Raw genomic sequence first — 57671 nt, 5'->3', positions numbered from 1 at the left:
GCGACATGGGCATGCGTAAAAAAATTCGCTTCCCAGAATCATCAGCTATCGGCATCAAACCAGTATCCATCGATGGCAGCCAACGCTTGGTTCGCAAGGCGATTCAGTACGCAATTGATAACAACCGTAAATCAGTGACCATTGCCCACAAAGGCAACATCATGAAGTTTACAGAAGGTGGCTTCAGGGACTGGGGCTATGAAGTGGCAAAACAAGAATTTGGTGCGGTTGAGATTGACGGCGGACCATGGTGCAAACTACCAAATGGCATCATTATTAAAGACTGTATTGCCGATGCTTTCTTGCAAGAAATCTTGCTGCACCCACAAGATTACGATGTGGTTGCTACATTAAACTTAAATGGCGACTACGTAAGCGATGCTTTAGCAGCGCAAGTGGGAGGCATTGGCATTGCGCCAGGCGCCAACTTAAGCGACACAGTAGCCATGTTTGAAGCAACTCATGGCACTGCTCCAAAAATTGCTGGCAAGAACATCGCCAACCCAAGCTCACTGATCCTTTCTGCTGAAATGATGCTACGTCATTTAGGATGGACAGAAGCTGCTGATTTGGTACTGAAAGGCGTTGCCAATGCAATTATCAGCAAACGTGTGACCAGCGACTTCTCTACACAAATGGAAGGTGCAACACAGGTAGGCACGGCAGAATTTGGCGATGAAATTATTGCGAATATGTAGTAAACGCTAGCGCCACATATAAAAAAGGCTTTTTATGCGCAATGCATAAAAAGCCTTTTGAGTATTGGGGACCAGATGTAGGCTAACCCAAATGCAGCTTTAGATAAAACTTAAGCTTTCTGAATATTTGAAGCTTGTTTACCTTTTGGGCCTTCAGTTAAATCAAAACTAACACGTTGACCTTCTTTTAGGCTTTTGTAACCTGATTCTACAATCGCTGAGAAGTGTGCGAATAAATCATCACCACCATCATCAGGCGTAATAAAACCAAAACCTTTAGAATCATTAAACCATTTTACGGTACCTGTTGCCATTTCATACATCCTTACATAATACAAAGGGGGGCGCCCCAGAAAGTTTGCCTCAAGAACATAAAGTCGCAGTAACTAAATTAAAAGCTGACTGCAAAAAACTCGAATTCAAACACCTATGCATATTTATAAGTTGCTTTTTCCAGCATGTCAAGTAGTTTTTACCGCCTAACAAACACTAGAATTGAACCACCCTGTACATATCCAGTAAATTTAGCCAGCTTTAGTTCAACCAATGGCAAAAATGCTGAATTTGCACGATAAAAGGCGTAAAGTCTTTACAAAAAAAAACGTAAAGTGCATTATTGGCCTGAGTTAATTAACTGTAATTGCTTATAAGCTTATTCAACCACGACAATTAATATGGCAACTGCAACTTCACAAACCAAACTAAGTGGTCTAGCTAGAACATTAATTCAAGAAAAGCTGCTTTCCGAAGATGAAGCGAGGGCGGTGGAAGCTCAAGCTAATTCTGCAAATGCCTCATTTATTTCACAGCTGATACAAAGCAAAAAACTCAGCGCATTAAGTATTGCGGAGGCCTCCGCCAAAGCCTTTGGTTTCCCATATTTTAATCTAGACGCTTTCAATCCAGACTATCTCCCAGCCAAACAAATTGACAGCAAACTAGTTATTAGCAATCGTGTCATCGGTCTGCAAGCGCGCAACAACGTGCTCTATGTCGCCATCTCCGATCCCACTAACATACTAGCGCTAGATAGCGTGCAATTCCAAATGGGGATGAACATTTCACCTATTGTGGTGGAAGATGACAAACTTGGCCGCTGGATAGAAAAGGTGGTGCAAGCTAAAGATACCAGCCTTAAATCATTGGCTGTAGGCAATGATGACGATTTTGGCTTTAGTGATGACAACTCACAAGCAGCAGAAGAGGAACAAGTCGAAACCGAAGTTGACGACGCTCCTGTGGTACGCTTTCTTAACAAGATGCTACTAGATGCTATCAACATGGGGGCATCTGATTTACATTTTGAGCCTTATGAGAAGTTTTACCGTGTACGCTACCGTATTGATGGCGCATTGCGAGAGATTAACCAACCCCCTCTCGCTATTAAAGAAAAACTCGCATCACGCATTAAAGTAATCTCAAGTATGGACATTTCGGAAAAACGTATTCCGCAAGATGGCCGTATGAAGTTAGTCTTATCCAAGACACGCACCATTGACTTCCGTGTCAGCACACTGCCACTCATTCATGGCGAAAAAATCGTAATGCGTATTCTCGACCCTGCCAGTGCCACACTTGGAATTGAGGCGCTGGGTTATGAACCTATACAAAAAGAGCGCCTACTAAATGCAGTGAGCCGCCCCTACGGCTTAGTACTAGTAACCGGCCCAACAGGTTCTGGTAAGACCGTATCCCTATATACATGCCTCAATATTCTCAACAGCCCAGATGTAAACATATCTACAGCTGAAGACCCATGCGAGATTCCGCTGGCAGGGATTAATCAGGTTAACGTGAATGACAAACAAGGCCTGACATTTGCCGCTGCGCTCAAGTCATTCTTACGACAAGATCCTGATGTCATTATGATTGGTGAGATTCGCGATTTAGAAACTGCAGACATGGCGATCAAGGCAGCATCCACCGGCCATATGGTATTGTCCACACTACATACTAATGATGCTCCATCCACGTTAACGCGCTTGCTCAATATGGGTGTGGCACCATTCAACATTGCGTCAGCTGTCTCATTGATTACAGCACAGCGCTTGGCGCGACGTTTGTGCAAACACTGTAAACTCCCGATCAACGTGCCTAAAGAGGCGCTCTTGAATGTGGGCTTTATTGAAGAAGACTTCAATGAGAGCTGGCAACTTTATGGTCACAACCCAGAAGGTTGCGAACTATGCAACGGCGGCTATAAAGGCCGTGTGGGCATTTACCAAGTGATGCCGATTACTGATGCCATTAGCCGCATTATCATGAAAAACGGCACTGCACATGATATTGCAGACCAAGCCAAAATCGAAGGCGTAAATGATTTACGTCGCTCTGGTGTGCTGAAAGTGATGCAAGGGTTAACCTCTATAGAAGAAGTAGAAGCTTGTACCAATGAGTAGCTTTTTTAAATACACTACCTTGAAAGTATGCATAGCTCAAAGTATGCTAAATAAATACAATCATAAAATAAATCACTCAGGGAATGATTATGGCAGCCAATCCTAAGGCATCAAAAGAAGTTATTTATACCTGGGTAGGTAAAGATAAAAAAGGCAAAATTGTTAAGGGGGAAATGAAAGCATCTGGCGAATCATTTGTCAGTGCCACCTTACGCCGCCAAGGAGTTACTGTCACCAAAGTAAAAAAACAAAGTGGTTTTGCAAATACAGGTAAAGTCACGGATAAAGATATTACTTTATTTACACGTCAGCTTGCCACCATGATGAAATCTGGCGTTCCCTTGTTGCAATCTTTTGATATTGTGGGCAAAGGTCATAGCAATCCCGCTGTCGCCAAGCTGCTTGGGGACATCAAGTCTGATGTGGAAACAGGTAGCAGTCTAAGTGCAGCCTTCCGCAAATACCCTTTATACTTTGACGCATTATTCTGCAACTTGATTAGCGCGGGCGAGCAAGCAGGTATTCTGGATACATTACTGGATAGACTCGCCACTTATAAAGAAAAAATTCAAGCCATTAAGTCAAAAATAAAATCCGCATTGTTTTACCCAGTTTCTATTATTGTGGTTGCATTTATTATCACAGCAGTGATTATGATTTTCGTGGTACCCGCATTTAAAGAGTTATTTTCTAGCTTTGGCGCAGATCTTCCCGGGCCAACCTTAGTCGTAATGGCAATCTCTGAGTTTTTTGTAAATTGGTGGTGGGCAATATTTGGCTCTATTGGGTTCGGGCTATGGTTCTTTTTCTACACATGGAAACGGTCACTCTCTATGCAAGCTACGATGGATAGACTAATGTTAAAAGTACCTGTATTTGGAGATTTAGTCCGCAAGGCGACCATTGCAAGATTTGCACGAACCATGGCGACCATGTTCTCGGCAGGCGTACCCTTGGTTGAAGCCTTGGACTCGGTCGCTGGTGCGTCTGGGAATCGTGTGTATTACGATGCAACAAAAAGAATCCAGAGCGAGATTAGTACAGGTACCAGCTTAACTGTTGCCATGCAGAATGCGGAGGTTTTCCCAAACATGGTGTTGCAAATGACGGCGATTGGTGAAGAGTCCGGGGCATTAGACTCTATGCTAGGCAAAGTGGCTGATTTCTATGAGGGTGAGGTGGATGATGCCGTAGAAGCACTCTCCAGCCTGATGGAACCTATCATTATGGTCGTGCTTGGCGTGCTAATTGGCGGCTTAGTCGTCGCGTTATATCTGCCTATTTTCAAACTTGGCCAGGTTGTAAGTGGCTAATATCACGGAAAAATAGGGTGATTTACACCACCCTATTTACTTGCATACTCTTTATCTGCTTTTCACTTATTTTTTACTTGCCGATAGCATGCGCTCAATCTCTTTGTAAGGCTGTGCACCTAACATACGCTTGCCGTCTGCGAAAATTAAGGTAGGGGTACTAGTCACACCAACTTTTCTTGCTAGCTCTCCCACTTTGTCTAAAGGTACCTCACAACTGCCAGCAGCACTAGGCAGTTGATCTCTTAAAATCCAATCTTCCCACGCTTTTACGCGATCTTTCGCGCACCAGATCAGCTTTGATTTACTCGCTGCATCTGGGTGCAACTGCTCAATCGGGAATAAGAAAGTATAAACCGTGACGTCTGTAACATTAGCTAACTCATTACGCTCCAACCGTTTGCAGAAAGGGCAATCCACATCGGAAAACACAACCAACTTACGGCTGCCATTTCCTTTCACTACTTTAATCGCCTGATTTAATGGTAGGGAGGAGAAGTCAACCCTGGTCAGCTCCTCCAAGCGCTCACTAGTAAGATCTTTTTTGGTTTTTGGATCAACCAAATGACCTTCTGCGATTAAAAATGACATTTTTTCATCGGTATAAATAATCTGCCCACCCATGAACACTTCATACAGCCCGGTATAGGGTGTTTTTGTGACTTTCTCTACCTTGAACTTAGGGTAAGCAGCTTCAACGGCTTTTTTAACACTGGCTTCATCTGCCACAGCAGCTGTTGCAAACGCGCTGAGCAAAGCAATACTAGCGAACTTCTTTAACATCTAATTTCCTTTGAATAATGATGGATAACGCTTTACATAGAACATTTGCGAACAACTGCAATTCCAGTGCCATTTAATCGCTTAATTAAAACATACACTTCAAAACAAACACTTCTTAATACATCTTCTAACACCTCTAAAGTGAGATGGCATTGGCAACTAGCAGCTTCCTAAGCGTTTGCTGGTTAGCCGCAGCCAAACCCCAGTTACGTGCACTCTTCACAACGGTATAAGAACTTTCAAACAAATGATATAAACCATTGGTAAGCGTAACCATATTCAGCAAATCTGCTTTTCTCACCCTAGCGTATTGCTTCAGCAATGCTGCATCGTTAATTGCTTGATAGACATGCTTGCTGCTCAATAAGTTTAGCAAATCAATCACATCTCTAAAACCCAGATTAACTCCTTGCCCAGCCATAGGATGAACACGATGTGCAGCATCACCTACTAAAACCACCGACGACTTGACGCTATCGCTCACATGTTTCAATGCTAACGGGAAACCTGTTGGCTGCCCCATGAGGCTCATCGTGCCTAAGGCACCACCTCCCGCCTGCATAACCTCATGCGTGAATGCGTCTGCTGATAGCTGCAATAAGGATTTCGCATACTCAGTAGGTGCAGACCAAACAATTGAAATTTTATTGTCCGGCAATGGCAGCCACGCCAATACCGCGCTCCTACCTGCGGCATCGTGAGTAAACCATTGCCTTGCGATGTTTGCATGCGACTGCTCTGTGACAAAGTTAGCAACGATTGCTGTTTGCTCATAATCCTTATGTTGCACCCCAACCACTAACTGCTGCCTGACCCAAGAGTTAGCTCCATCCGCAGCTAATAACAACGTGCTGTCTATTACCTGCTGATTAGCTAACTTCAATTGCGTAAGCTGAGGCGATGATTGAACCGACAAACAACGATGTCTCTCAATCACGCGTATATTACTCGCCTGTATACTCTTTAAAAGTGCGTCTTTTAGCAAACGCTCTTCTACAATAAAACCTAAGCAATTAGCACTCACATCTTCCGCATGCAGTTGCAGCGGCTGTGCGCCGGTATCGCCCCATATTTCCATAGATTGCATTTCGGCAATGCGCTTTGTATCTAATAAAGGCCAAACACCTAACTGGCTCAGCCACTGCATATTATTGGGGCTGATTGCATAAATACGCTGATCCCAATCCTCATCAGAATAACTAGGCACGGGCTGAGTTTGGCTATCCACCAAGGCCACCTGGTAACCGGCTTGATCAAAGGCAACGGCAGCAGCCATGCCCACCAACCCAGCACCAACAATAGTTACATCTGTTTTTAAGTGAGGTTCCATCATTTACCAAAGCTCATTTTACGTACCAAATGACGTTTCACTGGCGCTACCAAATCAAATACACCCAAGCCCACACTTCTTAACTTGGCAAAGCCCAAAATATCATTTGAAAAAATATTCACTAAGAAATCGGTAAATAGCAGTCCATTTTTGGTATCCGTTTTGCGGCTGGCACGGTATGCAGCCAACATCTCCACACTACCTAACGTAGCATTAGCGTGCACAATATGCTGCGCCAACACTTCCGCATCGCGCAAGCCTACGTTAAACCCCTGCCCAGCCACTGGGTGCATGGTTTGTGCCGCATTGCCGATGACGACCAGATGCGGGGTCGCGGCTTCTTGCAGCTGTGATAACCGCAAAGGGAATGTCATGCGTTTGCCTACAGTTAAGAATCGCCCAACGCGATCACCAAATTGCGCATGAAATTGCGCCAAGAACTCGGCATCACTTAACGCCAGCAATGGTTCAATTAACTCTTTTTTACCGGTCCACACCAAAGAAAAGTCGCGCTCACCATTCGGCAGTAGCGCCATTGGGCCTTCTGCCGTAAACCGTTCGTAGGCGACATTATCATGCGCCAACTCCGCGCTCACTTTGGTAATTAACGCATCGTGTCCGTACTCTTTGGTTTCACGCTGCAAGCCTGCGGCAGCTTCCAAACTGCGCCCACCATCAGCTAACACCGCCAATGCACTGCTTAACTGAGCCTGCTCACCCAAACGCGTGTAGCGAATCACCGCCTGTTGATCATCGTAACTAATCGCATCGGCCTGCGCCTCGTCTATCAAGGAGACTATAGTTAAGCGCTGCAACTCTGCATTCAACACCGTACACAAAGCTCCGTAGGACAGCACATAACCCAGCGCCTCTTGCTGGTAATCCTGCGCCCGCAAAATGCTACGCCCTAAGCTGCCCTTTTGCGATACGTGAATGGTATTGATCGCCGTTGCATGCGCTGACAAATGCTGCCAAACGCCCAGTTTTTCAAGGATGCGCCGCGTGCCGTATGACAAAGCAAGCGCGCGCGTATCTTGATTAGCAGCACCCAGCTTACGTGCTTCAAGCAGCGTACTGGCAACGCCTTGCTTAGCCAATAAAAGCGCCAGCACCATGCCTACCGGGCCACCGCCCACAATCACAATATTATCTTTATTTGCCATCACAAATTAACCGCGCATGATTGCTTCAATGTCGGCAATGGTCTTAGGTGCGTTGATAGTCAGAATATCGCAGCTGCTATCGGTCACCACCACATCATCCTCGATACGAATCCCGATATTCCAAAAATGCTCGGGGACGTTCTCCGCCGGACGAATATAGCAGCCTGGCTCTACCGTCAGCACCATGCCAGTCTCCAGCTTACGCCAAGCACCTGCTTTATCTTTATACTCGCCCGCATCATGCACATCCAGCCCTAGCCAATGGCCAGTACGGTGCATATAAAACTGACGATACGCACCACTTTCCAGAACAGCGTCTTTACTGCCGTGGCATAACTTCAAATCAATCATACCCTGCACCAATACATCCAACGCTGCCTCATGTGGTGAGTTCCAATGGCTTTCTGGTTTAACCTGAGCAATCGCCGCAGCCTGTGCAGCCAGCACCAATGCATAGACATCACGCTGTGCCGCGCTAAACTTACCATTCACTGGAAACGTACGCGTAATATCTGACGCATAACCGTCTAACTCACAACCTGCATCAATCAATAACAGGTCACCATCTTTCAATACACAGTTATTCGCGTTGTAATGCAAGGTGCAAGCATTGGCGCCGCCAGCCACGATACTGGTATAAGCCGGCGCCTGTGCGCCAGAGCGATAGAACTCATGCAAAAACTCAGCCTCTAACTCATACTCCATTTGCCCAGCACGCACATGACGCATCGCACGTGCATGAGCGCGCGCTGCGATGTCGGCAGACTGCTGCATAAGACCCAACTCATAGTGAGTTTTATACAAACGCATTTCATCTACATACTTACGGACATCCACCATCTCATCCGGCGCACTGGCACCACTTCTGGCTTGCGTTTTCACTTGATTTAACCAGCCAGTTACTCGCGTATCCCATGCACTGTCTGTCCCTAAGCTATAAAACAGTTTGGATTGGTTAGTCAGTAATTTAGGCATCAACTCATCTAATGCATTAAAACTGTATGCCTGATCAAATCCAAACGTTTGCTTAGCAGCGTCAGCTCCATAGCGAAAGCCGTCCCAAATTTCACGCTCTATATCTTTGTCTCGACAAAATAGAATACTTCTAGGGTCTTCACCAGCAATTAACACTAGCAAAGCCTCAGGTTCTTTAAACCCACTTAAATAATAAAAGTAGCTATCAAAACGATACGGATAATGGCTATCTCGATTGCGAATTAGCTCTGGTGAGGTTGGGATAATGGCAATCCCCTCACCCATGGTTTGCAGCAACTGACGGCGGCGTGTTTTAAATTCATTCAGATTAAACATATTAAGTTTGATTTCTTTTTTTACTTTCAGCTGTGACCAAGTAATTGCTGATTTAGTGCCGCTAGGCGTTCAGGTGTACCGATATCATGCCACACGCCTCTAAAATGCTCTGCGCTTACTTTACCATCAGCAATGGCCTGCTTTAACAGTGGTGCCAGCTTTGCCGGCTCGCCGCGCTTAATGCCTGCGAACAAAGCTGGGGGATACACCCCCACCCCAGAAAATGTCAGCTTGGGCTCACCTTCCAATTTAATTATTTCATCTACAAATGCAAAGTCGCCTTGCTGATGCTGTGGCGGGTTATCAATCAGCACCAAATGCGCCAAATTACCCGGGCTTAATTTAAGGTTGGCAAATGAGATATCGGTAAACACATCACCATTCACCACTAGAAACTGCTCATCGCCCAACAAGTGCAGTGCGTTTGCAATACCGCCAGCAGTTTCCAAAGCCACAGTCTCAGCAGAGTATTCAATCTGCAATCCCCATTGCGCACCGTCTTGCAGGGCAGCCTCAATCATGCCTCCTAGATGCGCATGATTAATCACCACTTCTTTAAAACCTGCCTGCGACAAGCGCTCCAGGTGCCAAACTATGAGAGGCTTACCAGCAATTGGCAATAATGGTTTAGGAGTATGGTCGGTCAGTGGGCGCATGCGCTCACCGCGCCCTGCTGCCAATATCATTGCTTTCAAATCATCACCTTTTATCAAGAACCATTTTCATTTCAAGAACGATTTTATTATGGTGCATGCGATTAACACATATCTAGAACGTGTAGCCAACTTGCGGTTTAGTGCCCTCTAAACTGTCTAACAGACGCAGCAATGGTTTAAGTTCAATATAGCGCTCACACACTTTGCGTAGATAAGCCATTACTAGCGGCATATCTTTTAAGTAACCGTCTTTACCGTCACGATGGTAAAGTCTTGCAAAAATACCCAGCACCTTGATGTGGCGCTGTGCTCCCATGTATTCAAAGTCACGATAAAACTCGCTAAAATCATCAGGCACTGGTAACTCTGCTTTACGTGCCGCCTGCCAGTAACGTACACACCAATCAATAATCTGCTCTTCTTCCCAGCCAATATAAGCATCTTTTAACAAAGACACTAAATCGTAGGTAATCGGTCCATACACAGCATCTTGAAAATCTAAAACACCGGGGTTATCTTCACAGACCATCAAATTACGTGCATGGTAATCTCGGTGCACATACACCTTACCCTGTGCCAAAATGTTGCGATTCAGCACTTCAAACGTTTGCTGCAAAACAGCCTGCTGTTTCTCATCCAAAGTCACATTCAGATGCTTATTGATGTACCAATCAGGTAAAAGCTGCATCTCACGAGTGAGTAATGCAGCATCATAATCAGGCAGCACATCTGGCTTGCTCGCTAGCTGTAACTTAATAAGCGCGCTATTGGCATCATGATACAAGCTTGGTGCGCTGGTGTGATTGAGCATGCTTAAATATGTCACATCGCCCAAATCGCTCAGCAACAAAAAACCCTGTGCTAAATCTTGCGCTAACACTTTAGGCACATGCATGCCAGCATCACCAAACAAAGCCGCGATACGCACAAATGGCTCGCAGTTTTCTTGCGGTGGCGGCGCATCCATGGCGATCAAGGTCTCGGCACTGCCATCCTTGGCGGTTAGGTGCACTCTAAAATAACGCCTAAAACTAGCATCTGCCGAGGCAGTCGTTAAGCTAAACTCATTATGCTGCAGCGCCAGTGCTAGCCATGCCACCAACTGCTCTTGCCTTATATCTTGCTGACCCTTATCCACGTCTATCTTTCTAACATTTTAAATGTTGATATATCTGAAACCATGTATCGTTAACGCTGCTATACAAGTATAATTTGCTTTTAATTTCACTTGAAAATTGCCGGCGCCTAAAAATCGTCAGTCCCTGAGAATAACTAGCCTAAGTATGTTGATTAACGCCAAAAGCGTACATTGCAACCTTAAGAGGCAACCTTAGCGACCACTGCGGCAACGTCAATTTCTGATTGCCAAAAAATGCAATATGTGAGATTTTAACATTGATAAAATAAAACAGTTTGCCAATATACCCGTGCTTTTAATTTCACCGCTCAACCCTATGCAGCCTATGATGGTACGCGCATGCTAAAAAATCGCTTTTTAGCTGCCATTACCCCTATTGTATTGGCATACGCACCGCAATCGCACGCAAACGAGAACACGCCACCGGAAAGCATACCAACCGAGCGCACGCCCAGCAGTGAGCAAGAAACCACTGACGGCATCGTTATTGATGGCGACAAACTGGAACTGCATCTAGACAGAAAGATGCGTGCTATCGGCAATGCCGAAATTCACCGCGGCAAACAAACCGCCTATGGTGACATCATAGAATACAACGTACAAAATGATGAGCTCCACGTCACTGGCAACGCCAGAGTTGAAGTGGGCGGCGCAACGCTATCAGGCCCTGAGTTACGTATGCGCCTATCAGAAAGTATTGGCGAAATGCGTGATGCCTCTATCATCATGCCCAAGAGCGCACGCATATCAAGCACGCAAGATGATGACGCATTAGTTTTTGCCGACGAACTAGGTAACGAGCAACAGCGCTATCAAACCAGGACAGGCGCACCGGGCACCACGAAAATGAATCGTTATGGAGAAGTGCAGCTAGCGCCAAGGGCCTCTACGGTGCGCGGCAATGCAGAGCATATCTATTTTGAAGGCGAGGATAAAAAACGTCTGACCAATGCACGCTATACCACCTGTGAGGTTGGCGTAAATGACTGGTACATTAAAGCCAGCGAGATCAAGCTAGACGACTACACCAGCTCTGGTAGCGCTACTAACGCGCGTGTTGAGTTTAAAGGCGTTCCATTGCTGTACACCCCATGGATTGAGTTCTCATTCAATAATCAGCGTAAAACCGGCTTGCTCGCGCCCACCATGGGTAGCACCAGCCGCAGCGGCTTTGAAGTACTCACGCCTTTCTATTGGAACATTGCCCCCAATATGGATGCCACTCTGGGTGTACGCGCCTTAAGTAAGCGTGGCGTGCAGCTACAGGGCGAGTTCCGTTATATGGAGGAAAACTTCTCGGGTACGGATAATATAGAATACTTGCCTAGCGACAGCCTCACTAATGAGAATCGCTACTTCGCCAGCTTAAAACACCAGCACCGACTTGGTAATGGCTGGTCTGCAGGCTATAGCTTAGATAAAGTATCCGATAGCCAGTACTTCTCAGAGCTTTCTACCCGAATTGTCACCACCAGCCGCATTAACTTGCCACAACAATTTAATGTGGATTACGCGGATGAAAACTGGAGCTTTAACGCGATTGCGCAAAAGTTCCAAACCTTAGATAACGTATCATTCCCATACGAACGCCTGCCGCAAATGACTTTATCTGGCGGCAAAACTTATGGTGACATGAATTTGAACCTATACACACAGCTAGTTGCTTTTGATAACAATAATAACAGCACAGCACGCCCGACCGGTACACGTTTCACAGCTTACCCAAGCATCACGCTGCCAATGAGCAGGCCATATGGCTACATCACACCAAAACTGGGTGTGCATTACACCAGCTACAATTTAAATAACGTTGCGGCAGATCAGGAGTCTTTACATAGAACCCTGCCCATATTCAGCCTAGACAGTGGCTTATATTTTGACCGTGACTTTAAAATTGCCAATCGCGGCTACTCGCAGACAATCGAACCTAGACTATTCTACGTTTACATACCCGATCGCAACCAGGCGAAAATCCCGGTGTTTGACAGCAGTGTAACCGACTTAAACTTTGCCACCTTATTTTCGGAAAACCAATTTACTGGCAACGACCGCATTAACAACGCAAATCAGCTAAGCTTTGCGCTCACCACGCGCTTTATTGAAAGCAGCAGTGGCACGCAGCGTTTATCCGCATCGATAGGTCAACGCTATTATTTTGCCGACCAACAAGTTGCCTTGGACTATAGCAATCTGTCTACATTCCGTAAAAACAACAGCTCAGACGTCATTGCCGGCATTACCGGTCAGCTTAGAAACAGCTGGAAGATTGATGCATTCTGGCAATACAACACCGACGACTCCACTGCAGTGAGAACCACGATCACCAGCCGTTATAACCCGGAACCAGGCAAGGTGTTAAATCTAAGCTACAGTTACAGACAGGACTTACTGGATCAGTTCAACATTTCCAGCCAATGGCCATTAGGCAAAGGCTGGTACGGAATTGGACGCATGAACTACTCCATGCGTGAAAAGAACATCATCGAAAGCCTTGCAGGTTTAGAGTATGATGCAGGCTGCTGGCAAGCACGCGGCGTGATGCAACGGGTGACTACGGCTACTGCGGATGCAAACTACGCACTATTCTTCCAACTCGAACTCGGCGGGCTTGCTTCTATTGGCGCGAACCCATTAACTGTAATTAAACGAAACGTTCCGGGTTATGTCGGCTCTAACTTCATTCCGGACAACCCTCAATCATCATATTACGAGTAATTATGTTGCGTAACTTTAGTAAAATCTCACTCTTTATTGCCTTAAGTTTCAGCCAACTCAACTGCTTGGCGGCAGCCGACGTAACCAAAATGGATCGCATCGTCGCCATCGTTGACCAATCAGTGATTACAGAGCAAGAGCTGGAAAGCCGCATCGTTTCACTGAGTGCCCAGCTAAAAAAACAAGGCACAGAGCTACCTGAAGCCAGCATCTTAAGAAAACAAATCTTAGAGCGTTTGATCTCAGATGCACTGCAGCTGCAATACGCAGCACAAACCGGCATTAAAGTCGATGACATGCAGCTCGACAAGACCATAGAACGTATTGCTGAGCAAAACAAAATGACAGTGAGAGAGTTCTACGATGCGCTCAACCAAGACGGCATTAGCGTACGTAAATTCAGATCAGATATTCGCAACGAAATTACCATTGCCAGACTACGCGAACGTGAAGTTGAAAGCCGCGTTAATGTCAGTGAATCTGAAATTGATAACTACCTGACCACACAAGCTTCCACCAATCAGAATCAAGATGAATATGAAATCTCTCATATCTTGATTCGTGTACCAGAAGACGCCGCCACTGAAGATGTACAAAAGGCTAAAACAAAAGTGGACGAAATATTTGCAGCACTAGCTTCAGGCACCAGTTTCGCAAAAGTATCGGCAAGCTTTTCTGATGCACCTAATGCACTGGAAGGCGGCAACATTGGCTGGAAACAAGGTGCACAAATGCCAGCACTCTTTCTTGACGCATTAAAAGCAATGCAAAAAGGTGAGGTTTCAGCTGCATTACGTAGCCCGAATGGCTTTCACATTCTGAAGCTGACAGACAAACGTGGTGGCAGCTCCCCGCTAATTATCGAGCAAACGCACGCGCGCCATATCCTGATTAAGCTTTCTGAAGTCATGTCGGAAAAAGATGCCAAAACTAAAATGGATGGCATCAAAGAACGCTTAGATAATGGCGAAAAATTTGAAGTACTGGCGCGCCAGTTTTCTGAAGACGGCACAGCATCTAATGGCGGTGATTTAGGCTGGGTTAATCCGGGCGACACAGTGCCTCAGTTTGAAAAGGCAATGAATAGCCTGCAACCAAATGAAATCAGTGCGCCAGTGCTGAGCCCATTTGGTTGGCACGTAATTCAAGTGCTAGAACGCAAAAAACAAGACATGAGCAAAGAGGCAGCGCGCTTAAAAGCACGTCAGGAAATCCGCGCAAGAAAAGCGGATGAAGCTTACCAAGACTGGATTCGTGAACTGCGTGACCGCGCTTTCGTCGAGCTAAGGCTTGAAGACAAATATTAAAGCGCTTAACGCCACCATCACGAAACCATTACAGTGACAAAACCATTACCTCGTATTGTTGTAACCGCAGGTGAACCTGCTGGCATCGGCCCTGATTTATGCGTCATGCTGGCAGCAAAACCACTAGACGCCCAGCTAGTAGTCGTTGCCGATACCGAGATGCTACATGCACGTGCGCAAGCGCTTAAACTCCCGCTGCAGACTGTAGCTTATGATGCCAATACACGGCAACCACACCTAGGCAATGGCTCACTTACAGTGCTTCATCAGGCGATTCACCAGCCAGTGATTGCCGGCCAACTCAACGCTAACAATAGCGGCTATGTGCTGGAAACCTTAAAAACAGCGGCTGCTGGTTGTGTCCAAGCAGAGTTTGATGCCATGGTCACGGCCCCTGTGCATAAAGGCATCATCAATGATGCAGGCATTACGTTTAGCGGCCATACCGAATTTTTAGCCGAGCTCACTCACACGCCACAAGTCGTGATGATGCTGGTATCCGGCCATCAGGCAGACAGCATGCGCGTTGCATTGGCCACTACGCACTTAGCCTTAAAAGACGTACCAGATGCCATTACCAAACCGAGCCTGGAAACCACGATTCGCATTCTGCACCATGACTTGGTCAACAAGTTTGGCATCCAGAATCCTCGTATTCTAGTGGCGGGGCTTAATCCCCACGCTGGGGAAGACGGCTATTTAGGTCGCGAAGAAATAGACGTGATTAACCCAGTGCTGGCCAAGTTGCGTAAGGAAGGGATGAACCTGATAGGCGCATTGCCTGCCGACACCCTATTTGCGAAACATCATTTAAAACACGCTGATGCCGTATTGGCCATGTACCATGATCAAGGTTTACCTGTGCTCAAACATGCCAGTTTTGGTGAGGGCGTGAATGTAACATTGGGTCTGCCGATTATCCGCACCTCTGTGGACCATGGTACCGCACTCGATTTGGCGGGAACGGGTAAGATTGAAATTGGCAGTTTACTCGCAGCTATTGAGCTAGCCATTCAGCTCACTCATAACAAAACATCCAGCACTGTGTAACGATTCACATGCTTCCACCTATTATTGATTAACACCATGAAACACATTGCAAAAAAACGCTTCGGCCAAAACTTCCTTACTGACCAAGGTGTTATTTCCAGTTTGGTTGACGCAATTTCACCAAAAGCAAATGACCTCATGGTAGAAATTGGCCCTGGTTTAGGCGCATTAACACAACCGTTAATGCAGCAGCTAGACATGCTGCACGTTGTAGAAGTTGATCGTGACATCATCAGCTGGATGGAAAAAACTTATGTGCATAATAAAATCACCATCCATAACTCTGATGCACTCAAGTTTGATTTTTCAAGCTTAGGCAACGCAATCAGAGTAGTTGGTAACTTACCGTACAACATTTCCACACCTATCTTGTTTCACCTACTGAACAATGTCGCCTCAATCATCGACATGCACTTTATGCTACAAAAAGAGGTAGTGGAGCGCATGGTCGCATCCCCCTCTACCGCAGCATACGGACGGCTAAGCGTGATGCTGCAATACCGCCTGCAAATGGAATACCTATTCACGGTGCCGCCAGAGGCTTTTGACCCGGCGCCTAAAGTGGAATCCGCATTTGTGCGCTGTGTACCGCATGCATCTTTGCCACACCCAGCGGATGATGAAGCTTTATTTGCTCAAGTAGTCACCGCCGCATTTGGGCAACGCAGAAAAACGCTACGCAACACACTAAAAGGCTTGCTGGATGACGAAGGATTTAAAGCTTTAGCGCTCGACTCAACACTGCGCGCCGAGAATCTTAGCGTGGCAGACTTTGCCGGCATCAGCAACTACCTGAGTCAAAACACTTAAAGCCCTGAGCACACGCTGGGGCGAATACCATTTTTAAGATAAAATCTACCCTCAAATTTACTATTAAGGACTTCCGAACAATGCGAATCATTCTTTTAGGCGCTCCAGGTGCAGGCAAAGGCACACAAGCTACTCACTTACGTGAAAAATTTAATATCCCGCAAATTTCTACTGGTGATATGTTGCGCGCCGCAGTCAAAGCCGGCACGCCACTTGGCCTAGAAGCTAAAGCATTTATGGATAGCGGTGGCTTGGTTCCAGATGCTGTGATTATCGGCCTGGTTAGCGAGCGTATTAAAGAGGCAGATTGTGCGAATGGCTTCTTATTCGACGGTTTCCCACGCACTATTCCACAAGCGGAAGCAATGAAAAGCGCAGGCGTAGGCATTGATTACGTCGTAGAAATCGACGTACCTGACGAAGCAATTATTGAACGCATGAGCGGCCGTCGCAGCCACCCAGCCAGCGGCCGCACCTACCACGTTAAATTCAATCCGCCAAAAGTAGAAGGTAAAGATGACGTCACCGGCGAAGATTTGGTACAACGTCCTGATGATGTTGCTGAAACAGTGAAAACACGTTTAGACGTTTACCACAACCAAACCAAGCCACTAGTGAAATACTACTCAGACTGGGCAAGCAGCGGCACAGCTGGCGCACCTAAGCATGTGTTTGTAAATGGCTTGGGCGACATGAACGTGATTAAAGAAAATATTTTTGCAGCTTTAAAATAACTCTACTATGGTGTGTAAATATAAGGCTGTTTGCACACCATAGCTCCCGCCGACAACATAGCCAACGGCTAGCGCCATCTAGAATTTCACCAATACAAATCAACAAGTTAACCAACACCCCTTGCTATCGCGCCGAGTAGCACAGCCTTGATAGGGAGTTTCGGCAAGCGGCAGACTGAGTGCTAAAAGCACGAGTTTCCGCATTTTGTACAAGCAAAATAAAGTACCTTGCCGTCGGGCAACCACAACCAACTTAACTGCTTCAAATAATTCACTTTACCAGCAAAATCAACCACTCAATATTGCCTAGACTCCTTCCTGTTCTGGAATGACTTAGGTTCCGCTTACAATGTATAATCCTACAATCTAAAAATTAACTCTTAAGCTACTCACATGCATCAGCAATATCCATTCAAAGACATCGAACAATCCGCACAATCCTACTGGGAAGCAAATCAAACTTTTGCCGCAACTGAGCAATCAGACAAACCCAAATATTATTGCTTGTCTATGTTCCCCTACCCGAGTGGCCGTCTGCATATGGGGCATGTACGTAACTACACGATTGGTGATGTATTAAGCCGCTTTCATAAAATGAAGGGCTTTAACGTGATGCAACCTATGGGTTGGGACGCATTTGGTCTGCCTGCCGAGAATGCAGCCATTAAAAATGAAACCGCGCCAGCTGCCTGGACTTACAGCAATATTGAACATATGAAAGCCCAGCTTAAACAGCTAGGCTTAGGCGTGGACTGGAACCGTGAAATTGCCACCTGTAAGCCAGAGTATTACAAATGGGAGCAATGGCTATTCACTGAGCTATACAAAAAGGGCTTAATCTATAAGAAAACCTCTACCGTAAACTGGGACCCGGTAGATGGCACTGTGCTTGCTAACGAACAAGTGATTGATGGCCGCGGCTGGCGTAGCGGCGCATTAGTTGAAAAGCGCGATATTCCACAGTACTTTATGAAAATCACCGCCTATGCGGAAGAATTGCTGAATGACTTAGACAAGCTGGAAGGCTGGCCTGAGCAAGTAAAAACCATGCAACGTAACTGGATAGGTAAAAGCTATGGTTGCGAAGTTGAGTTCCCTATCGTTGGTCAGGATGGCAACCTTAAGGTATACACCACCCGCCCAGACACCTTAATGGGTGCAACTTATGTTGCAGTTGCTGCAGAGCACGCATTGGCAACTTTAGCCGCAACGGATAATCCTGCACTTGCTGAATTTATCGCTGAATGTAAGCGCGGCAGCGTTGCTGAGGCAGACATCGCCACTGCCGAGAAAAAGGGTATGGCCACCGGCTTATTTGTTACGCATCCATTAAACGGTGAGCAATTGCCAGTGTGGGTGGCAAACTATGTATTGGCGAGCTACGGCGAAGGCGCAGTGATGGCTGTGCCTGCACATGACGAACGTGACTTTGAGTTTGCAGGTAAATATAACTTGCCAATTAAAGCTGTGATTAAACATAGCGACGTTGACTCGTTACCGATGACAGAACATGGCGTTTTATTTGATTCAGCAGAATTTAATGGCTTAGACTTTGACGGTGCAAGCAGCGCAATTGCAGCTGATTTATCCGCTAAAAACCTAGGCAAACGCCGCACTCAATACCGTCTGCGCGATTGGGGCGTATCACGTCAACGTTACTGGGGTTGCCCAATTCCAATTGTACATTGTGCAACTTGCGGCGAAGTGCCAGTCCCTGCGGAACAATTACCTGTGGTATTGCCTGAAGATGTAGTGATGGATGGCGTAGGCTCACCGATTAAAAAAGACCCGAGCTTCTACGAAACTACCTGCCCAACTTGCCACGGCAAAGCCACACGCGAAACCGATACCTTAGACACTTTCTTTGAGTCATCTTGGTATTTTGCACGTTATGCCAGCTTTGATAGCAACAACGCAATGGCAGATGAGCGTGCGAACTACTGGTTGCCTGTTGACCAATATGTAGGTGGTATTGAGCATGCGATTTTACATCTGTTATACGCGCGCTTCTTTAACAAACTGATGCGCGATGTTGGCCTGATTAAAAACGATGAGCCATTTACCAATCTGCTCACACAAGGCATGGTGCTGAAAGAAGGCACCAAAATGAGTAAATCAAAAGGTAACACGGTAGATCCGCAAGAGTTGATTGATACTTACGGTGCTGACACGGCACGCTTATTTATGATGTTTGCAGCGCCACCAGAGCAAAGCTTGGAATGGGCAGACAGCGGCGTACAAGGTGCACATCGCTTTTTACGTAGATTGTGGCAAGCCACCTACGACCATGTTGCACTAGGTGCAACGACAGCCTACGTATCTGGCGAACTAAACGCTGAGCTTAAAACATTACGTCGTCAACTTCACCTCACCATTGAAAAAGTTGCTGATGACTATGGTCGTCGCCACAGTTTTAATACCGCTATTTCATCAGTAATGGAGTTGATGAATAGTTTAGGTAAAGTTGAAGGCACTGATGACATTTCACGCCAAGTAAGGCAAGAAGTACTGCAAAATGTTGCGCTATTGCTATCGCCAATCGTTCCGCATATTTGTCAGGCACTTTGGGCTGAACTTTGCCCGAATAGCCACATCTTAGATGCGGGCTGGCCAGCTGCCGACGCATCAGCAATGGTACAAGACAGTATCGAATATATGATTCAGGTGAACGGTAAACTACGCGGCAGCATCACTGCAGCCAAAACCGAGACTAAAGAAAACTTAGAGAAACTCGCACTGGAACAACCTTGCGTACAAAAATTCATTGAAGAGAACATGAGCGTACGCAAAGTGATTGTAGTACCAAATAAACTGATTAACATTGTTGTGGGGTAAACCATGCAATACCTGAGCTTAACATTCACGCGGCAATTAAGTTGGTTGTTTTTAATCGCACTATTACTGACCGCATGCGGCTTTCAACTGCGTGGCTCCGCCCCTTTGTCTTTTACCACATTAAGTTTCCAAGGCAGTGCACTCAGTATTAAAAAAGACCTTAAGCGCATGCTAGAAACCAATAACGTCAAGATTGTAGAGAGTGCAGAAGACGCTGAGATGCTGATAGATCTGCTAAATGAGTCCACTGAAAAGCGTATTCTTTCTTTAAGTGGCGGCGGTTTGGTACGCGAGTTTGAACTCTACTACACAGTCAGTTTCAGGACGCGTCCTCAGAAAGAGCCATTATGGGGAAAAGTGCAAACCATACAGATTCGCCGCGACTTTTCTTACAACGATAAAGTGTTACTAGGTAAAGCGGAAGAAGAGGCCGGCCTCTATGCCGACATGCGTAAAGAATCAGTAAGAGCCATTTTACGCAGACTATCGGCCACCAACCCAGAGCAGCTGTAGCTTTCAAGCATGCGCTTAAGCCAAGCCCAATTAGCGTCGCACTTACAACAAGGTTTACAGCCCATTTACGTGTTAGTGGGCAGTGAGCCTCTAGCGCAGCGCGAGTGCCTAGATGCGATTCGTGCAGCGGCCAATATCCAAGGGTTTGATGAGCGCACCAGCTTAATTGTTGAGCGCAATTTCAACTGGCAGCAAATTCAAAATTTTGGGCAATCCATTTCACTATTCTCCAGCCGCAGGTTATTGGAGCTCAATATCCCGAATGGCAAGCCCGGAGTAGACGGCAGCAAAGCACTCCAAGCACTGGCTACCAAAGCGCTACCTGACACCAGTGTCATTATCATCTTGCCTACCCTAGAGCGCGAAGCCAAGAACAGCGCATGGTTTGCCGCTTTAGAAGCACATGCGCAAGTATTAACCATTAACGAAGTGGACGCAGCCAACCTACCCGCATGGATTGCCGGCCGATTGGCCCAGCATGGACAGCGCACGAGCCAACAAACACTAGAGTTCTTAGCCCATCAGGTTGAAGGCAACCTGCTTGCCGCTAATCAAGAAGTACAGAAACTAAGCCTACTCTATCCGCAAGGGGAGCTTTCAGACGCTGCAGTGCGCGAAGCGGTACTCAATGTATCCCGTTACGATGCCTTTCAGCTGGGTGAGGCGGTACTGGCCGGAGATGCTGAACGTACCGTCAGAATCTTGCAAGGACTGCAAGATGAGGGTGAAAACGCCGTGGCGATTATGAACCCATTGATGTGGGTGCTGCGTCCATTGGTGCGTATTAAGCAAGCCGAAATGCGCGGCACCAACCTGACCACGGCCATGACTAATGCGCGTATCTATGGCGACAGGCAGGCACTGGTCAAGCGCGCGCTATCGCGTTTAAGTTTGCGCCAACTAGATGCCTCCCTGCAAAAGCTCGCCGATATTGATAGGATGGCAAAAGGCGTCATGCTAGGCGATGCTTGGCTAGAAATCTCCAGACTATGCTTTGGCTTGGCTAAAGTGCGCGGCCGCTAGCTGCACAAACAAACATACGCATCAGCACTTCCCAGTATTTCGTCCTATGTTGGCTGCCAAATTTATTTTTATTCCGCGCAATAAAAAGTATAATAAATCATGAATATTCAACAATACATGCAAAATATCGGCGTAGAAGCACGCAAGGCTTCGCGCTTAATGGCAAGCGCCGACACCAACCAAAAGAATATCGCGCTCAACGCTATTGCTGCGGCGATTTTACGTGAAAAAAGCACACTACTTGCTGCCAACAAGCTGGACCTGGAAGCTGCAAAAGCCAATGGCCTAGAGCCAGCGATGCTAGATAGACTCACCATTACCGAAAAATCTATCATCAATATGGCCGAAGGCCTCAACCAGATTGCAAGCCTGGCTGACCCTATCGGCGAGATGAGCAACTTCAAATATCGCCCTAGCGGCATTCAAATTGGTCAAATGCGCGTTCCGCTGGGTGTAATCGGTATTATTTATGAGGCGCGCCCTAATGTGACGGTAGATGCGGCCGGCCTATGTATTAAATCAGGTAATGCTGCGATTCTGCGTGGCGGTAGCGAGGCGATTCATTGCAATCAGGCCTTGGCCAAACTGGTACATGAAGGCCTTGCCGCGGCAGACCTACCAACTACCGCGGTACAGATTGTAGAAACTACAGACCGTGCGGCAGTAGGTGAGCTTATCACCATGAAGCAATACGTGGACGTGATCGTGCCACGTGGTGGTAAAGGACTGATTGAGCGAATCTCTAACGATGCACGCATCCCAGTCATTAAGCACCTGGATGGTAACTGCCATGTGTATGTTGATGACGAAGCTGACTTTACCAAAGCGCTGCGCATCTTGGAAAACAGTAAAACACAGCGCCTTGGCACCTGCAATACGACGGAATCATTATTGATTGCACGCTCAGTGGCAGCCGACATGCTGCCTAAACTGGCTGCGATGCTCACCTCACATGGCATTGAGATTCGCGGCTGTGCAGAAACCTGCGCACTGGTTAGCCAAGCAATACCAGCGACTGAAGAGGATTACTACACAGAGTATCTTGCGGCCATTATTTCATGCAAAGTCGTCAGCGGCCTGGATGAAGCGATTGCTCATATTAACGAGCATTCATCGCAGCATACCGAAGCGATTGTGACTGAGAACTACACTAAGTCGCGCCGTTTCTTACGTGAGGTTGATTCCAGTAGCGTGATGGTGAATGCATCAACGCGCTTTGCCGATGGCTTTGAATACGGCTTTGGTGCAGAAATCGGCATCTCTACCGACAAGCTGCACGCACGCGGCCCTGTGGGTCTAGAAGGCCTAACCTCGCTGAAATATGTAGTATTGGGTGACGGACATGTACGTGCCTAATGTCATGTGCTAGGCTGACTCATATTTAGGATATCAGTCACCAAAACATCAAGGATATTTGGCAGCAATGCACACCTGTTGCTAAATATTCGGCTTGACTCACTCACTGCCAACAATCCATCATTGCCTATGGCCTACCACGATTTAACTACCCGAATGTTGATGCAATGAACACCATAGGCATACTTGGCGGCACTTTTAACCCCATACACTATGGGCATCTACGCATGGCGCAAGAGTTGGCAGATGAACTGCATATGGATGCCATACGTTTTATTCCTTCGGCTAACCCACCGCATAAAAATGCAGTCTCTATCAGTGCACAGCATCGCGCGGCGATGGTAGAGCTGGCGATTGCCCATAACTCACACTTTACGCTGGATACCCGTGAGCTGCACCGCACTGGTACCTCCTATACCATAGACACACTACTGAGCTTGCGTGCGGAATTGGGCGAGAGTACCAGCCTGACCTTGTTTATGGGCAGCGACGCCTTTACGCAATTCAACACCTGGCACCGCTGGCAGGAAATCATGCAGCATTGCCATATTGCACTGGTGCAGCGCCCACATACCAATAAAAACCAAGCCAGCAATCTGCTACCAAAAATACTGGAAGACTTTCTACATGCGCATTACACAGAAAACGGTGAAGACCTGCAAAGCACACCTGCAGGCTACATCACCATGCGCCAAGTCACTGCGTTAGATATTTCATCTACAGCAATACGCGAGGCATTTAAACTGCATGCTTCCACACGTTACTTGATGCCAGACAGCGTGATTGATTACATTAAAACCCATCAGCTTTACATATAACATAGCGCAGAAAACTATATTCTATAATGCCAATCACATAGACGACATCTATCATTGCTATATTTAATTGCCGTATTGAATCCAATGTCACTTAAGTTAGACACATGCTTTAATTTTTTGCCCTGTATCACCAGACGAGCCCACACCATGAAATTACAGTTACCACAGACTTTCTACACTACGCGCAATCTCGGCTTAGCCTTATCGCTAGCCATAGCAGTAAACGCTTGTGGTGTTAACCCTGTCACCAAGAAACGTGAATTTCAGTTTGTATCCGAGGCGCAGGAAATTTCTATCGGCACCCAGAACTACGCCCCCACTCGCCAATCTCAAGGCGGAGACTATGTACTCGACCCGGAATTAACCGCATATATACAAAGTGTAGGTAATAAATTAGCCGCTGTTTCTGACCGCAAGTTGCCATATGAATTTAACCTCCTCAACGACTCTGTGCCTAATGCCTGGGCTATGCCGGGCGGTAAAATCGCATTTAACCGCGGCCTACTCTATGAGCTGAACAGTGAGGCTGAGCTAGCTGCCGTGATGGGCCACGAACTGGTGCATGCAGCCGCACGTCATGGCGCCCAAGGCATGGAGCGCGGTATTTTCCTGCAAGGCGCGATGATTGCCGTTGGCATAGGCGCACAAAATACAGACTACGCCAACCTGATTGTAGGTGGCGCACAAGCGGGTGCACAATTGGTGAATAGCAAGTATGGCCGTGATGCCGAAAGTGAATCAGATTTATACGGCATGCAATACATGAAAAAAGCAGGTTACGACCCAGCGGCGGCTGTGACACTACAGGAAACCTTTGTAAGACTGAGCGCCGACCGCAAGAGCAGCTTTATTGATGGCCTGTTTGCAAGCCATCCACCGTCAGAAGCTCGGGTAGAGGCTAACAAAGCAACACTGGCACAAATTGGTGCAGGTGGCGACTGGGGTAAAGAGATTTATAAGCAAAAAACCGCTAAATTAAGAGCTACCCAAGGTGCGTACAAAGCTTATGACGATGCTGTGAAAGCGCTCAGTGAAAAGAATATAGAGAAAGCAAAATCCTTGGTAAATCAAGCCATTGCTGGCGAGCCGCGCGAAGCGCGTTTTCAAGAGCTATTAGGCGACATTGCACTGACCGAGAAAAAGCCACAAGATGCATTAAAACTGTATGCAAAAGCCATCAAAATGCAGCCAGATTACTTTAAACCACATATTCAAAGTGGTGTTGCACTATTTAATATGGGTAAAAAAGCAGAAGCTGAGCCTTACTTAAAACGTGCGAATGAATTACTACCCACCGCGCCTGGGCATGCATTATTAGGTCAAATCGCAGAAGAGCGTGGTCAGACTGATATTGCGCTGCAGCACTACCAAGTTGCCGCTAGCTCTAACTCAGATATCGGCAAAGATGCCATTGCTAGAGCTGTACATATTGATTTACCACGTAATCCAGCGAAATATATTAAATCTGGCATACAGCACGATAATTACGGCAACTTATTTGCCATCGTACAAAATGACACGCCAGTACAGTTACGTAGCGTACAGGTGCGTGTGATTAAATATAACGCAGCTGGTCGCGCTATCGCACAAAGCCAGCCACTCCTTATCAGCGGCGTCGCCCCGGGAAAACGTAATCAGGTAGCGGTAGGAGAGCACGTTGCCACGCCGCAGGAAGCTAACCTGTACAAAGTGGTAGTAGAAACAGCGGAATTAGCGCAATAAAGCATAAGCGCGTAAAGTTTGTGGACAGAACGACTTAATAAAAGAACTGCCTAGAAGACGATGTGTGCTTGAAATTCGTGATTGAATCGCTAAACCAGTTACCGGCCCCTAGCCAAGCTGCCTGCAATTTTGCGACAAAAATACCTACAAGAGACTAGCTCGTTTTATTAAGCAATACGGGGCTAAGCAGCATTAGTTAGCAATATTAAAACTGGCTTCCTGTTGCCAGCCCACGACACTTAGGCATGGCGCAGCAATGCGTTGCTGCAAGCTAGCGAGGTTTTCTGCAAATACCGGCATATCCGGCTCCACCAAGTTAGCCACCCAGCCCGCCAAGTGCAACCCGCGCGCTTTAATTGCCTCAACCGTGAGCAAGGCATGGTTAATGCAGCCCAAGCGCATCCCCACCACTAGAATAACCGGGATATTTAGCATCACAGCTAAGTCAGCAATGCTCTGCTGCTCATTCAATGGGACCAAAAATCCACCGGCACCCTCCACTATCACCACGTCAGCTAATGTGCCTAGTTGTCGGTACGCTTGCACAATCTGCGTACAATCTACTAGCTGCCCCGCTTGCTCTGCGGCGATATGCGGCGCAATCGCAGGTGCAAAGCGATAAGGGTTAATCAGGTCAAGCGGCGCGGTCACATTACTCGCAGCATTTAATGCCAGCACATCATCATTCAGCAACTCGCCATCTGGTGTTAAATTGCAGCCGGATGCAATCGGCTTCATACCTACTGTTTGATGGCCAGCACGCACAAAGTGCTTAATCAAAGCGCTGGCGATATAGGTTTTACCTACGTTGGTATCGGTACCGATGATGAAATAAGATGACTGCATATTTGCGCTAAACCCGTTCAACTACTATGTAGTGATTTTTATGTGACTAACTTCAGAAATATCCCTATTTTCTAGGTGAGAAATGGATAGGCACGGCACCATCCGGCAGCACATCCTTATCTTTCGCGCGCCATGCATGTCCGTAAACCACTTCAAAGGTCGCAGGTAGCTTACCGTCTTGCCTAAACTGCTCATAAGCAGATTCAAGCTTGGCAAAGAAGCCACGACCTAGCAAACCGCGGGCACGGCCATCGGTGGCATTGTGTGCGCCTATGCTTTTCAGGTCGCGCATCACGCTTTTTACATCGTCATAGGTCAGCGTAAAACGTTCCACATCTAACACCGGTGCATTAAAACCGGCACGCACCAAGGCATCGCCAATATCATGCATATCAATAAATCGACTGATACTGGTGTAACCACTGGCGCTGCTGGTGGCAACCCTGAGCTCACGCAAGGTGTCCGGCCCAAAGGTGCTGAATGTCAGTAAGCCCTCCGACTGCAATACGCGGTGAAACTCCTGCAAAGCAGCATCTAAGTCATTGCACCACTGTATAGCAACGTTAGACCACACCATATTCACGCTGGCGTCAGCAAGAGGCAAGGCTTCGATATCGCCACATACTAAGTTTTGCTTAGTTATGCCTAACACAGATTTCAGCTGCTGTAACAAACTCATGCTAGAAGCAGTTTTACGAGTTTGTTGTAGCATCGGATAGGCAAAGTCTAATGATACGACTTGTGCACTCGAATATTTTTTTTGCAAGGCATGGGTGCCTAATCCAGTACCACAACCAGCATCCAATATGACTTGTGGGTTTAATTTCACAAGATCCAAACGGTTTAGCATTTCCTCACGCACTTGTTTTTGCAGCACTGCAGCAGCATCGTAAGTGTCGGCGGCACGGCCAAAGGAAGCGCGTGCACGCGCTTTATCTATGCGATAAATATCGTCTGTCATTAGGTTACTTACTACGCTTTAGTTTTTTAATTAGGGTTTTAAAGGTTGAGGTTCTAAAAATTGCACAATCGCATCAATAAACTGTTCCTGATGCGATAAAAATGGGGCATGTGATGCGCCAGCCATCACCCGCAGATAAGCGGCGGGTAAGGTTTTCATCATCCAATGTGCAGCTTGCACTGGCGCCAAGCTGTCGCGGTCGCCATGTACCAGCAATGTGGGTTTTCTTAGATGCTCAATTTCCGCACGCAAGTCGGTTTCCAGCAAAATATTAAGCGCGCGGTATAAAGTTTGTGAGGTAGGTGCCGGGCGTTCGGAAAATTTGTTACGCAGCAATTTCACCGTGCTTCTAGCATCGCTCGTGCCCATGCATTGCAGAGTTAAAAACTGCGTCATGGTCTTGTGATAATCTTCATTCAGGTTATCAGCAAAGTTGCCGAATATTTCAGGCTCGATGCCAATATCCCAAGTGGATTTGTACTCTACACTTTCCTGATCAAAGCTTTTGTTTACAAAACAAGGCGTAGCTCCCACCAGTACCAAACGCCTGACCAAGTCTGGGTAATCCAAGGCAATGCGCATAGCGACCTGTGCGCCTAAAGACCAACCGACGATATCGGCATGCGCCGGCAGCACTTCTGCTACTTTTTCCGCAATTGCAGATAAATGAAACGGCTCTATCGGGCGGCTTAAGCCCATGCCAGGCAGGTCGACAATATGCAGCGTAAACAGCTTACTTAGTTTTTTAACTAAAGGCTGCCACACCGCGCCATTCATCCCCCATCCGTGAAGCAGCACAAGGTTGGGACCAGCCCCTATGGTTTCAACGTGGAGATGATTAGCGATCATGCACACAACTCTCTTTCTGCCTGATGAATTGCAGCAACCAGTTTTTTCATGTCGTCCATTGTGTGCGTTGCAGATAGGGAGATGCGCAACCTAGCCGTCCCCACAGGCACGGTGGGTGGGCGTATCGCCGGCACCAAAATACCGCAGGTTTGCAAATACTCACTTAGCGCCAGTGCCTCTAAATTATCGCCGACAACCAAGGGCTGAATCGTGGTATCAGAATCCATTAAGCGCCACTTGTTAAGCTTGAGGTTAGCTTTCAGATACTGAATCAACGCTTGCAGGTTAGCGCGTAGATGATCACCCTGCTCTATCAGCTTAACCGATGCAGAAAGCGTTGCAGATAAGGCTGGTGGCGCAGGTGTCGAATACACGTAGCTTTTTGCCTTTTGAATCAGATAGTCAATCACCACTTGCTCGCCCGCTACAAACGAACCAGCCACACCCGCAGCTTTGCCTAAGGTTGCCATCATAATGATACGCGGCGATTTAATCTTAAAGTGGTTTAGCGAGCCTTTGCCGTGCTCACCTAACACGCCAAAACCATGCGCATCGTCTATATATAAATATGCATCATACTTTTCACAGAGCGCTAGATATTCAGGGATAGGTGCAATATCACCATCCATACTAAATACTGCATCTGCTGCAATCAGTTTATGTTTGGCGGTACTGGCTTGCAATAACTTTTCTAGTGCAGCAACATCATTGTGCGGATAACGATGAAACTCCGCATGCGAAAAATAGCCGCCATCATTTAAGCAAGCATGGTTCAATTTATCCGCGAAAATCGCATCCCCGCGACCCACCAACGCGCCTAACACACCGATATTGGCCATATAACCGGTAGAAAACAGCAATGCTGCCGGCAGTTCTACAAAGCGCGCAAGTTGCTGCTCTAGCTCATCATGATAACGGTGGTGCCCGGTGACCAAGCCAGAGGCGCCACTACCTACACCTGAGTCGCCAGCTGCTTTTTGCATGGCTGCAATCAAATCAGGATGGTTCGCCAAGCCCAAGTAATCATTGCTGCAAAAAGATAAATACGGCTGCTGGTTCGCCACAATATGCTCAGCCTGCGGCGAGTCCAACAAACGTCGCTGACGCAATAGCCCATCGGCTTTACGCTGATCAAGTTCACGCTGTAAAGAAGCTAACATGGGTGAACGACTAAATCTTGTTAATGCCAAGTTTGGCAAACAACTGTTTATCAGTCTCGGCTTCTGGGTTACCAGTAGTCAGTAACTTCTCACCGTAGAAAATACTGTTGGCTCCCGCCAGGAAGCACAACGTCTGAATCCCTTCATGCATGCTTTGACGCCCTGCAGACAAACGTACAAAACTATTTGGCATAGTAATACGGGCTGCGGCGATGGTACGTACAAACTCTAATGGATCCAGCTCATCCGTACCGTGTAACGGCGTGCCTTCCACTTGCGTCAATAAGTTAATCGGCACGCTTTCCGGTGGGCGTTCCATATTCGCTAATTGTGCCAGCAAGCCAGCACGTTGATTGCGTGACTCACCCATCCCGATAATGCCACCACTACACACGTTAATATCTACACTACGCACGCGGTCTAGTGTTTCCAAGCGGTCTTGATAAGTGCGTGTAGTAATCACTTCACCATAGAACTCTGGCGCAGTATCCAAATTGTGGTTGTAGTAATCTAAACCAGCATCCTTCAACTGTTCCGCTTGGCCTTCTTTTAACATACCCAAAGTGGCACAAGTCTCTAAGCCCATGGCTTTCACTTCTGCAATCATTTTCAGTACAGGCTCTAAATCACGCTGTTTTGGGCCGCGCCATGCAGCACCCATACAGAAACGGCTAGCTCCATTGTCTTTTGCTTCTTGCGCAGCGGCTAACACGTCATCTAGAGCCATTAACGGCTCACTTTCCACATCGGTATGGTAACGTGCAGCTTGTGGGCAGTAACCACAATCTTCAGAGCAACCACCGGTTTTAATTGAGAGCAAAGTACTCACTTGCACCGCATTCGGATCAAAGTTTTCACGATGCACAGTCTGTGCGCGATGCATCAAGTCACTGAACGGTAATTCAAATAGCTCCACAATCTCAGCTACGCTCCAACGATTGACGGTTTTTTCTTCATGAGAATGCGTACCGCATGATTTATTTAAGCCTGTTTTTAGGCTATCGGTATTAATAATGGCCTCATTAGCAGAGGTTGCACAGGGCGTAGTTGCCGCTGAATCTGGTGATAGTTCAAGCATGGTTTGTTCCTTGTTTATGCACAAAGTATATTCACAAAACGGGTGACTCTGTGAAATTGAGATAGAATTTGAGTGCGATTATACATTGTCAACAAAACCAGCTGCAAATTTTGAACAACAGATTAAAATTTAAGCAATTAATCCCCATGCAGCAAACCTGCATGCTCTGCACTAGCCGCCACGGCGGCGATTTAGGGCTATGTGCGCCTTGCATGGCAGACCTTCCTTGGCACCAAACCGCACAATGCCCGCAATGCGCACTCGCCATCAATGACAATCTCTACGGGGGCGGCTTGTGCGGCGGCTGCCTGAGCGAGCCACCGAGCTTCGATGCAACGAGAGCCACCTTTACTTACAACTACCCGTTAGATGGCTTATTACAGCACTACAAGTACAATGCCAGCTTAAATTTGGCACGCACTTTCGCTACGCTATGGCTAGATGCTCAGCGCGCGCAGGTCACAAGCATGTACCCAATTGACCTGATTATCCCCATGCCCATGCACGAAAAACGCTTAACCGAGCGCGGTTTTAATCAAGCTTTAGAAATAGCCAAACACTTCAGCCGTGCATTTACCATTCCGCTAGATTACAGCAGCTGTCAGCGCATTAAGTACACACCGCCGCAAGCCAGCCTCAAACTCAAAGAACGCATCAGCAATATGCGTGGCGCATTCCACTGCCAGCCATCTCTGCACAATTTAAACATTGCTGTGGTTGATGACGTCATGACCACCGGCACCAGCTTAAACGAACTCGCCAAAACATTAAAACAGGCAGGCGCGGCACGTGTAGAATGCTGGGTGATGGCAAGAACACTGCCCAAATAAGCACACCACTGGTAGCAAGCACACTGCCGGTCGCCTACATACATACGCAGTTAGCACGACACGAATTTAGAAAGATTAATTGAACTATGTTTCACATCGTTTTATTTGAGCCTGAAATCCCGCCCAATACAGGCAATATCATTCGCTTATGCGCCAATACTGGCGCACAGTTGCATTTGGTCAAACCGCTGGGGTTTAGCTTAGAAGATAAGCAGCTGAAACGTGCTGGCCTAGACTATCACGAGTATGCAAACTTAAAAGTGCACGAGAACTGGGAAGACTGCAAAGCAGCACTGGCAGGACACCGCCTGTTTGCGATCACCACCAAAGGCAGCACTACACACAGCCATATTCAATTTAAAGCAGGTGACGCATTTGTATTTGGCCCGGAAACACGGGGCCTATCTGAAGAAGTGCGCAATGAATTTACTGCAGAACATCGCGTGCGCTTGCCGATGTTGCCAAATAGCCGCAGTCTGAATTTATCGAACTCTGCGGCAATATTGCTTTATGAAGCATGGAGACAAATCGGATTTGAAGGCGGCAGCTAGAGCAAATGCTAAATAACCAGCCGTTAACTCTCTAGCAGTTGAATATTTAACGAATAATTACAGAGTATATGGGGGCATGCAGATTGTGTATGCACAATCTGCCGACAAACCTTACACGCCTTCAGGCTTTTGTTCGCGCCCTAACAGGTCCATCACCGCATCTTGTGCACTTTTACCATGCGATAGCGCTTGATTGACCTCATGCGTAATTGGCATATCCACACCTAGCGTTTCCGCACGGCGCATCACTTCGCGGGCGGTATTCACCCCCTCCGCCACATGACCTAAGCCTTGCAAAATATCAGCCAGGCTTTTGCCACTAGCAAGCTGCAGACCTACTTCTCTATTTCTAGAATACTGCCCGGTACAGGTGAGGATCAGATCCCCAGCCCCCGCCAGCCCCATAAAGGTTTCTACCTTAGCGCCTAATGCCATGCCAAAACGTGTCATTTCAGCCAAGCCACGTGTAATCATGGCGGCACGTGCATTATTACCAAAGCCCATACCATCGGAGATACCAGCGGCGATTGCCATCACGTTTTTTACTGCGCCACCAACTGACACGCCCACCACATCGGTCGTATCGTACACGCGCAGATTTGCACCATGAAGCAACAGCGCAGCTTCTTTCGCAAATGCTTCATCATTGGCCGCCAACGTCACTGCAGTTGGCAAGCCTCGCACTAACTCGGCAGCGAAGCTAGGTCCCGACAGGGCACCCCATTTCTGCTCACTACCCAGCTCCTCTAAGGCCACTTCATACGGCAGCTTAGCGGTTTGTGGCTCCAAGCCCTTGTGCGCCCAGATAATGGGCAAAGTGCAGCCCAGTTGCTTAATATCTTTTAGGATATTTCTAAAACCAGCGGTAGGCACTACCGATAAAATCAAGTCAGCGCCTTCTAGCGCGGTTTGCAAATTATCTTCCACCTGCAACTGGTCATTGAATTTAAAATCGCCCAGATACAAAGGGTTGGCACGGGCCTTACGCATACCAGACACATGGCCGGCATTACGCGCCCACAGTGCAACCTGGTGACGCTGACTGATATTCATCGCCAGTGCCGTTCCCCATGCGCCTGCGCCCAATACTGCAATTTTTGCCATTTAATCAAAACCCCAAGTAGATGAAACTAAAACGTAGCCCGTTATGCCGTCTCTATGCTTTACTTTGAGCCAGCCATTATTCGCCTTAGCCTCCATCAGTTCTAACACTACATCTTTTTCCAAGGTTGCCACCAAGTCGGCAGCCACATCAGGCCGCACCCGCATTTCTGTGAGGTTCTTAGTGACCATCACTGAACGCTTGGTCGATAGCTGCTTGGCCTCCACCCAATTCATGCTGCCTTGCGCATCGCGCACCTTGAGCCACTCACCAAGATTGACCACCACTTCTACTGGGTAGGACTGGCTCAATAGCAACACTTTTTTGGATGAGGTGGAAGGCGCATCATACAAGATGGCTTTAGGAACAGCGACTGACCTAAAATCTAACGCGGATGCCGTAAGCGGCACCCACATCAGCATGAAAATTAAAGCAATTTTCGGAAATTGAAACATTACACTTATTGCACAGAACCTGCTTGCTCAGCTTCTTGTTGCTTTTGTTGTGCAAATAACGCTTCAAAATTGATTGGATTCAATAATACCGGTTGGAAACCAGCACGTACGATTAAGTCAGAAACGCTTTCACGTAGGTATGGGAACAGGATGTTAGGGCAAGTAATGCCAACGATCATTTCCATGCTTTCTGCTGGCACATTGCGCACTTGGAAAATACCCGCTTGTGTCACTTCTACCAAGAACACAGTTTTCTCTGCAATTTTAGAGGTCACAGTCACTTTAATTGCAACTTCAAATACGCTCTCTTCAATTTGCTGTGCTAGATTGCTTAGTTCAATGCTTACTTGTGGCTGGGTACGGTCAGTGAAAATTTGTGGTGCATGAGGAATCTCTAAAGAAACGTCTTTCACGTAAATTTTTTCAATGCTAAAGCCTGGTTGTTGCGCTTGTTCTTGTGCTACGTTGTTATCTTCTTGTGCCATAATTTTCTACTTAAAATATTAATTAAAATTGATAAACGTGATTAAATCTTTTACAGCTGGTTAATACTTAAGCTGGCATTCTAGCAGAGTTTAAATTTTGCGCTCTGCTATAAATACACAGCAAATATATAGTCTAATCGGCTTGATGCCGCCTAATGGCGCTTATGCTAATAATGGATCTAACCCGCCGGCCAAATCTAGCGCGCGCAAATCATCAAAGCCGCCAATATGGCGATCATCAATATAGATTTGTGGCACAGTACGGCGACCGGTTTTTTGCATCATCTCCTCGCGGCGCTCAGGCTGCAGATCGATACGCACTTTATTGATCTCGGTAACCCCTTTGCTTGCCAACAAACGCTCCGCGTTGATGCAATAAGGACAAACTGCCGAGGTGTACATTAGAATATTTGCCATACGATTACGCTTTCACCACTGGCAGCTTGGCTTCAATCCATGCACTAAGGCCGCCTTGTAGATTGTGTACTTGTTTGAACTCTGCTTTACGTAAAATCTCACATGCTTTTGCTGCACGCGCACCGCGCTGGCAATTCACCAACAGCGGCTTATCTTTGTATTTAGCCAACTCCTTGAGGCGACTCTCCAATTGGTTTAGCGGAATATGTTTCGCATCTACAATATGGCCACTCGCAAACTCTGCGTCATCGCGCACATCAACTACCAGAGCGTGGTTACGATTAATCAATGCCACAGCCTCAGTGGCGTTCAGGTTAGGCACACCACTCGCTTTATTACCAAAACCCGGAAACAACAGCATGATGCCTGAGCCCAAGGCTAAGCCAATTAACAAGACATTATCTTTTATAAACTCCACAACTTACCTTTCAAAATTTTATGCGCCTAGGCGCTAGCATGATTCATCACAGCCAAGTACCCGCACTTACGCATTTATAATCAGATTTTACGTGCAAATGCGCTAAAATGCGCATATTGATATCACTATTTATGCAAAAGATTGAGACGCAATATGTCCCCTAACAAAAATGTCACTCCTGTATGCTTACTGATCTTGGACGGCTTCGGCTACCGTGAAGAAATTACCGATAACGCCATTGCTCAAGCCAACAAGCCAAATATTGATGCTCTGTGGAAAAACTTTCCGCACACCCTGATTAACGCATCAGAGCACTATGTAGGTTTACCTGATGGCCAAATGGGCAACTCAGAAGTAGGTCACCTTAATATTGGTGCCGGACGTGTCGTTTTTCAAGACTTTGAGCGTATTAATAACAGTATTGCCACTGGTGAATTTTTCAAACATGCAGAGCTGACGCAAGCTTTAATCAATATTAAAAACACGAACAAGGCCCTGCATATTTTTGGATTACTGTCAGACGGCGGCGTACACAGCCATCAGGACCATATTCATGCCATGGTTAAAATGGCCGCAGTGCACGGCGTAAGCAAAGTGTACATCCACGCATTTCTGGACGGCCGTGACACGCCACCGATCAGCGCCGCACCTTACATTGAGGCATTAGAGCAGCAATGTAAAACCATAGGCGTAGGCAAGATTGCCTCTATCAGCGGACGTTTCTACGGTATGGACCGTGATAAACGCTGGCCTCGTGTTGAAGCTGCCTATAAATTATTTACCGAAGGCGTTGGCGAATTTACAGCAGAAACCGCAGCCGCAGGCTTGCAAGATGCTTACGCACGCGGCGAAAACGATGAGTTTGTGAAAACCACAGCCATTCATCAACCGCATGAAGCCCCCATACGCATGGAAGACGGTGATTTAGCCGTATTTATGAACTTCCGCTCTGATCGTGCGCGCCAACTCACACACGCATTACTGTCTGACGAGTTTGATGGGTTCCACCGCATTCGCACACCTAAGCTAGCAGGCTTCTTCACGCTTACTATGTATGACAAAAAAGAAACCAAGGCGACCGTTATTTTCCCGCCACAGGAAGTCAGAAACACGCTCGGTGAATACTTATCAGCACAAGGGCTAACGCAACTGAGAATTGCTGAAACCGAAAAATATCCGCACGTGACCTTTTTCTTTAACGGCGGTGAAGAAACTGTATTTGCCGGTGAGGATAGAATTTTGGTGCCCTCACCTAAGGTTGAAACTTACGACTTACAGCCGGAAATGAGCGCTTTTGAAGTGACGGAAAAACTAGAAGAAGTGATACTGAATCGTCAATACGATGCGATTATCTGCAACTATGCCAATTGCGACATGGTAGGTCACTCCGGCAACCTTAAGGCCGCGATTGCCGCAGTAGAAGCACTAGACACCTGCATAGGCCGCGTGGTCAATGCCATGCAAAGCATAGGCGGCGAAGTGCTAATTACGGCAGACCATGGCAATGCGGAGCAAATGTATGATGCAGGCAACCACCAGCCACATACACAGCACACTACCAACTTGGTGCCGCTAATTTACGTCGGCAGAGATGGGCAATTAAACCCCAACGGCGCGCTCTCAGACCTAGCCCCCACCATCTTAAGCTTGATGGGCCTAAGCCAGCCAGCTGAGATGACAGGTAAAAACTTAGTTCAGTTTAACGCTTAAGCCCACGCCCAACACCATGATGCGCCCACGTAATATCCACGCCACATCAATATTGACATTGATACTCTCGATGCTGCTTAACGCATCATGGTGCTACGCCGAAAAAAAATCCGAACAGCCTAAGCAGGCGCTAAGCGAATTGCAACAGCAACTGGAAGCGCTTAAAAAAGAGCTGGATCAGGCACAGGAAGAGCACAAAGACGCCGCGGACGCACTCAAGGAGAGCGAAGTTGCAATTAGTGGCGCGGATAAAAAACTGTATGAAATCAGCAAACAGCAGGTTGACAACAAAAAAGAGTTAGCCAAACTGGATGCTGAATCAAAAACCACCAACCGGGCACTGAGCCAAGAGCAAAAACTGCTGAGCGGACAGCTTTACCAGCAATATATACACGGGCAGCAAAGCTATGTGCAAATGATATTGCAGAGCGAACGTCCAAGTGAAGTTGCGCGCGACCTGCATTACTATTCATACGTAGCAAAAGCACGCGCAGACTTAATCAACAAGATGCAAAACAACTTAAATAAGATTAAAAGACTTAATGAGTTAACGGCATCTAAACTGCAAGAAATCACTGATCTGAAACAAAAACAGTTGAGTGAAAAACGTATTCTAGAGGCACAAAAGAAAGAAAAATCTAAAGTTGTAAATTCACTATCACAACAGATTGCTGAACAGCGCGGGCAGATTAAAAAACTAAGTCGTGATGAAAAACGCCTATCACAACTGGTGAGCCGACTAGCCAGAATCATTCCGAAAAACAAACCGGTAGCGGTAAACAACAAACCTAGCGCCAACAAGCCAGCATCGCCTGCGATTAAAAATACGCCTAGCACCAATATTGCGGTGAACAATGAAAACTTACCTAGCGATAACTTTGCCGGGGCTAATTTCTCGGCACTAAAAGGCAAGCTACGCCTGCCGGTGCGTGGTGCGGTAAGCAACCGTTTTGGCTCAGCACGACAAGATAGTGGCATCTCATGGAAAGGCTTGTTCATTAAAGCCAACGAAGGTGCCGAGGTTAAAGCCGTGGCTGCTGGCCGTGTGGTCTTTGCCGACTGGTTACGCGGCTTTGGCAACCTGATTATTCTTGATCATGGTGATGGCTACATGAGCCTGTATGGTAACAACCAATCAGTGCTTAAACAGGCGGGCGAAGTGGTAAAAGGCGGGGATACCATTGCCTCGGTAGGCAACACCGGCGGGAATGAATCGAACGGGCTGTATTACGAACTCAGAAACCAAAGCCGGCCGTTTGATCCGATGACATGGAGCAGCCTAAACTAGGCCCCTAAAAGCGACTTCTTAAGCTAATACCAAAGTTATCCTAATAAAAAATTAACCCAATAAAAAAGCACGCAAAATTGCGTGCTTTTTTATTGGGGCCTACCGCTGAATAATCGCGGATAAGCCTAGGCTAGCTCACCAGTGATTACTGTGGTTCTGAATCTGCGAATTTTGCTACTTCACCCGCTGCAGCAGCTGCCGCAGCTTCTGTTTCTGCCGCAATTTGTGCTGGATCTAAAGTAATACCAGGAATACGCTCATCTGTAGATGGCTCATAACCGCCTACCACTGGCGCAGCTGGTGCAGGTGCTGGCGCAGCAACCGGTGCCGGTGCTTCTACTGGTGCAGCCTCTTCTTTTTCACCGCAGCCTACCAATAATAAACTTGTCATACCCACAGCCAATAGTGAGCGCAATAACATAGACATATAATCCCCTTGTGTTGATAATAAATTAAAACAACTTAACTCATTGTTTCATATGCATATAAATTTACATACAAGCAGCATCTTCGATCAGTTAAGTTGTTTCCTGAAACCAGTGGTCATTCTAACGTATTCAAGATTCTCTGCAACCTTAATGCACACAGTGAAGACTGCATTGCCAACCGGCTAATTACCGATCAGATGCAAAATAACGCGGCGATGACTGGCTATGTGGCGGTGCTCATACAAGAAAATACCCTGCCACTGCCCCAAGGCAAGCTTACCTTCCAACAACGGAATGGATAAATGGGTTTGTGTCAGCGCAGAACGTACATGCGCCGGCATATCATCTGGCCCTTCCACGGTATGAATAAATAGCGGGTCACCATCTGGCACTAGGCGATTGAAAAACGCCTCCATGTCCACCAGCACATCATGGTCATAATTCTCATTGATCAATAAACTAGCGGAAGTATGCTGTATGTAGAGTGTGAGCAAACCAGTACCTAAGCCGCTAGATTCAGCCCACGCTGTCACCTGCGGCGTAATGTCGTAAAGCTTGCGGCCTTTGGTGTGCACGCTGATTTGTGATGTTTTTTGTTGCATTGATGACTCCATACTCATACTTAACAACGATATTTAACACCTAGAGTATAGCCAACCTTACAGCAAAAACTCAACGTAAACCTGCCAACAAATCTACCAACAACCCCATGGCGACAGATAGCCCGCACCCATACCGAAGCCTGGTCTATACCTCGAGCCATAAGCGCCAAAGGCAAAAGGCGTCATACCAAAACGTGGGTAACGGCAGAACGGGTCATAGTAACGCTGGTTGTTGAGCATTTGCTGTTTCAGCTTATCAACTTCTGCGCGCTTGGCTTGTTCGCGTTTATTAATTTCCTCTGCCAGTTTGTTCCTCAATGCCAACTCACGGCTGGTATGTATGTAATCCAACACCTTGCCATCCACCCCGCGCTTACTTAACTCTACGCTTTGGCTAGGCGTCAAATCATAGGCAGAGTCGCTGTCTTTAATTTTCTGAATAATCTGCTCAGGCGCTACGCCTTGTTTAGACAAAACAACAATCTCATCCAAGCTCAACACTGGATGCGCTTGCGGCATGATTTTTTCCAGCTCTTCAGCTGACACCCGGTCTATTGCGGGAGCATTAGTCGTATCGCCAGTGGTGGCGCACCCGCTAGCCACTAACAATGTAATAACAAGTGCCAAATAAGCACGCTGACTCACTTCTATCACAATCAACCCTTCCGTTTAAAAATAGGCGATGGCTCAACTATCGCACCATCAAACACATGATTCCTGATTGGGTAACGCGCCTGTACTTTTTTCACATACTGACGTGTTTCCGGAAAAGGCGGGATGCCGCGATATTTATTCACAGCTCCCTCACCCGCGTTATAGGCAGCTACCGCCAAGGCAACATCACCTTTAAAGTAAGCCAACAGCCAGCGCAGGTAAGCCACGCCACCCTTGATATTCTGGCTGGCATTAAAGGCATTTTTCACATTAAAACGCTCTGCAGTATCCGGTATCAACTGCATCAGACCCTGCGCCTGCTTATTAGACTGCGCAGCCTGCACAAAACCGGACTCTACCGAGATAATAGACAATACGAGTTTGGCATCGACTCCATACCAAGTCGAAATCGTATCCACCAAATGCAGTATCCAGCGTTTATTCTCCGGCAATCCTGCAACGTATTGATCAATCCCCTCAGTGCTAGCCACGGCCTTCTCTGGGTCAACCTCTGCAACAACGCAAGGCGGCAAGTCAACCACTCCAAGCGCTAGCGACTCCAGCATGCGTTGCGACTCCGCATGCCCCTGCATGGATGCAGTGGCAAACATGGCGGCAGCTAAATCGCGGTTAGCAGGCACGCCTCTGCCCGTCGCGTACAGCATACCCAACCTAAACTGCGCCTCTGCACTGCCTAGGCGTGATGCTTGGCAGTACAACCTCGCAGCTTGCCAATCATTATCCAAACCCCTGTCCGGGCCTTTAGTATCACGCTCTGCATTGGCAGCTTGCAGGAGCAATCCTTTAATCACTTCAGGCTCAAGACTAAAAGCCTCATGATTAAAGGTCTCCTGCTGGCTAGGCTCAGCATGCGATATACCGACCAGCAAAAACAGCGTAGCGAACGCGACTACACCTATTTTTTTAGCTAACGGCTTTGCAGTTAATAGCTTTGTACTGAATACGATATCAATAAGTCCACTCCTTTGGCAGGCTTAGCATTACCGTGAGCCAGCTAGTCACTTAAACCGTTGCTTTTGAAAATACCAGCTTCCCAGCCCTCACGTCGATTTTGACAGTGTCTTTGGCAATAAAATTCCCTGCCAAGATTTCACGCGCCAACGGGTTCTCAATCTCACTCTGAATTGCACGTTTCAATGGCCGCGCACCATACACAGGGTCAAACCCGGCATTCGCAATTTCGGCAATCGCAGCGTCCGTCAACTCGAGTTGCATATCCATTGCAGCCAAGCGTTTCGCCAAGTATTGCAACTGAATAGCCGCTATCGATTTAATGTTCTCTTCGCCTAAGGCATGGAACACAACAACTTCGTCAATCCGGTTCACAAACTCCGGACGGAAATGCGTTTTAACCTCGCCCATCACCGCCAATTTCACCAGTTGGTAGTCTTGGTCGCTCATACTTTGTATCATTTGACTGCCAAGGTTAGAGGTCATGATGATGACGGTGTTTTTAAAATCCACAGTACGACCTTGGCCATCGGTCAGGCGGCCATCATCTAGTACTTGCAGCAGCACATTAAATACATCCGGATGCGCCTTCTCCACCTCGTCCAGCAAAATCACGCTGTAAGGTTTGCGACGCACCGCCTCAGTTAAGGTGCCACCTTCTTCATAACCCACATAACCTGGAGGCGCACCTATCATACGAGCAACCGAGTGTTTCTCCATGAACTCGCTCATGTCGATACGAATCAGGTGCTCTTCTGAATCAAACAAGAAGTTAGCAAGAGATTTGCATAGCTCAGTTTTACCCACGCCGGTAGGACCTAAAAACAAGAAGCTGCCATAAGGCCGATTCGGATCACCTAAACCAGAACGGGAACGACGAATCGCATCCGACACCAGACGCACTGCTTCATCCTGCCCCACCACGCGCTCGTGCAGCTTCGCCTCCATAGTCAGCAATTTTTCACGCTCACCGGTCATCATCTTGCTCACAGGTATACCCGTAGCGCGACTGACCACCTCAGCAATCTCATCCGCGCCCACTTCCGTGCGCAGCATTTTGTGTTTGCTTAAATCTACACTCACTTCAGCGGTAGATGCCTGCTTCAATTGCGTTTCCAGTTGAGGCAACTTGCCATACTGCAACTCAGAGACTTTCTGCCAGTCGCCCTTACGCGTGGCTTCTTCCATCTCAAATTTTACTTTTTCAATCGCCTCTTTAATGTGTGCAGAGCCCTGTACCTGCGCTTTTTCTGATTTCCAGATTTCTTCTAAATCAGCATACTCTTTTTCCAGCTTGCTGATTTCATCTTCAATCAATTCAAAGCGCTTTTTACTGCCCTCATCTTTTTCACGGCGCACCGCTTCACGCTCAATTTTGAGTTGAATCAAACGGCGCTCCAATTTATCCATCACCTCTGGTTTAGAGTCAATTTCCATCTTGATGCGGCTTGCCGCTTCATCAATTAAATCAATGGCTTTATCGGGTAAAAAACGGTCGGTAATATAGCGATGGCTCAACTCGGCTGCGGCCACAATGGCAGGGTCGGTAATTTCCACCCCATGATGTAGCTCATACTTCTCTTGTAAGCCACGTAAAATAGCGATGGTTGCCTCTACGCTAGGCTCATCCACCAATACCTTTTGGAAACGGCGCTCCAGTGCTGCGTCTTTTTCAATATATTTGCGGTATTCGTCTAAAGTGGTCGCGCCCACGCAGTGCAATTCACCGCGCGCTAAAGCCGGCTTCAGCATATTGCCCGCGTCCATCGCACCTTCGGCTTTACCTGCACCAACCATGGTATGAATTTCATCAATAAACACGATGGTTTGGCCTTCATCCTGCGCTAGCTCTTTCAATACAGACTTCAAGCGCTCTTCAAACTCACCGCGGTATTTGGCACCCGCCAGTAAAGCTGCCATATCCAATGACAATACTTTTTTTCCTTTGAGTGACTCAGGCACCTCACCATTGACAATACGCTGCGCCAAGCCTTCCACAATGGCAGTTTTACCAACGCCCGGCTCACCAATCAGTACCGGGTTGTTTTTGGTTCGGCGCTGCAATACTTGTATCGCACGGCGTATCTCATCATCGCGACCAATGACAGGGTCTAGCTTACCAAGGCGCGCACGCTCCGTTAAATCTATCGTATATTTCTTCAGCGACTCACGTTGACCTTCAGCTTCCTGGCTATCCACATTTTCATTGCCACGCACTGCTTGCACGGCAGCTTCTAGTGCAGTTTTAGTCAGGCCATTTTGTTTAAGCAACTTCGCAGTTTCACCTTTATCATCAGCCAAAGCTAACAAGAACATTTCGCTAGCGATGTAAGCGTCGCCGCGTTTTTGTGACAGCTTATCGGTCACATTCAGCAGATTATTTAAATCACGAGAAATCGCCACCTCGCCGCTGGTATCTGTTGATTTAGGTAAATTGGCAATGGCTGCCGTCAAGCCCGTTTTCAGTTGATTCAGCTGCACTCCAGCACGGGCCAATAGCGATGCAGTACCGCCGTCTTCTTGCTGCAGCAATGCCTGTAACAAATGTTGTGATTCAATCGCGGTATTATCAGCGCCCAAAGCCAAGCTTTGTGCGTCGCTAATCGCTTGTTGGAACTTAGTGGTTAATTTATCAAAGCGCACAGATTTCTCCTATTTTCACTCTAAGGTTTAAATGCTTTTATGCTCTCTACGTGGGGTTGAATGTCAGCTTTTCAATATATAATACAAAGTATTAATTCGTTATTTAAAAGGCAATGGAGCTCACCGTCTGTTTGACAATGCCATTGCATGGAGTGGATTTTTGCTTACCAATACTTTCAGCACCGAAGACACGCCATCCAACGCAGCTTGGACGATTTTAGATACCGAAGACCAATGGCAAGCCTTCAGCAAGCCGGTTGCTAGTCAAGACCTACAATCCACACAGCAACTAGTGCAATCTGACCTACTGCTGGATGGATTACGCTGCGCAGCTTGCTCCGGCATTATTGAAGAAGGCTTGAAGTCCACGCCAGGCATCGTTAGCGCGCGTGTGAGCATGTCTAAAAGACGCGCCGTGGTGGTATGGGCGCCAGACGCAACACTACCTTCCAAAATACTCACCGCAATTCATAATTTAGGCTATAGCGCCTTCCCCGCTACCCAGCATGAAGATGATCTAGCCTCACTACAAAAACAAAGAGCAGCGTTTTGGCGCTGGATGGTGTCTGGCTTCTGCATGATGCAAGTCATGATGTACGCCAGCCCCACCTACTTTACAACGCCAGGTGAAATTTCCAGCGATATCTTGCACTTACTGAACTGGGCATCTTGGTTGCTGAGCCTGCCGGTACTGCTATTCTCCAGCAGCGCATTCTTCAGCAACGCCCTGCGCGACCTCAAGCAAAAACAAATCAGCATGGATCTGCCGGTAGCGCTAGGCATTATCATCACCTTTATTGTGAGCTCGGCCGCCACCTTTGACCCCAGCAACTGGTGGGGGCACACCGTCTATTTTGACTCGCTCACTATGTTTGTATTCTTTTTGCTTTCAGCACGCTTAGTTGAGGTAAAACTGCATCGCAAAACGCTAGGGGCGCTGGACAACCTCGCCAGCCGCATCCCGGAAAATACCGAGCGGCAGAACCCCGATGGCACTTTTGCCCGCGTACTGAACAGCAAACTCAAAGTAGGCGACGTTGTGCGCGTACAGATTGGTGAGGCTTTTCCGGCTGACGGCACGATTATTAGTGGCAATACCAGCGTTGACGAATCACTACTTACTGGCGAATCTACGCCTATCCAAAAGAACCTGCACGACGATGTGATTGCCGGCAGCTACAACCTGCGCCAGCCTGTGTGCATCACGCTCAATACCATAGGCGAATCTACCAAATACGGCCAGATTGTTAACCTCATCAACAATGCCGCCGTGGAAAAGCCGCGTCTATCCAAACTGGCAGATCGCGTTGCCCGCCCCTTCCTACTTTTCGTGATGCTAAGCGCGGCCGGCGCAGCCGCCTTACTATGGCATATAGACCACGGACGCGCCTTGATGACCGCCGCCGCAGTGCTGATTGTCACTTGCCCATGTGCACTCTCACTAGCCACACCGGCAGCCATGCTTGCCAGTGCTAGTGCTTTTGTGAAGCGCGGAATTTTGATTAAACGCATCCAGGCGATTGAAAACATTGCCGATATCGACACCATCATTTTTGATAAAACCGGCACCCTGACCGAAGACCACATTCAAATTAAAGCCATTTCCGCCAAGGTCGGGCTAAGCGAAGCTGCTGCCCTGACACTTGCCGCTGCGGTTGCCCAGCACTCTATGCATCCAATCTCACGTGCGCTGGTTAACGCCCATAAAGCAGGCAATCTACAAGCTCCCGCCATGGAGTTAGATGACATTCAGGAAACATCGGGTGCCGGCATTAGCGCAAAAATCAACTCCAGCGCTACCGATGCATCAACAGCTGAGCACTGCGCCGTCGGTGACGAGCTCAAGCTAGGCTCGGCCATGTTCTGCGGCATTGCGATAGCCGATACCAATACACAACAAGTGTATTTAGCTAACCAGCAAGGCTGGCTCGCAACCTTCACCTTGCAAGAAGCTATCAAGCACAATGCAGCGCTCGCGATTGCCGCCCTAAAAGAGGCCAAGCTAGCCATCGAGTTACTGTCTGGCGACCGCTCAAATGCAGTAGAAAACACTGCGACACAGATCGGCATTACGCAATTCCAAGCGGCATGTAGCCCAGAAGACAAACTTTTGCGCTTACAAGCACTCAAACGTGAAGGCAAAAAGGTGCTGATGGTTGGCGACGGCCTGAATGACGGCCCGATTTTAGCCAGCGCCCATGTCTCCATTGCCATGGGTAAGGGCGTGCCACTCACATTGGCACATGCAGATTATGTGTTTTTAAATGGTGATATCAGTCAGATTCCAAACTTAATTCGCCATGCCAAACAAACCATGAAAATTATTAAAGAAAATATCGCTTGGGCGATTGTCTATAATTTAATCAGCATCCCGCTTGCCTTTTTTGGCATACTGTCTGCGTGGCTGGCAGGCTTGGGCATGGCGGTAAGCTCGCTGATTGTGGTAGCAAACGCGCTGCGCTTAACTAAGTTCGCATCATCAAAGACTGACACGCAGGGAATTGACGCACTGGAAACTAACAATCATGAAACCAACACAATTAGCGATTCACTAAGGAGCTAGTCATGGACATATTATTTGTACTCATTCCACTCTCAGTCATCATGGCACTCGTTGTGCTTGGTGGGTTATGGTGGGCAATTTATCGTGGGCAATTTGAAGATATTGAGGACGAAGGCAAACGCATTTTAGAACATGATGACTAAAATTTTTTTGCGATAAAACCGTCCAAAATTCCAGCTTTGACCACCAATTAATAATTTGCCACGCACGCAAACCCAGCCTCAAACTACTCATTTTTTCACGCGCGAAAATGCTGAAAAAATGTTTTCAAAAATATTTCTATTTGTTTCAAATATGTAACAAATTCTCTTGAGTAATTAATTTTTTTATGCTAGTTTCTGACATGCGTCAAAATGACGCATGTGAAATTGTATTAGCAAATCATCAATTTAAACGTACGGCTTGGATGATGCATGACGGTTTCTGGCTCAGATGGCAACATATTGATTGCAAAGCCAAATAACTCGCTATCCCCAACGGGTTTGGTCTGGTTGTTTGTTGGTGTTTTCACCGTCACTACAACCATCACCGTAGGGTTTACCCTAGCGGGCGCTTGGCTGGTGCTACCATTTGCCGGGCTGGAAATCATAGCCCTCGCCTACGTGCTGATCAATGCTTACCTGCACTACGGTGACTTTGAAAGCATTAAGATAGTTAATGATGATGTGGTAATAGAGAAATACAGTTATAAAAGTTTTGAGAAATTCACTTTTCAGCGCTACTGGGTCAAGGTGACATTACACGACACCTTGGACGGTACAACAGCGATTTTCATTGGCTCACATGGCAAGGAAGTCGAATTTGGCAGTCGTTACATCAACAAAGAAGAGCGAGAAGTCATCGCCAGGCAACTGAAGCAAGATTTAAAAATCGTTTAATTGTTTAATGGTTTTTGTTTTGGGAGAAGGTATGTTGAAGCAGGCTATGAAAAAGATTGGTTTCGGTTTACTTTTGTTACTCACAGCACCGCAGGTGTTTGCTGAGATTCGCTGGAACTTTCCTGAACCAGTCACCCCGATGGCGCTTGATACGCTACATGTACACAATAAATTCATGCTGATTGTTGCCGTGATTTTTGTGGTAGTACTCGCCATCATGATTTACTCACTGATCAAACACCGCAAGAGTGTTGGTCATCAAGCAGTGACAGACAAAGCACCGTCCACTGCAACAGAAATTTTCTGGACACTAATCCCCTTTGTCATTCTGCTCGTGATTGACTTTATCATCATGGGCATTCCTGCCTACCACAGCGTGGTGATGATGGAAGACACCAAAAACGAGTCGGACATGATGATAAAAATCACGGGCTCGCAATGGCGCTGGCAATATGAATACGCAGGCAACACCGAAAAAGGCAACCAAAATGGCCTAATCGATGCCAAAGGTATTAAGTTCACCAGCACGCTATCCACGCCTCAAGACCAAGTCAATGGCACAGTGCCGCCGGTTAACGATCCAAAAAGCCCTTATCTGCTAGATGTTGATAATCGGCTGGTGCTTCCGGTTGGCGCCAAGGTGCGCATACTCATGACATCAACCGACGTACTGCATAACTGGTGGGTACCGCAATTTGGCTCTTCACGCGTGGCCGTTCCTGGCTTTATTCGTGAAACTTGGGTACAAGTGGATAAAGCTGGCACCTATCGCGGTCAATGTAAGGAGTTGTGCGGTAAAGGTCATGGCTATATGCCGGTTGTAGTGGATGCGTTGCCTAAAGCGGAATACGCAGTTTGGGTAGAGCAGAAACAGAAAGAAATCACAGCACAAGCAGCTGGTGCAGATAAAGAGTGGAGCAAGGACGAGTTGGTCGCACAAGGCAAAGTCGTCTACGAGAAAAACTGTGCGGTGTGCCACCAAGTCACTGGAGCGGGGTTACCTCCAGCTTTCCCAGCACTCACTGGCAGCAAAATCGCAACTTCACCAATCTTTGGCGCCGATGGGAAATACCTGCCTGACAGCCATTTGGATCGGGTATTGAATGGTATCCGCGTGATGCCCGCATGGAAAACACTATTAAATGACACTGAAATTGCTGCTGTCATCACTTATGAGCGCAACGCGCTTGGTAACAGTGTGGGCGATGTTCTGCAACCCGCACAAGTTAAAGCCGCACGCCAATAAACACAGGTACAGGAGAGAATTATGAGCACTACTACAGTCGCACATCATGATGAGCACACTGACCACCCGACGGGGATCATGCGCTGGCTAACTACCACCAATCATAAAGATATCGGTACCATGTACCTGACATTCTCACTGATTATGTTTTTGGTGGGTGGCTCTATGATACTAGGCATACGTGCCGAGTTATTCCAGCCAGGCTTGCAACTAATGAAGCCTGATTTCTTTAACCAACTCATTGGCGTGCATGCATTGATTATGATCTTTGCAGCGCTAATGCCAGCAGCCACCGGCTTTGCCAACTGGATGTTGCCACTGCAAATTGGCGCGCCAGATATGGCGCTGCCACGCCTAAACAACTGGGGATTTTGGCTACTTCCTCCCTCTGCCATTTTACTCACCCTGCCATTTACCCTGGCACTATTCGGCATTGGTGATGGTGCATTGGCCACCGGCTGGACATTCTATCCACCACTCTCGATTCAAGGTGGCATAGGCGTGGACTTCGCCATTTTTGCAGTGCACTTACTGGGTATTTCTTCTGTATTAGGCTCTATCAACATTATCGTTACCCTGTTTAACATGCGCGCACCAGGCATGACACTGATGAAAATGCCGATGTTTGCATGGGGCTGGTTGATTACAGCATTCTTGTTAATCGCAACCATTCCGGTACTAGCTGGCGCGGTAACTATGCTACTGACAGACCGTCATTTTGGTACCCACTTTTTTGATGCTGCCGGCGGTGGCGACCCTATCATGTTCCAGCACTTATTCTGGTTCTTTGGTCATCCTGAAGTGTATATCCTGCTGTTACCGGTATGGGGTTTTATTCCACAAATCCTGCAAACCTTCTCACGCAAACCAATGTATGGCTACAAAGCACAGGTATATTCACTGTGGGCTATCGGTGCCATGTCAGTAGTGGTATGGGCGCACCACTTCTTCACAGCAGGTATGCCAGTGCCAGCACTGCTATATTTTATGTATAGCACCATGGCCATTTCATTACCGTTAGCGGTGCTGTTCTTCTGTTGGATCAAAACCATGTGGCGCGGCTCCATGAGCTTTGAAACGCCTATGCTATTTACCGTGGGCTGGATTATTCTATTTGGTATTGGCGGCTTGACCGGCCTAGTACTCGCTGACGTAGCAGCCGATGCTCAATATCACAACAGCTACTTCGTGGTTGCACACTTCCACTACACACTGTTTGCTGGCGGCATCATGGGCATTATGGCTGGCGTTTATTACTGGCTGCCAAAAATGACCGGGCATATGTACAACGAGAAGCTAGGCCAACTGCATTTCTGGCTCACCGCAATTTCGTTTAACCTGACCTTCATCCCTCAATTCTTCTTGGGTCTAGCCGGTATGCCGCGCCGTATCCCAGACTATGCATTGCAGTTTGCTGAATTCAACATGGTTTCATCTATCGCTGCATTTGTACTAGGCCTATCACAACTGCTGTTCGTTTATAACATTATCAGCACAGTGAAAGGCGGCAAAAAAGCAACCGACCAAGTATGGGAAGGTGCAGAGGGACTGGAATGGACCCTGCCATCACCTCCGCCTTATCATAGTTTTACTGAACAACCGATTATTAAATAGGACAAAGCAGCCAGATAAATTGATATGAAAAATCAAGAAACTTCCAGAAGTGATAAAAACAAGAAAGTAGCCATTATTTTGGCAGTGGTTGCGTTTATTTGGTACTTAGCTTCAATGTTTACTATATGGAAATAGATGCAAATAAAACCGACCTAAGTGCTACAGAACTTAGGTCGGCCGCCAACAAAAAGCTAGGCTACAAAATGCTATGGGTAGTCGCCGCGGCGCTTTTGTTTGCATTTGCATTAGTACCGATATACGACGTGCTATGTACGATGACAGGGCTAAATGGCAAAACAAAAAGTACGGCTAGCGAACTGAACAGTACCAAAGTAGATGAAACACGCTGGGTCACCGTGCAATTTACCACTAGCACTATGCCTGGGTTGGGATGGAATTTTTACCCTAAACAATCCAGCATAAAAGTGCACCCTGGCAAAGTAGAAACCGTGTTATTTGAGGCAAAGAACATTAGTAATGAAGTAGTAGCAGGCAGAGCCGTGCCTAGCGTAACGCCTGGCGTAGCAGCTGCCCATCTTAAAAAGTTAGCATGTTTTTGTTTTGAGAAGCAGGCACTCAACCCGGAGGAGACAAAAGTATTGCCTTTACGTTTCTTTGTCAGCCCGGCGATACCTGCAGAAGTAAAAGAGATGACATTATCTTACGCATTTTTCAGCGTGGATAAATAAGCGCATCCGATTAAATTAAAAACCAATGAATTAAAAAAACAGTAAATAAAAAAGTAGATAACAGGTAATTAAATTGAGCAATAACGCATATAGATAGGCCTAGATAAAACAATAGCCAACATTTATTGATTTTATTTTAGCTACCAGTTAAGTTAAATAATGTAATGGGGAGTTTATGCATGACAACACATTCAGATAATCATTACTATGTCCCACATGGCGCTTTATATCCTGTCACCTTATCAGCAGGATTACTCACACTGGCGTCCGGTTTTATTTTTAGTGTAGCTACTGATAAAAACAAAGATCTTGCCTACCTGCAAACGCCAGGAAAATGGATGATGTATATTGGCGCGGCCATCATTCTCCTCATGACTTTCAAATGGTTAAGTGCTGTTGTGGTGGAGAGCATCACCGGCCAATACAAAAAATGGGAAGACAAATCCTTTCGTATCGGCATGATTGTGTTTATCTGCTCTGAAGTAGCCTTTTTTGCCGCATTCTTTGGCGCACTGTTTTATATGCGGATTATTTCGGTACCCGATCTTGCGGCGTTTGACCCCATATTCACACCCTACAAAGACTTTTTAGGCACCTGGCCATCAGCAGGGCCTGGCGGCACGGTACTAGGCACGGAGTACAAACCGGGCACACTCACACCAATGGCAGCGTGGGGCTTACCCGCCATTAATACCGCATTACTGCTAAGCTCAGGCGCGACAATTACTTGGGCACATTGGGGCTTGCTTAAAGACAACCGCAAACAGCTGATTTTCGGCCTATTTCTAACCGTAGCCCTAGGTACAGCGTTCTTGGTGTGCCAAGCCTTTGAGTATCACGAAGCCTACACCCACATGGGACTTACACTGGGCAGCGGCGCCTATGGCGCAACATTCTTTATGCTCACCGGTTTTCACGGCTTCCACGTCACTTTAGGCACAATCATGCTGATTGTGATTTTGTTACGCTCCATGCAGGGGCACTTCTCAGCGAAAAGCCATTTTGGCTTTGAGGGCGTAGCTTGGTATTGGCACTTTGTGGATGTGGTGTGGCTAGGCCTATTTATCTTTGTTTACTGGCTATAACAGCACAAAAAATAAGCGGTGCATTATGCACCGCTTATTTAAAACTGATATTGCTTAACAAAAGACTTACGCTAAATAAACCTTAGGCAGCAGTATGTGGAATCCAATGAAAGTAATACCCGATCAACAAAAGCAAAAACAAGGTAATGGAAAGGCCTATACGTATGGTCAATGCTTTTACCGTGCGTTCTCCAGCATCTTTATCTTTGGCTAAAAAATACAACGCTGAAAACAAGCTAGCAACGATGAAAAACAGCACTAACACAATAACAACTTTGAATATCATAATCATGTCCTATCAGTTTAGTTAAGTCATTATGCGATGCGCATCACACAAATGCAATTTAGATTAGGAAATTACTTGTTGTGCCCTTCATGGCAAGGTTTATTGGTGCTGGTGCTTTGTATCCCTCTATTTATCAAGCTGGGTTTATGGCAATACCAAAAAGCGGAATTGGGAACAAAAATCCAGTCCAGTTATGACCGCTCATTGGATCAGGACGCATTAAACCTGCCAAGCAACCTTGGTGATTTAGACATGTGGAATTACAAAAAAGTAAAAATAAAAGGCCACTATGAAACTAAGTACCAAATCCTGCTCGACAACCAAGTGGAAAACAATGTGGCAGGCTTTTATGTCATCACCCCATTCAAGCTTGAGGGTAGCCATGATTATGTATTGGTTAACCGAGGCTGGATAGCAGGCGGTGCCACACATACAGATTTACCTACCGTCAGCACGCCTGATGAAGCGCTAGAAGTGATTGGGTTAGTCTGGTTGCCTAGCAACAAGATTTTCACACTGGAAAGTGAGCCACAAAAAAACACATGGAATGTCATCTGGCAGCATATGGACATGGCACGTTATCAAAAAAATGTGCCCATTCGTATATTACCGCTGGTAATTAAGTTGGATGCTAAAAGTACGGCCGGTGGTTTTGTCCGCAATTGGCAACTACCACCCAGTAAGATTGCAACCAACATGGGTTACGCTTACCAATGGTTTGGCTTTGCAATTGCCAGTGTACTGATTTACTTATTTACCAGTATTAAAAAAGCCAACAATACCAACACATAGGCAAAATCATATGATCAATACGGCAATAGAAAGCAGCGAGTATCTCAACCAGCAACGTAGAGGCCGCTTGATACTCATCTGCATGTTGATTTTTTTCATCATTCCTATCATCGCCGTGATTGCCATGTACAAGCTGGACTGGCGCCCTAAAGGAGAAAGTGTGGGTGAGCTAGTGACGCCACCCAAGACACTATCCATAGCCCCAGCACTCACCCATAACAATGACACAAAAGTAAGCGCTAATCTGCTAAAAGACAAATGGAGCATGATCTACGTTGCTGCAGAGTGCGACATGCAATGTAAAAATAAGCTGCACCAAATGCGCCAGCTACACGTCTCTTTATATAAAGAAATTCCGCGCATGCAGCGTGTTTTGGTTACCACGTCGCAGGATGTTGCTGATATTGCCAACAATTATCCAGAGCTCATCATTATCAACCAGCCAACCGATGACGTGATGGCATTCAGCCAGCAGTTCAACATTGGCAACGAGTCTGCGATTAACACCCATAGAATTTACCTGAGCGACCCGCTGGGGCAGCTGATTATGAGTTATCAGTCATCCACATCACCAGCGCTTGTGCGTAAAGATATCACGCGCTTAATGAAGTACTCCTGGACCGGTTAATCATGGGCTATAAGCTATTTAAAAATCTCTGCCTATTTGGTGCCATACTTGCGCTATGCGTTGTCGTGCTGGGCGCTTATGTCAGGCTCTCTGATGCTGGGCTAGGCTGCCCAGACTGGCCAGGCTGTTACGGCACACTAACTGTTCCCCAAAGCGAAATTGCGATTCAGCAAGCGCAGGCATTACACCCCAACAAACCAATTGAGGTCGCCAAAGCATGGAAAGAAATGGCGCACAGATATTTAGCAGGGTCACTAGGCTTAGTGGTGCTAGCGATTTTTGTACTGGGATGGCGCAATAAGCGCCAATTAACCGTTAGCCCAGCGCTCACCACAGCATTGCTAATCATTATCGTATTGCAAGCCATGCTGGGCATGTGGACGGTCACCATGTTGCTGAAACCAGTGATCGTCAGTGCACACTTGCTCGGCGGCTTAACCACGCTAGGCTTACTCACATGGATGGCACACCGCCATTGGGCCAGCCATCATCAAATACCGTCTACCCCACCGCACTTAAAATTGATGATACGTGGCGCAATTTTTATACTGCTACTGCAAGTACTACTAGGCGGCTGGACCAGCACCAACTATGCAGCGCTCGCCTGCACCGATTTCCCCACCTGCCATGGCCATTGGCTCCCGGAAATGGACTTTCAAGATGCATTCCACTTGGTTCGAGAGCTCGGACAAAGCGCCAATGGCGGCAATCTAACGTTGGCCTCACTCACCGCCATTCAATGGACACATAGAATTGGCGCGCTCATCACGTTTATTTACATGCTGTCACTGATCGTGCAACTACTCAAACTAGCCGCATTTAGAAAAATAGCGCTGCTGCTGCTCTGCCTGCTAACCGCACAGATAATGATAGGCATTGCCAATCTGATTCTGCACTTACCTTTGGTTTTGGCGGTACTGCATAACCTAGGTGCAGCCTTACTTGTTATCACCACCATCGTTCTTAACTCTAAAATCACGGAGCATCAACATGACTACGCAAAAACTTAAAAGTGAGCTACATATGCACCTGAACGTCATGGGGCAAATTAAAGCACTCGTTCCGCGATTAAAAAACTTTTTTCCTCTGTGCAAACCACGCGTAACCTCGCTCATTGTGTTCACTGCACTAATTGGTATGTTTCTAGCGACACCCAGCATGGTACCGCTACTACTACTCATTGCCACCACACTAGGCATTGCCTTTGCATCCGGTGCGGCGGCTGCATTTAACTGCCTGATTGAGCATAAAATTGACGCCAACATGGCACGCACCCGCGCCCGCCCGCTACCAACCGGACAAGTATCGTCAAATGAAACCATGATTTTTGCCACGCTACTCGGCAGCGCTGGATTGGCAATTCTGTATTTTTATGTAAACCCGCTCACCATGTGGCTGACACTGGCAACCTTTGTAGGTTATGCCGTGATTTATACCATTTTCCTTAAGCCGGCTACGCCGATGAATATTGTGATTGGTGGTGCATCTGGCGCTATGCCACCTATTCTAGGCTGGGCTGCCGTCACTAATACCGTGTCGCCAGAATCACTGATTATGTTCTTAATCATTTTCGCTTGGACCCCTCCGCACTTTTGGGCTCTGGCGCTATACCGCAGGGAAGAGTACGCAAAAGTTGGCATGCCTATGCTACCGGTAACGCACGGCGAGAACTTTACCTTGTTGCACATTCTGCTCTACACCGTGATTTTAGTGGCAGTATCTCTCATGCCTTATGGCTTGGGCATGAGCGGCGTGATTTATTTATGCTCAGTACTCTTGCTAGATGCGATTTTCATGGCTTATGTCATCAAGCTATATCTGCACTACTCAGATGCGCTGGCTAAGCGCACGTTTAGATACTCTATTATTTATTTAACCCTATTATTTGCAGGTTTACTAATTGATCATTACTTACCGCTTTGAGTTTTTGAAAAATATTTAATGTAAACAAGCATTACGGTTCGTTAATTTCCACATATTAATGCACAGAAAAAGTCTCTAAATCCAATGTAAAAGCAAAGATTACGTTGTATAATTCCGCGATTAAAGCATGTGCACTATTGTTTGGAATTGAAACGGATGCTGATATGACCAAAGTGCCATAACCCGCCTTTGGTCGTGAAAATGATTTGGTTTTATTTAAGGATGAAAGTAATGAGCACTAATAATGTAGAAACGTTTTACGACGACTACGTCATACGCGGATTTAGCGTAATGGCAGTAGTTTGGGGGGTTCTTGGAATGTTAATGGGGGTAATTGTTGCCTCACAACTAGCATTTCCTGAATTAAATTTAGGTCTGCCATGGACCAGCTTTGGACGTTTACGTCCGCTACACACCAACTTGGTTATTTTTGCTTTTGGTGGCTGTGCTCTGTTTGCTACGTCATACTACGTGGTGCAACGTACCAGCCAAGCTAGGCTAGCATTTCCATTGTTGGCTCGTTACTCGTTCTGGGGCTACCAAGCAGTTATTATTGCAGCCATCATCTCTCTGCCTTTAGGTTACTCACAAGCTAAAGAGTACGCAGAACTAGAGTGGCCTATCGACTTGCTATTGCTAGTTGTTTGGGTAATGTACGCAACCGTGTTCTTTGGCACCATTGCTAAAAGAAAAATCAAACATATTTATGTAGCAAACTGGTTCTACGGTGCATTTATCATCGTGGTCGCTATTCTGCACATCGTTAACAGTGCTGCTATCCCAGCTGAGTGGATGAAATCATACTCAGCATACGCTGGCGTACAAGATGCGATGATTCAATGGTGGTATGGTCATAACGCGGTTGGCTTCTTCTTAACCGCTGGTTTCTTGGGCATGATGTACTACTTCATTCCTAAACAAGCTGAGCGTCCAGTGTACTCATATCGTTTGTCTATCGTGCACTTCTGGGGTTTGATTTTCACCTACATGTGGGCAGGTTCACATCACCTACACTACACAGCTTTACCTGACTGGACACAATCAGTAGGTATGGTGTTATCTCTAATCCTATTAGCTCCAAGCTGGGGCGGTATGATTAACGGCATGATGACGATGTCAGGTGCATGGCACAAACTTCGTGATGACCCTATCTTGCGCTTCCTGATCGTTTCATTGTCTTTCTACGGTATGAGTACCTTTGAAGGCCCAATGATGGCGATTAAAACTGTTAACTCACTTTCACACTACACAGACTGGACGATTGGTCACGTGCACTCAGGTGCTTTAGGTTGGGTTGGCTTTGTATCGATGGGTTCACTGTACTTCTTGGTACCTCGCCTATGGGGTGTGAAACAAATGTACAGCAAGAAAGCGATTGAATTGCACTTCTGGTTAGCAACAATCGGCGTAGTTCTTTACATCACTGCTATGTGGATCTCAGGTGTTACTGCTGGTCTAATGTGGCGCGCGATGAATGACGACGGTACATTAACTTATACATTTGTTGAGTCTGTTAAAGCAATGCATCCATTCTACGTAATCCGTATGGTTGGCGGCTTGATGTACGTAAGTGGCATGGCTATCATGCTATGGAACGTAATTAAAACAGTTCAAATGGGGCAAGCTGCTCAAGCCAGAATCCCTTCAACAGTTGTTCATGCTTAAGAGATCGAAAATGTCAGATAAAGAACAAAAAGGTTTTTCCCACGAAAAAATTGAAACCAACAGTTTCCTGTTGGTGATCTTGATTTTGGTTGTGGTTTCATTTGGTGGTTTGGTAGAAATCGTACCGCTATTCTTCCAAAAATCTACGACGCAGCCAGTACCGGGTTTAAAACCTTACACTGCCTTGCAATTGGCTGGACGAGACATTTACCAACGTGAAGGCTGCTTCAACTGTCACTCACAAATGATTCGTCCATTCAAAGCAGAAACATTGCGCTACGGCCATTACTCTGTAGCTGGTGAGTTTGTTTACGACCACCCTTTCCAATGGGGTAGTAAACGTACAGGTCCAGACTTACAACGTGTAGGCGGCCGCTACAGTGATGAATGGCATCGTATTCACCTGATCAACCCTCGTGACTTGGTGCCAGAGTCTGTAATGCCTGCCTACCCTTGGCTTGAGAAAAACCTAGTAGATGCGCAAAACTTACCTGCACATATGCGTGCTTTAAAAACTGCTGGTGTTCCATATTCAGATGCTGAAATTAAAAGTGCAGCGAACGATGTTTATGGCAAAACCGAAATGCAGGCTGTGATCGCCTACTTGCAAGTGCTGGGTACAGCGCTTAAACAATAAGCGACTGATCATGGATATTAGTGATTTGCGCAGCATCGCCACAGTCGCAGCCCTAGTTGCCTTCGTTGGCATCTGGGTCTGGGCGTGGTCTGGGCGGCATAAAAAAGACTTTGACGAAGCGGCAAGATTGCCGCTTGATGGAGATGAAGAATGAGTGATTTTACAAGCGATTTCTGGCCGTACTTTATTTCGGCAATCGTGATTGGCGGTATCGTATTCTGTTTAACGGTACTATTTTTTACAAGCAAGTCACATGATCCAGCGCACACTGGCGAGTCTACAGGCCATGTGTACGATGAAGACATCATTGAAATGAACAACCCAATGCCAAGATGGTGGATGTGGATGTTCATTATTACTTGCGTATTCGGTGCTGCATACCTATTCCTGTTCCCAGGTTTGGGTACGTACCAAGGTAAACTTGGCTGGACTGCATTGAAACAGTATGAGCAAGAAGTAAAAGAAAACAATGACCGCATTGCACCTATCTACGCAAAATTCACCTCAATGAAGGGTGAAGATGTTGCGCTAGATCCTAAAGC

Annotated in this window: 56 protein-coding genes (2 of these 56 only partly in view); 33 read left to right on the top strand and 23 right to left on the bottom strand. The window is 46.9% G+C overall.

The window, feature by feature from the left end; translation table 11 throughout:
* On the top strand, window positions 1-698 hold the 3' portion of the coding sequence (gene icd / locus MMOL_RS03025; RefSeq protein WP_015831544.1) for an NADP-dependent isocitrate dehydrogenase. The gene continues 556 nt to the left of window position 1, outside the view; only the last 698 of its 1254 coding nucleotides appear in the window; the start codon falls outside the window, past its left edge; its stop codon occupies window positions 696-698.
* Window positions 699-808: 110 nt separating this feature from the next.
* On the opposite strand, the gene MMOL_RS03020 is transcribed toward icd, so the two are convergent.
* Complete coding sequence (locus tag MMOL_RS03020; protein ID WP_015831543.1) at window positions 809-1012, bottom strand: cold-shock protein; 204 nt, start codon at window positions 1010-1012, stop codon at window positions 809-811.
* A 360-nt stretch (window positions 1013-1372) separates the two neighbouring features.
* On the opposite strand from MMOL_RS03020, the gene pilB reads away from it, so the two are divergent.
* A complete protein-coding gene (gene pilB / locus MMOL_RS03015; protein ID WP_015831542.1) occupies window positions 1373-3097 on the top strand; it encodes a type IV-A pilus assembly ATPase PilB in 1725 nt (574 codons plus the stop codon).
* A gap of 89 nt (window positions 3098-3186) precedes the next feature.
* Window positions 3187-4410 (top strand): type II secretion system F family protein, encoded by a 1224-nt coding sequence (locus MMOL_RS03010; protein WP_015831541.1) that lies wholly within the window; start codon window positions 3187-3189, stop codon window positions 4408-4410.
* A 66-nt stretch (window positions 4411-4476) separates the two neighbouring features.
* On the opposite strand, the gene MMOL_RS03005 is transcribed toward MMOL_RS03010, so the two are convergent.
* The 6 genes from MMOL_RS03005 to MMOL_RS02980 all read right to left on the bottom strand — a co-directional run bounded on the left by MMOL_RS03005 (window position 4477) and on the right by MMOL_RS02980 (window position 10791).
* On the bottom strand, window positions 4477-5193 hold the full coding sequence (locus MMOL_RS03005) for a DsbC family protein (RefSeq protein WP_015831540.1): 717 nt from the start codon (window positions 5191-5193) through the stop codon (window positions 4477-4479).
* Between the two features lie 136 nt (window positions 5194-5329).
* Window positions 5330-6526 carry an FAD-dependent monooxygenase gene (locus MMOL_RS03000; protein ID WP_015831539.1) on the bottom strand — a complete coding sequence of 399 codons (1197 nt, stop codon included), beginning with the start codon at window positions 6524-6526 and terminating at the stop codon, window positions 5330-5332.
* Window positions 6523-7686, bottom strand: a complete 1164-nt coding sequence (locus MMOL_RS02995) for an FAD-dependent monooxygenase (RefSeq protein WP_015831538.1) — start codon at window positions 7684-7686, stop codon at window positions 6523-6525. The genes MMOL_RS03000 and MMOL_RS02995 overlap by 4 nt, the downstream gene beginning before the upstream one ends.
* A gap of 6 nt (window positions 7687-7692) precedes the next feature.
* Window positions 7693-8997, bottom strand: coding sequence for an aminopeptidase P N-terminal domain-containing protein (locus MMOL_RS02990; RefSeq protein ID WP_015831537.1), 1305 nt, complete (start codon window positions 8995-8997; stop codon window positions 7693-7695).
* Between the two features lie 26 nt (window positions 8998-9023).
* On the bottom strand, window positions 9024-9683 hold the full coding sequence (gene murU / locus MMOL_RS02985) for an N-acetylmuramate alpha-1-phosphate uridylyltransferase MurU (RefSeq protein WP_015831536.1): 660 nt from the start codon (window positions 9681-9683) through the stop codon (window positions 9024-9026).
* Between the two features lie 82 nt (window positions 9684-9765).
* The gene (locus MMOL_RS02980) at window positions 9766-10791 is read right to left on the bottom strand and encodes an aminoglycoside phosphotransferase family protein (RefSeq protein WP_015831535.1); all 1026 of its coding nucleotides are present in this window, start codon (window positions 10789-10791) and stop codon (window positions 9766-9768) included.
* Between the two features lie 339 nt (window positions 10792-11130).
* Between MMOL_RS02980 and MMOL_RS02975 the strand changes: the two genes are divergently transcribed.
* From MMOL_RS02975 to MMOL_RS02925, 11 genes are all read left to right on the top strand, one after another.
* A complete protein-coding gene (locus MMOL_RS02975) occupies window positions 11131-13506 on the top strand; it encodes an LPS-assembly protein LptD (protein ID WP_015831534.1) in 2376 nt (791 codons plus the stop codon).
* 2 nt (window positions 13507-13508) lie between these two features.
* Window positions 13509-14813, top strand: coding sequence for a peptidylprolyl isomerase (locus tag MMOL_RS02970; RefSeq protein ID WP_015831533.1), 1305 nt, complete (start codon window positions 13509-13511; stop codon window positions 14811-14813).
* Window positions 14814-14846: 33 nt separating this feature from the next.
* Window positions 14847-15863: a 4-hydroxythreonine-4-phosphate dehydrogenase PdxA gene (gene pdxA / locus MMOL_RS02965; RefSeq protein WP_015831532.1), complete on the top strand. Its 1017-nt coding sequence runs from the start codon at window positions 14847-14849 to the stop codon at window positions 15861-15863.
* A 36-nt stretch (window positions 15864-15899) separates the two neighbouring features.
* Complete coding sequence (gene rsmA, locus MMOL_RS02960) at window positions 15900-16673, top strand: 16S rRNA (adenine(1518)-N(6)/adenine(1519)-N(6))-dimethyltransferase RsmA (protein ID WP_015831531.1); 774 nt, start codon at window positions 15900-15902, stop codon at window positions 16671-16673.
* An 80-nt stretch (window positions 16674-16753) separates the two neighbouring features.
* On the top strand, window positions 16754-17407 hold the full coding sequence (gene adk / locus MMOL_RS02955) for an adenylate kinase (protein ID WP_015831530.1): 654 nt from the start codon (window positions 16754-16756) through the stop codon (window positions 17405-17407).
* Window positions 17408-17800: 393 nt separating this feature from the next.
* Window positions 17801-20242 carry a leucine--tRNA ligase gene (gene leuS, locus MMOL_RS02950; protein ID WP_015831529.1) on the top strand — a complete coding sequence of 814 codons (2442 nt, stop codon included), beginning with the start codon at window positions 17801-17803 and terminating at the stop codon, window positions 20240-20242.
* A gap of 3 nt (window positions 20243-20245) precedes the next feature.
* Window positions 20246-20755: an LPS-assembly lipoprotein LptE gene (locus MMOL_RS02945; protein ID WP_015831528.1), complete on the top strand. Its 510-nt coding sequence runs from the start codon at window positions 20246-20248 to the stop codon at window positions 20753-20755.
* A 9-nt stretch (window positions 20756-20764) separates the two neighbouring features.
* Window positions 20765-21778, top strand: coding sequence for a DNA polymerase III subunit delta (holA, locus tag MMOL_RS02940; protein WP_015831527.1), 1014 nt, complete (start codon window positions 20765-20767; stop codon window positions 21776-21778).
* Between the two features lie 99 nt (window positions 21779-21877).
* Entirely contained in the window at window positions 21878-23134 is a 1257-nt protein-coding gene (locus tag MMOL_RS02935) for a glutamate-5-semialdehyde dehydrogenase (RefSeq protein WP_015831526.1), read from the top strand.
* Window positions 23135-23301: 167 nt separating this feature from the next.
* Window positions 23302-23952, top strand: a complete 651-nt coding sequence (nadD, locus tag MMOL_RS02930; RefSeq protein WP_015831525.1) for a nicotinate-nucleotide adenylyltransferase — start codon at window positions 23302-23304, stop codon at window positions 23950-23952.
* Between the two features lie 147 nt (window positions 23953-24099).
* Window positions 24100-25674 carry a M48 family metalloprotease gene (locus MMOL_RS02925; RefSeq protein ID WP_015831524.1) on the top strand — a complete coding sequence of 525 codons (1575 nt, stop codon included), beginning with the start codon at window positions 24100-24102 and terminating at the stop codon, window positions 25672-25674.
* A 192-nt stretch (window positions 25675-25866) separates the two neighbouring features.
* Here the strand turns inward: MMOL_RS02925 and bioD are convergent, their stop codons facing one another.
* The 5 genes from bioD to bioB form a co-directional block, all read right to left on the bottom strand.
* Entirely contained in the window at window positions 25867-26520 is a 654-nt protein-coding gene (gene bioD, locus MMOL_RS02920; RefSeq protein ID WP_015831523.1) for a dethiobiotin synthase, read from the bottom strand.
* A gap of 64 nt (window positions 26521-26584) precedes the next feature.
* Window positions 26585-27481, bottom strand: a complete 897-nt coding sequence (gene bioC, locus MMOL_RS02915) for a malonyl-ACP O-methyltransferase BioC (RefSeq protein WP_015831522.1) — start codon at window positions 27479-27481, stop codon at window positions 26585-26587.
* Between the two features lie 30 nt (window positions 27482-27511).
* Complete coding sequence (gene bioH / locus MMOL_RS02910; protein WP_015831521.1) at window positions 27512-28330, bottom strand: pimeloyl-ACP methyl ester esterase BioH; 819 nt, start codon at window positions 28328-28330, stop codon at window positions 27512-27514.
* Complete coding sequence (gene bioF, locus MMOL_RS02905) at window positions 28327-29490, bottom strand: 8-amino-7-oxononanoate synthase (protein ID WP_015831520.1); 1164 nt, start codon at window positions 29488-29490, stop codon at window positions 28327-28329. Before bioF ends, bioH begins: the two co-directional genes overlap by 4 nt.
* A 10-nt stretch (window positions 29491-29500) precedes the next feature.
* On the bottom strand, window positions 29501-30568 hold the full coding sequence (gene bioB / locus MMOL_RS02900; RefSeq protein WP_015831519.1) for a biotin synthase BioB: 1068 nt from the start codon (window positions 30566-30568) through the stop codon (window positions 29501-29503).
* A 146-nt stretch (window positions 30569-30714) separates the two neighbouring features.
* Here bioB and MMOL_RS02895 point away from each other — a divergent pair, with 146 nt between their 5' ends.
* Both MMOL_RS02895 and trmL read left to right on the top strand, forming a co-directional pair.
* Window positions 30715-31398, top strand: coding sequence for a ComF family protein (locus tag MMOL_RS02895; protein WP_049764465.1), 684 nt, complete (start codon window positions 30715-30717; stop codon window positions 31396-31398).
* Window positions 31399-31484: 86 nt separating this feature from the next.
* Window positions 31485-31949 carry a tRNA (uridine(34)/cytosine(34)/5-carboxymethylaminomethyluridine(34)-2'-O)-methyltransferase TrmL gene (trmL, locus tag MMOL_RS02890; protein ID WP_015831517.1) on the top strand — a complete coding sequence of 155 codons (465 nt, stop codon included), beginning with the start codon at window positions 31485-31487 and terminating at the stop codon, window positions 31947-31949.
* A 111-nt stretch (window positions 31950-32060) separates the two neighbouring features.
* Here the strand turns inward: trmL and MMOL_RS02885 are convergent, their stop codons facing one another.
* The 5 genes from MMOL_RS02885 to MMOL_RS02865 form a co-directional block, all read right to left on the bottom strand.
* Window positions 32061-33053: an NAD(P)H-dependent glycerol-3-phosphate dehydrogenase gene (locus MMOL_RS02885; protein ID WP_015831516.1), complete on the bottom strand. Its 993-nt coding sequence runs from the start codon at window positions 33051-33053 to the stop codon at window positions 32061-32063.
* Complete coding sequence (locus MMOL_RS02880; RefSeq protein ID WP_015831515.1) at window positions 33054-33506, bottom strand: SH3 domain-containing protein; 453 nt, start codon at window positions 33504-33506, stop codon at window positions 33054-33056.
* Window positions 33507-33511: 5 nt separating this feature from the next.
* Window positions 33512-33991: a protein-export chaperone SecB gene (gene secB / locus MMOL_RS02875; RefSeq protein ID WP_015831514.1), complete on the bottom strand. Its 480-nt coding sequence runs from the start codon at window positions 33989-33991 to the stop codon at window positions 33512-33514.
* 162 nt (window positions 33992-34153) lie between these two features.
* Window positions 34154-34408 carry a glutaredoxin 3 gene (gene grxC, locus MMOL_RS02870; protein ID WP_015831513.1) on the bottom strand — a complete coding sequence of 85 codons (255 nt, stop codon included), beginning with the start codon at window positions 34406-34408 and terminating at the stop codon, window positions 34154-34156.
* Between the two features lie 4 nt (window positions 34409-34412).
* Window positions 34413-34826 (bottom strand): rhodanese-like domain-containing protein, encoded by a 414-nt coding sequence (locus tag MMOL_RS02865; protein WP_015831512.1) that lies wholly within the window; start codon window positions 34824-34826, stop codon window positions 34413-34415.
* Between the two features lie 153 nt (window positions 34827-34979).
* Between MMOL_RS02865 and gpmI the strand changes: the two genes are divergently transcribed.
* Together gpmI and MMOL_RS02855 are read left to right on the top strand one after the other, a co-directional pair.
* Complete coding sequence (gene gpmI / locus MMOL_RS02860; RefSeq protein WP_015831511.1) at window positions 34980-36536, top strand: 2,3-bisphosphoglycerate-independent phosphoglycerate mutase; 1557 nt, start codon at window positions 34980-34982, stop codon at window positions 36534-36536.
* 16 nt (window positions 36537-36552) lie between these two features.
* The gene (locus MMOL_RS02855) at window positions 36553-37824 is read left to right on the top strand and encodes a murein hydrolase activator EnvC family protein (protein ID WP_238524390.1); all 1272 of its coding nucleotides are present in this window, start codon (window positions 36553-36555) and stop codon (window positions 37822-37824) included.
* Window positions 37825-37969: 145 nt separating this feature from the next.
* Here the strand turns inward: MMOL_RS02855 and MMOL_RS02850 are convergent, their stop codons facing one another.
* The 5 genes from MMOL_RS02850 to clpB all read right to left on the bottom strand — a co-directional run bounded on the left by MMOL_RS02850 (window position 37970) and on the right by clpB (window position 43123).
* Entirely contained in the window at window positions 37970-38251 is a 282-nt protein-coding gene (locus tag MMOL_RS02850) for a hypothetical protein (protein WP_015831509.1), read from the bottom strand.
* 183 nt (window positions 38252-38434) lie between these two features.
* Entirely contained in the window at window positions 38435-38854 is a 420-nt protein-coding gene (locus tag MMOL_RS02845) for a secondary thiamine-phosphate synthase enzyme YjbQ (RefSeq protein ID WP_015831508.1), read from the bottom strand.
* A gap of 93 nt (window positions 38855-38947) precedes the next feature.
* Window positions 38948-39508 (bottom strand): hypothetical protein, encoded by a 561-nt coding sequence (locus MMOL_RS02840; protein WP_015831507.1) that lies wholly within the window; start codon window positions 39506-39508, stop codon window positions 38948-38950.
* A 2-nt stretch (window positions 39509-39510) separates the two neighbouring features.
* A complete protein-coding gene (locus MMOL_RS02835; RefSeq protein WP_015831506.1) occupies window positions 39511-40398 on the bottom strand; it encodes a lytic transglycosylase domain-containing protein in 888 nt (295 codons plus the stop codon).
* A 133-nt stretch (window positions 40399-40531) separates the two neighbouring features.
* Entirely contained in the window at window positions 40532-43123 is a 2592-nt protein-coding gene (gene clpB / locus MMOL_RS02830; protein ID WP_015831505.1) for an ATP-dependent chaperone ClpB, read from the bottom strand.
* A gap of 160 nt (window positions 43124-43283) precedes the next feature.
* On the opposite strand from clpB, the gene MMOL_RS02825 reads away from it, so the two are divergent.
* From MMOL_RS02825 to MMOL_RS02795, 7 genes are all read left to right on the top strand, one after another.
* Complete coding sequence (locus tag MMOL_RS02825) at window positions 43284-45686, top strand: heavy metal translocating P-type ATPase (RefSeq protein ID WP_015831504.1); 2403 nt, start codon at window positions 43284-43286, stop codon at window positions 45684-45686.
* Between the two features lie 2 nt (window positions 45687-45688).
* Complete coding sequence (gene ccoS, locus MMOL_RS02820; protein ID WP_015831503.1) at window positions 45689-45829, top strand: cbb3-type cytochrome oxidase assembly protein CcoS; 141 nt, start codon at window positions 45689-45691, stop codon at window positions 45827-45829.
* 270 nt (window positions 45830-46099) lie between these two features.
* On the top strand, window positions 46100-46564 hold the full coding sequence (locus tag MMOL_RS02815) for a DUF2244 domain-containing protein (RefSeq protein ID WP_015831502.1): 465 nt from the start codon (window positions 46100-46102) through the stop codon (window positions 46562-46564).
* Window positions 46565-46595: 31 nt separating this feature from the next.
* Entirely contained in the window at window positions 46596-47810 is a 1215-nt protein-coding gene (gene coxB, locus MMOL_RS02810; protein WP_015831501.1) for a cytochrome c oxidase subunit II, read from the top strand.
* A gap of 21 nt (window positions 47811-47831) precedes the next feature.
* The gene (gene ctaD / locus MMOL_RS02805) at window positions 47832-49424 is read left to right on the top strand and encodes a cytochrome c oxidase subunit I (protein WP_015831500.1); all 1593 of its coding nucleotides are present in this window, start codon (window positions 47832-47834) and stop codon (window positions 49422-49424) included.
* A gap of 125 nt (window positions 49425-49549) precedes the next feature.
* A complete protein-coding gene (locus MMOL_RS02800; protein WP_015831499.1) occupies window positions 49550-50113 on the top strand; it encodes a cytochrome c oxidase assembly protein in 564 nt (187 codons plus the stop codon).
* Window positions 50114-50292: 179 nt separating this feature from the next.
* Window positions 50293-51198, top strand: a complete 906-nt coding sequence (locus MMOL_RS02795; RefSeq protein ID WP_015831498.1) for a cytochrome c oxidase subunit 3 — start codon at window positions 50293-50295, stop codon at window positions 51196-51198.
* An 82-nt stretch (window positions 51199-51280) separates the two neighbouring features.
* Here the strand turns inward: MMOL_RS02795 and MMOL_RS02790 are convergent, their stop codons facing one another.
* Window positions 51281-51484: a twin transmembrane helix small protein gene (locus MMOL_RS02790; RefSeq protein WP_015831497.1), complete on the bottom strand. Its 204-nt coding sequence runs from the start codon at window positions 51482-51484 to the stop codon at window positions 51281-51283.
* A gap of 36 nt (window positions 51485-51520) precedes the next feature.
* On the opposite strand from MMOL_RS02790, the gene MMOL_RS02785 reads away from it, so the two are divergent.
* The 8 genes from MMOL_RS02785 to ccoP form a co-directional block, all read left to right on the top strand.
* Window positions 51521-52276: an SURF1 family protein gene (locus MMOL_RS02785; RefSeq protein WP_015831496.1), complete on the top strand. Its 756-nt coding sequence runs from the start codon at window positions 51521-51523 to the stop codon at window positions 52274-52276.
* 10 nt (window positions 52277-52286) lie between these two features.
* Complete coding sequence (locus tag MMOL_RS02780; protein WP_015831495.1) at window positions 52287-52904, top strand: hypothetical protein; 618 nt, start codon at window positions 52287-52289, stop codon at window positions 52902-52904.
* A gap of 2 nt (window positions 52905-52906) precedes the next feature.
* Complete coding sequence (locus MMOL_RS02775) at window positions 52907-53914, top strand: COX15/CtaA family protein (protein ID WP_015831494.1); 1008 nt, start codon at window positions 52907-52909, stop codon at window positions 53912-53914.
* A 13-nt stretch (window positions 53915-53927) separates the two neighbouring features.
* Complete coding sequence (gene cyoE / locus MMOL_RS02770; RefSeq protein WP_041928650.1) at window positions 53928-54827, top strand: heme o synthase; 900 nt, start codon at window positions 53928-53930, stop codon at window positions 54825-54827.
* A 231-nt stretch (window positions 54828-55058) separates the two neighbouring features.
* Window positions 55059-56492, top strand: coding sequence for a cytochrome-c oxidase, cbb3-type subunit I (ccoN, locus tag MMOL_RS02765; RefSeq protein ID WP_015831492.1), 1434 nt, complete (start codon window positions 55059-55061; stop codon window positions 56490-56492).
* A gap of 10 nt (window positions 56493-56502) precedes the next feature.
* A complete protein-coding gene (gene ccoO, locus MMOL_RS02760; RefSeq protein ID WP_015831491.1) occupies window positions 56503-57129 on the top strand; it encodes a cytochrome-c oxidase, cbb3-type subunit II in 627 nt (208 codons plus the stop codon).
* A 10-nt stretch (window positions 57130-57139) separates the two neighbouring features.
* Window positions 57140-57283 (top strand): CcoQ/FixQ family Cbb3-type cytochrome c oxidase assembly chaperone, encoded by a 144-nt coding sequence (locus tag MMOL_RS02755; RefSeq protein WP_015831490.1) that lies wholly within the window; start codon window positions 57140-57142, stop codon window positions 57281-57283.
* Window positions 57280-57671, top strand: partial view of a cytochrome-c oxidase, cbb3-type subunit III gene (gene ccoP, locus MMOL_RS02750; protein ID WP_015831489.1) — the beginning only. 511 nt of this gene lie beyond the right edge of the window; only the first 392 of its 903 coding nucleotides appear in the window; its start codon is at window positions 57280-57282; the stop codon falls past the right edge of the window. Before MMOL_RS02755 ends, ccoP begins: the two co-directional genes overlap by 4 nt.

The sequence above is a fragment of the Methylotenera mobilis JLW8 genome (assembly GCF_000023705.1).
Lineage (GTDB): Bacteria > Pseudomonadota > Gammaproteobacteria > Burkholderiales > Methylophilaceae > Methylotenera > Methylotenera mobilis.
Note: the sequence above shows the minus strand (reverse complement) of the source record. Positions and strands in the feature narration are given on the sequence as shown.

Coding starts and splice junctions, on each gene's coding strand:
- MMOL_RS02970 (WP_015831533.1), top strand. CDS start 13,509: ATGTTGCGTAACTTTAGTAAAATCTCACTCTTTATTGCCTTAAGTTTC.
- ccoO (WP_015831491.1), top strand. CDS start 56,503: ATGTCAGATAAAGAACAAAAAGGTTTTTCCCACGAAAAAATTGAAACC.
- MMOL_RS02775 (WP_015831494.1), top strand. CDS start 52,907: ATGGGCTATAAGCTATTTAAAAATCTCTGCCTATTTGGTGCCATACTT.
- MMOL_RS02995 (WP_015831538.1), bottom strand. CDS start 7,686: ATGGCAAATAAAGATAATATTGTGATTGTGGGCGGTGGCCCGGTAGGC.
- MMOL_RS03010 (WP_015831541.1), top strand. CDS start 3,187: ATGGCAGCCAATCCTAAGGCATCAAAAGAAGTTATTTATACCTGGGTA.
- leuS (WP_015831529.1), top strand. CDS start 17,801: ATGCATCAGCAATATCCATTCAAAGACATCGAACAATCCGCACAATCC.
- MMOL_RS03020 (WP_015831543.1), bottom strand. CDS start 1,012: ATGGCAACAGGTACCGTAAAATGGTTTAATGATTCTAAAGGTTTTGGT.
- MMOL_RS02795 (WP_015831498.1), top strand. CDS start 50,293: ATGACAACACATTCAGATAATCATTACTATGTCCCACATGGCGCTTTA.
- bioH (WP_015831521.1), bottom strand. CDS start 28,330: ATGATCGCTAATCATCTCCACGTTGAAACCATAGGGGCTGGTCCCAAC.
- nadD (WP_015831525.1), top strand. CDS start 23,302: ATGAACACCATAGGCATACTTGGCGGCACTTTTAACCCCATACACTAT.
- MMOL_RS02945 (WP_015831528.1), top strand. CDS start 20,246: ATGCAATACCTGAGCTTAACATTCACGCGGCAATTAAGTTGGTTGTTT.
- MMOL_RS02780 (WP_015831495.1), top strand. CDS start 52,287: ATGATCAATACGGCAATAGAAAGCAGCGAGTATCTCAACCAGCAACGT.
- bioD (WP_015831523.1), bottom strand. CDS start 26,520: ATGCAGTCATCTTATTTCATCATCGGTACCGATACCAACGTAGGTAAA.
- grxC (WP_015831513.1), bottom strand. CDS start 34,408: ATGGCAAATATTCTAATGTACACCTCGGCAGTTTGTCCTTATTGCATC.
- bioB (WP_015831519.1), bottom strand. CDS start 30,568: ATGCTTGAACTATCACCAGATTCAGCGGCAACTACGCCCTGTGCAACC.
- MMOL_RS02815 (WP_015831502.1), top strand. CDS start 46,100: ATGACGGTTTCTGGCTCAGATGGCAACATATTGATTGCAAAGCCAAAT.
- bioF (WP_015831520.1), bottom strand. CDS start 29,490: ATGTTAGCTTCTTTACAGCGTGAACTTGATCAGCGTAAAGCCGATGGG.
- MMOL_RS02755 (WP_015831490.1), top strand. CDS start 57,140: ATGGATATTAGTGATTTGCGCAGCATCGCCACAGTCGCAGCCCTAGTT.
- pilB (WP_015831542.1), top strand. CDS start 1,373: ATGGCAACTGCAACTTCACAAACCAAACTAAGTGGTCTAGCTAGAACA.
- gpmI (WP_015831511.1), top strand. CDS start 34,980: ATGTCCCCTAACAAAAATGTCACTCCTGTATGCTTACTGATCTTGGAC.
- MMOL_RS02850 (WP_015831509.1), bottom strand. CDS start 38,251: ATGTCTATGTTATTGCGCTCACTATTGGCTGTGGGTATGACAAGTTTA.
- MMOL_RS02845 (WP_015831508.1), bottom strand. CDS start 38,854: ATGCAACAAAAAACATCACAAATCAGCGTGCACACCAAAGGCCGCAAG.
- MMOL_RS02790 (WP_015831497.1), bottom strand. CDS start 51,484: ATGATATTCAAAGTTGTTATTGTGTTAGTGCTGTTTTTCATCGTTGCT.
- ctaD (WP_015831500.1), top strand. CDS start 47,832: ATGAGCACTACTACAGTCGCACATCATGATGAGCACACTGACCACCCG.
- murU (WP_015831536.1), bottom strand. CDS start 9,683: ATGATATTGGCAGCAGGGCGCGGTGAGCGCATGCGCCCACTGACCGAC.
- MMOL_RS02880 (WP_015831515.1), bottom strand. CDS start 33,506: ATGTTTCAATTTCCGAAAATTGCTTTAATTTTCATGCTGATGTGGGTG.
- ccoN (WP_015831492.1), top strand. CDS start 55,059: ATGAGCACTAATAATGTAGAAACGTTTTACGACGACTACGTCATACGC.
- MMOL_RS02975 (WP_015831534.1), top strand. CDS start 11,131: ATGCTAAAAAATCGCTTTTTAGCTGCCATTACCCCTATTGTATTGGCA.
- ccoS (WP_015831503.1), top strand. CDS start 45,689: ATGGACATATTATTTGTACTCATTCCACTCTCAGTCATCATGGCACTC.
- MMOL_RS02800 (WP_015831499.1), top strand. CDS start 49,550: ATGGAAATAGATGCAAATAAAACCGACCTAAGTGCTACAGAACTTAGG.
- MMOL_RS02895 (WP_049764465.1), top strand. CDS start 30,715: ATGCAGCAAACCTGCATGCTCTGCACTAGCCGCCACGGCGGCGATTTA.
- MMOL_RS02885 (WP_015831516.1), bottom strand. CDS start 33,053: ATGGCAAAAATTGCAGTATTGGGCGCAGGCGCATGGGGAACGGCACTG.
- bioC (WP_015831522.1), bottom strand. CDS start 27,481: ATGACAGACGATATTTATCGCATAGATAAAGCGCGTGCACGCGCTTCC.
- cyoE (WP_041928650.1), top strand. CDS start 53,928: ATGCACCTGAACGTCATGGGGCAAATTAAAGCACTCGTTCCGCGATTA.
- rsmA (WP_015831531.1), top strand. CDS start 15,900: ATGAAACACATTGCAAAAAAACGCTTCGGCCAAAACTTCCTTACTGAC.
- MMOL_RS03005 (WP_015831540.1), bottom strand. CDS start 5,193: ATGTTAAAGAAGTTCGCTAGTATTGCTTTGCTCAGCGCGTTTGCAACA.
- secB (WP_015831514.1), bottom strand. CDS start 33,991: ATGGCACAAGAAGATAACAACGTAGCACAAGAACAAGCGCAACAACCA.
- MMOL_RS02785 (WP_015831496.1), top strand. CDS start 51,521: ATGCGCATCACACAAATGCAATTTAGATTAGGAAATTACTTGTTGTGC.
- MMOL_RS02935 (WP_015831526.1), top strand. CDS start 21,878: ATGAATATTCAACAATACATGCAAAATATCGGCGTAGAAGCACGCAAG.
- MMOL_RS02855 (WP_238524390.1), top strand. CDS start 36,553: ATGATGCGCCCACGTAATATCCACGCCACATCAATATTGACATTGATA.
- holA (WP_015831527.1), top strand. CDS start 20,765: ATGCGCTTAAGCCAAGCCCAATTAGCGTCGCACTTACAACAAGGTTTA.
- adk (WP_015831530.1), top strand. CDS start 16,754: ATGCGAATCATTCTTTTAGGCGCTCCAGGTGCAGGCAAAGGCACACAA.
- trmL (WP_015831517.1), top strand. CDS start 31,485: ATGTTTCACATCGTTTTATTTGAGCCTGAAATCCCGCCCAATACAGGC.
- MMOL_RS02925 (WP_015831524.1), top strand. CDS start 24,100: ATGAAATTACAGTTACCACAGACTTTCTACACTACGCGCAATCTCGGC.
- MMOL_RS03000 (WP_015831539.1), bottom strand. CDS start 6,526: ATGATGGAACCTCACTTAAAAACAGATGTAACTATTGTTGGTGCTGGG.
- MMOL_RS02990 (WP_015831537.1), bottom strand. CDS start 8,997: ATGTTTAATCTGAATGAATTTAAAACACGCCGCCGTCAGTTGCTGCAA.
- coxB (WP_015831501.1), top strand. CDS start 46,596: ATGTTGAAGCAGGCTATGAAAAAGATTGGTTTCGGTTTACTTTTGTTA.